This window comes from Streptomyces sp. NPDC003393 (assembly GCF_053589015.1).
The window spans coordinates 1-45,171 of record NZ_JBSFRB010000012.1 but is presented as its reverse complement, the minus strand read 5'-3'; the positions used below and the strand labels follow the sequence as shown (position 1 = coordinate 45,171).

Sequence of the window (45,171 nt, the reverse complement as noted above, 5' to 3'; positions counted from 1 at the left end):
GCCGGCCCTCGCCCTGTGGCGCTGGGTTCTCGCCCCCGTCGGCCGGGCCCTGGCCGTCGTCGCCCGGGAGATCGGGGAGGCGCTCGGGCACGCCTGGCGGGTCGCGGGGCGGATCTCGCGCGCCGTCGGGCGGGCGCTCGCGACCCTCTTCCGGTGGATCTTCGTCGAGCCGCTGCGCTGGGTGTACCGCACGGTCCTCACCCCGGTCGGGCACGTCGTACGCGACCACGTCCTGCGGCCCGCCGCCGAGGCCGCGCGCGGCGTGGGGCGGGTCGTCCGGCAGACGCTGGCCTTCGCCCGCGAGACCGTGCGGCAGGCCCGCGCCGACTTCAGGAGGATGCTCTTCGGCGAGCCCCGGCAGCCGGTCGCGGCGGACCGCCGGGAACCCTCGGGGCGCGACCCACGTACTCTTGGTAGCAGTAGGACCGCTCTCACGAAGGACTGAACGACACTGGGCAAGCGACAACCCGAAGGCCCGCCGCCCGCACCCGCGGTGCAGCGCATCCGACTGCGCTACACCAAGCGCGGCCGCCTCCGGTTCACCAGCCACCGTGACTTCCAGCGCGCCTTCGAGCGTGCGCTGCGCCGTGCCGAGGTGCCGATGGCGTACTCGGCGGGGTTCACTCCGCACCCGAAGGTCTCCTACGCCAATGCCGCACCCACCGGCACGGGCAGTGAGGCGGAGTACCTGGAGATCGCGCTCGCCGCGTCCCGCGACCCCGAGCGGCTGCGTGTCCTCCTCGACGAGTCGATGCCCGCCGGGCTGGACATCGTCGAGGCGGTCGAGGCCCGTACGCCGGGACTCGCCGACCGGCTGGAGGCTTCCGTGTGGGAGCTGCGGCTGAACGGCGTGGACCCGGCCGAGGCCGAACGCGCGGTCGCGGCCTTCAACGGCGCCGAGGCGGTCGAGGTGCAGCGCCTGACCAAGAACGGCGTGCGCACCTTCGACGCCCGCCCGGCGGTCGTGAGCCTGCAGAGCGCGCACACGCATCGTCCGGCAGCTGATAGGCCGACCAACCAGCCCTGTGCGATACTGCGCCTGGTTGTTCGGCACGTGACGCCTGCCGTACGACCCGACGACGTCCTGTCCGGTCTCCGCGCCGTGGCCGACCTGGCGCCGCCGGTCCCCGCAGCGGTGACCAGGCTGGCGCAGGGGCTGCTCGATGAAGAGACCGGCACGGTGACCGACCCGCTCGCGCCCGACCGCGAGGCAGAACCGGCCGCCCCAGCCGCTTCAGTAGGGGGCGGCGACGCTGCCGCCGCGAAGGCGTCGGCTTAGGGAAGGTTCCGTAGGGACGGACGTCGAAGCGCCGCCCTCGTACTCGGGAGCCACCTGGGTCGGGCAGCGCACCGACCAGAAGACTTTCGCCAGGCCGTAAGCGACAAGGCGTACGGAACCGGCGAGACAGGACACAGAGAGCTCCCGTGCGGCGCCCGCGCCCCGGACGGCGGTCATCGCGCAACCGCGTGGCCGTGGACGTCAACGGCGTTCGATCGAATCCGATCGGCGCCGGACCAGCGCGGCGCCCGGGAGCCTGACGGGAGATACGCCCGCATGCTCGGACCGAACGAGCCCGCCCAGGGCTCCGAAGAACTGAACACCCCCAGCGACACCCTGCCGCCGCGTCGTCGGCGCCGTGCCGCCTCCCGACCGGCGGGTCCACCCGCCGGCACCGCCGCCGCCCCCGAGGCGTCGGCCGAGCTCACCACACCGGCCATAGCGCCTGCCGAGACCACCGAGGCCGCGGCACGGACGACGGAGCCCGTGGCGCGGCCGGAGAGCGAGACCGCGGAGGCCGTCGAGACCGAAGAGGCGGCCGAGGCCGTCGCCGAGCCCGCGCCCGCGCGTCGTACGCGCCGCCGGGCCTCCGCGCCGTCCGGGGCGCCCACGGCCGCGGCGGTGGACGCCGCAGAGACCGTCGTGCCGGTGACCGCCGACGCGACGCCGGCCGTCGAGGCCGCCGAGACGTCCGCCGGAACCGTGGAGAGCGGAGAGGCCGCCGCGCCTCGGCGTACCCGCCGCCGTGCCACGCGCAGCGTCTCCACGCCCACCGGGACCGAGGCGTCCGCCCAGGCCGCCGAGACCGTCGTGGCCGCCGAGGCCCCTGTGCAGGCCGAGCCGGCCGCTGCCGAGTCCGCGCCCGCGCGTCGTACGCGTCGCCGGGCCTCCGCGCCCGCCGGTGCGCCGCAGGCCGCCGCGAGCGCGGCGCCCGCCGAGACCGCCGCGGTTGCCGAGACGGCCGACGAGGGCGAGCCCGCGGCTGCCGAGGCGCCCGCGCCTGCCCGTCGTACGAGTCGTCGCGCCTCCGCGCCCACCGGTACGCCGCAGCCCGCCGAGGCCGCCGCACCGGTGGAGACCACCGCCGGGACGGCCGCGGAAGAGACGCCCGCCGTCGAGGAAGCGCCCGCCGCCGAGGAGGCGGCTCCGCGTCGTACGCGCCGCCGTGCCACGCGCCGTGCGTCCGCGCCCGAGGGCGCGGAGACGGGTTCGGTGAGCGCGTCCGTGGCCGAGGCCGCGCAGGCCCCCGCCGAGACCGCCGAACCGGAACCCGTCGCTGCCGAGCCCGCCGCTCCGGCCGCCGAAGAGGTGGAGGAAGTCGCACCGCCGCGTACCCGCCGTCGTGCCACCCGCCGCGTGTCGGCGCCCGCCGGCGCCCCCGAGGACGAGTTGATCGAGCCGGCGGCACCGGCCGCGACTGCTGCGGAGGCTCCTGACGTCGCTGAGGTCCCTGAGGCCGTCGACACCAAGCCCGCCGAGGAGCCCGCGCCGCGGCGCGGACGGCGCCGGGCCGTGCGCCGTGCCGCGACCGGGTTCTCCGAGCCCGCCCAGCAGCCCGCCGCCGTGGAGGCCCCGGCCGCCGAGGCCGAGGGACCGCGCCGTCCGGCGCGGCCGGCCGTCGCCGTCTTCCAGCCGCCCGTCTTCACCGAGCCGAAGTTCCAGACCCCGCAGCGGGCCGCCGCCGAAGCGGCCGCCGAGGCCGCCGAGGCGGAGGAGAGCGAGGAGCCGGAGGAGTTCCCGGAGGAGCGGGCCGAGCAGGCCGAGCAGACCGGGACGCGCCGTCGCCGTCGTCGCCGGGGTGACGGCGCCGGCGAGGAGCCCGAGGCCGAGGCCGCCGTCCCCGCCGAGGAGGAGGCCGAGGAGGCGGAGTCCGAGCCGGCCGACGAGATCGCCGAGGAAGAGGGCGAGGAGACCGGGTCCCGGCGCCGCCGTCGCCGTGGAGGCCGTCGCCGTCGCCGGGGCGAGACCGCGGAGGCCGGTGGCGAGGAGGAGCCGGAGGAGACCACCGAACTCGCCGCCGCCCAGGCCGCGCAGGACGCCGAGGACACCGCCGAGCAGCTCGAGGAGGACATCGAGGAGGCGGCCGAGGAGGGCGCCGGGGACGAGGAGCACTCGGGTGCCGGCGCGGGCGGCGGCACCAGCAGCCGCCGCCGTCGCCGCCGCCGTCGCCGGGCCGGTGACACCGGCGTGGACGCTGAGCCGTCCTCCGACGACCCCGAGCGCACCGTCGTCAAGGTCCGCGAGCCGCGCAAGAAGGAGAAGAACGAGCACCCCTCCGACGAGGTGCAGTCCATCAAGGGCTCGACCCGGCTGGAGGCCAAGAAGCAGCGCCGCCGCGAGGGCCGCGAGCAGGGCCGCCGCCGCGTCCCGATCATCACCGAGGCCGAGTTCCTGGCCCGGCGCGAGGCCGTCGAGCGCGTGATGGTCGTGCGCCAGCACGGCGAGCGCACGCAGATCGGCGTGCTCGAGGACGGCGTGCTCGTCGAGCACTACGTCAACAAGGAGCAGGCCACCTCGTACGTCGGCAACGTCTACCTGGGCAAGGTCCAGAACGTGCTGCCGTCGATGGAGGCCGCCTTCATCGACATCGGCAAGGGGCGCAACGCCGTCCTGTACGCCGGTGAAGTGAACTTCGAGGCGCTCGGCATGGCCAACGGGCCGCGCCGGATCGAGTCCGCCCTGAAGTCCGGCCAGTCGGTCCTGGTGCAGGTCACCAAGGACCCGATCGGCCACAAGGGCGCGCGCCTGACCAGCCAGGTCTCCCTCCCGGGCCGCTACCTCGTGTACGTCCCCGAGGGCTCGATGACCGGCATCAGCCGCAAGCTGCCCGACACCGAGCGGGCCCGGCTGAAGACCATCCTCAAGAAGATCGTCCCCGAGGACGCGGGCGTCATCGTGCGCACCGCCGCCGAGGGCGCGAGCGAGGACGAGCTGCGCCGGGACGTCGAGCGGCTCCAGGCGCAGTGGGAGGACATCCAGAAGAAGGCCAAGAACGGCTCCAGCGCCCCGTCGCTGCTCTACGGCGAGCCGGACATGACCGTCCGGGTCGTGCGCGACATCTTCAACGAGGACTTCTCCAAGGTCATCGTCAGCGGTGACGAGGCCTGGGACACCGTCCACGGCTACGTCTCGCACGTCGCGCCGGACCTCGCCCCGCGTCTGTCGCGCTGGACCAGCGAGGTCGACGTCTTCGCCACGTACCGGATCGACGAGCAGCTCGCCAAGGCGCTGGACCGCAAGGTCTGGCTGCCCAGCGGCGGTTCGCTGGTGATCGACCGGACCGAGGCGATGGTCGTCATCGACGTCAACACCGGCAAGTTCACCGGCCAGGGCGGCAACCTGGAGGAGACGGTCACCAGGAACAACCTGGAGGCGGCCGAGGAGATCGTGCGTCAACTGCGGCTGCGCGACCTCGGCGGCATCATCGTGATCGACTTCATCGACATGGTCCTGGAGTCCAACCGCGATCTGGTGCTGCGCCGTCTGCTGGAGTGCCTGGGCCGCGACCGTACGAAGCACCAGGTGGCCGAGGTGACCTCGCTGGGCCTGGTGCAGATGACGCGCAAGCGGGTCGGCCAGGGTCTGCTGGAGTCCTTCTCCGAGACCTGTGTCCACTGCAACGGCCGCGGTGTCATCGTCCACCTGGACCAGGGCGCTGCCGCGGGTGCCGGGGCCGGCAAGCGCCGCAAGCGCGCCCGCGCCGGTGCCGAGCAGCCGCACGAGCACGAGGCCGTGACCGCGGCCACGGAGGTCGCCGTCCCGACCGCCGAGGAGGAGGCGGAGGCCGAGGCCGAGGCCGAGGTCGCCGAGCCGGTGGCGCTGCCCGCGCCGGAGATCGCCCCGGACGAGGAGCTGTACAGCAGCGTCGCCGAGGCGGAGGCCGCGGCGGGTCGCGGCCGGGGCCGGCGCCGGGCGAGCCGCCGGGCGTCCGCTCCCGCGGGCGCGCCGAAGGCGATGGCCGACGGTGGCCGTTCGGCTGCCCCGGCGCCCACGGCCCAGGACGTCACCGCCGCTCAGGAGGCCGAGCGCCCGGTGCGTCCGGAGCCGGCCGCCGAGGCGAAGGCCGAACCCGTGGCCGTCGAGGACCCGGTCGTCACCGAGGCGCCTGCCGCCGAGGAGGCCGCGCCCAAGGGCCGTACGCGCCGTCGCGCGACCCGCAACGTGTCGGCGCCGGCCGGTTCCCCCGCGGGGGCCGAGGCGGCCGTGGTGACGGTGCCGGAGTCCGCGCCGACGGCCCCGGCGGAACAGGCCCCGGAAGCCGAGGCCCCGCAGGCGGAGCAGGCCGAGGCCGTCGCCGAGCCGGCCGCCCCGGCCCGTCCGCGCCGTCGCGCCGTGCGCAAGGCCACCGCGCCGACCGCGTCCGAGGAGACGGCCGTCGTGGTCGTCCCGTCGGCCCCGGCGCAGGAGGAGGCCGGCGAGGCGCCTGCTGCCGAGGAGGCGGCCGAACCGGCGGCCGAGGGCGCGGAGCCGGCCGAGGAGGCCGCCGCGGCCAAGAAGACGGCCCGCAAGACCGCCAAGAAGGCCACGGCGAAGAAGGCCGCCACGAAGAAGACGGCGGCCACGAAGACCGCCGCCAAGAAGGCCACGGCGAAGAAGGCCGCCACCAAGAAGACGGCGGCCACGAAGAAGACGGCGGCCACGAAGACCGCCGCCAAGAAGGCCACGGCGAAGAAGACCGCGGCGGCTCAGCAGTCGCTGCCGTCCGTCTCGGCCTCGACCGACGAGGGCTGATCCGGGCCGGCCCGGTCACCGGCGCGAGGTGGCCCTGCCCCCTGCGGGCAGGGCCACGGCGTCCGGGACGGCCGGGTCGGTTTGACCCCTGCCGGACAGGCCCCGTAACCTTGACCGTCGGCGTGTCGAGTGGCACGCCACATCCCCGTAAACCTCTTCCTCCCGGACACCCCGGACACGGGTCGTGCCCTGGGAGAGGCCGTTCGCGTCCGACGCCGGGCGGCTGGACTGCGGGGGTGCCGTTCCCGAGCGAGAGAGTGAGATCCGCGTGTACGCCATCGTGCGCAGCGGTGGTCGCCAGCACAAGGTTGCTGTCGGCGACATCGTTGAGGTTGACAAGATTTCCACTGCCAAGGTGGGCGACACGGTCGAGCTCTCGACCCTGCTCGTCGTCGACGGCGACGCTGTGACCAGCGACCCGTGGGTGCTGGCCGGCATCAAGGTCCAGGCCGAGGTCGTGGACCACCACAAGGGCCAGAAGATCGACATTCTGCGCTACAAGAACAAGACCGGCTACCGCCGTCGGCAGGGCCACCGCCAGCAGTACACGGCGATCAAGGTCACGTCGATCCCCACGGCTGCGAAGTAAGGGACTGAAGAGACATGGCACACAAGAAGGGCGCATCGTCCACCCGGAACGGTCGCGACTCCAACGCCCAGCGGCTCGGCGTGAAGCGCTTCGGCGGTCAGGTCGTGAACGCGGGTGAGATCCTGGTCCGCCAGCGCGGCACCCACTTCCACCCCGGCGCCGGCGTCGGCCGTGGCGGCGACGACACGCTGTTCGCGCTGCAGGCCGGTGCGGTGGAGTTCGGCACCCACCGTGGCCGCAAGGTCGTGAACATCGTTCCGGTCGGCTGACCGGAGACCTTCGCGAGGCGGACCTCACTTCCCGGTCGGGGAAGGCGGGTCCGCCTTTCGCGTGTTACCCAAGAGACATTCCCGAAGTTCTGGAGGCACCCCACCATGACCACCTTCGTGGACCGCGTCGAACTGCATGTCGCCGCGGGTAACGGAGGCCACGGCTGTGCCTCCGTACACCGCGAGAAGTTCAAGCCGCTGGGCGGCCCGGACGGCGGCAACGGCGGCCGCGGCGGCGATGTGATCCTGACCGTCGACCAGTCGGTCACCACGCTGCTCGAGTACCACCACTCGCCGCACCGCAAGGCCACCAACGGCAAGCCCGGCGAGGGCGGCAACCGCTCCGGCAAGGACGGCGACGACCTGGTGCTGCCGGTGCCGGACGGCACGGTCGTGCTGGACAAGGCGGGCAACGTGCTCGCCGACCTGGTCGGCCACGGCACCTCCTACGTCGCCGCGCAGGGCGGCCGGGGCGGCCTCGGCAACGCCGCGCTGGCCTCGGCGCGGCGCAAGGCGCCCGGCTTCGCGCTGCTCGGCGAGCCCGGCGACCTCGGGGACATCGTCCTGGAGCTGAAGACCGTCGCCGACGTGGCACTGGTGGGCTACCCCAGCGCCGGCAAGTCCTCGCTGATCTCCGTGCTGAGCGCGGCCAAGCCGAAGATCGCCGACTATCCGTTCACGACGCTCGTCCCGAACCTGGGCGTGGTGACGGCCGGTTCGACCGTCTACACCATCGCCGACGTGCCCGGCCTGATCCCGGGTGCCAGCCGGGGCAAGGGGCTGGGCCTGGAGTTCCTGCGGCACGTGGAGCGGTGCAGCGTCCTCGTGCACGTGCTCGACACGGCGACCCTGGAGTCCGACCGCGACCCGGCCTCCGACCTCGACGTCATCGAGGAGGAGCTGCGGCAGTACGGCGGCCTGGACGACCGTCCGCGCATCGTCGTCCTGAACAAGATCGACGTGCCCGACGGCAAGGATCTCGCCGACATGGTCCGGCCCGACCTCGAGGCCCGCGGCTACCGCGTCTTCGAGGTGTCCGCGGTCGCGCACACCGGGCTGAAGGAGCTGTCGTACGCGCTTGCCGACCTGGTCGCGAAGGCGCGTGCCGCCCGGCCGAAGGAGGAGGTGACGCGGATCGTCATCCGCCCGAAGGCCGTCGACGAGGCCGGCTTCACCGTCAGTCGCGAGGAGGTCGGCGGCGAGCCGCTGTTCCGGGTGCGGGGCGAGAAGCCCGAACGCTGGGTGCGCCAGACGGACTTCAACAACGACGAGGCCGTCGGCTACCTCGCCGACCGGCTGAACCGCCTCGGCGTCGAGGAGGAGCTGATGAAGGCGGGCGCCCGGGTCGGCGACGGCGTCGCCATCGGCCCCGAGGACAACGCGGTCGTCTTCGACTGGGAGCCCTCGGTGACGGCGGGCGCGGAGATGCTCGGCCGCCGCGGTGAGGACCACCGCTTCGAGGGTGTACGCCCGGCCGCGCAGCGCCGCCGCGACCGCCAGGCCGAACGGGACGAGTCCGAGCGGGAGTACGACGACTTCGAGCCGTTCTAGAGCGGCTCGGCCGCCCGGTCCCGGCCGGTTGCCCGGTGGGTCCGGTGCGGCTGTCCGGACGGCCGTACCAGGTGGGCCCGGGTGCGGCCGTCCGGGTTCCGCGGTTCGGATCGGGCCGAGCCGCGGTACGCCTCGCGGGTGTGGCCCGATTGTGACCGGCCGGTGAACAACCCTTCGTCCCCCTGCCATGTCTAACGGGCCGGATCACCGCCAAGGACGGCTCGGCGCGCGGCGCCTGGATGGGGAAAACACACAGTGAAGATCGCATTCCTGGTTCGTGACCTGTGTCATATGGGGGGCGTGGTGAGCGCCACGCAGAACCTCGCGGGAGCGCTCGCCGAGAAGCACGAGGTGGAGATCGTCGCACTGCGCAAGGTGCGCGACGAGTCGTACTTCCCCCTCGACCCCCGTGTGTCGGTCCGGGTGCTGAGCGATCTGCGCCCGCACTCGCCGGTCAGCGACCTGGACGACCCGCTGGTGGAGAAGTTCCCGCTGGTCTACCACCCGAACGCGGGCGCGAAGAAGCCGGTGGTCAGCCGCCTCGCCGAGCTGCGCCTGCTGGAGTACCTGGCCACCACCGACGCCGACGTGGTGGTCAGTTCCAGCCCCCGCAACACCATCATGCTGGCGCACGCCCAGGGCACCTATCTCAAGGTCGCCCAGGAGCACTCGATGCCGTCCATCTACGCGCACGACATCAAGCCCCGGCTGTTCAAGGCCTATCTGTCGCTGGACGCGCTGACTGCGCTCACGCCGGAAGAGGTCGAGAGCATCGGGCGGCAGGTGCCCGCGGTCAGGGACCGGCTGGCGGTCATGCCCAACTGCGTTCCCGCCGCGCCGGTCCGCTCCCGGGGCACCAACAAGGTCGTCATCTCCGCCGGCCACCTCAGCGACAACAAGAACCACGCGCTCCTCGTCGAGGCCTTCGCCAAGATCCACCCCCAGGCGCCGGACTGGACGCTGCGCATCTACGGCGACGGGGCCGAGAAGAAGAAGCTGAAGGCCCGCATCAACGAGCTCGGGCTGTCCAACAGCATCCTGCTGATGGGTCAGGTCGCCCCGGTCAGCCCCGAGTTCGGCAAGGCGTCGATCTTCGTCCTGCCGTCCAAGCGGGAGGCGTTCGGCAACGTCCTCGTGGAGGCGATGGCCGCCGGTCTGCCCGTCGTCAGCACCGACGCCGACCACGGCCCGCGCAACATCCTCACCGACGGCCAGGACGGCCTGATCGTCCCCCGCGGCGACGTCGACGCCATGGCCCAGGCGATCCTGCGCCTGATCCGGGACGACGGGCTGCGGGCGAAGATGTCCGAGAACGGAGTGCGCAACGCCGAGCGGTTCCACGAGACCGCCGGCCGGGAGCGCTTCGAGGCGATTCTGGAGCGGGCCCTCGCCCGCAAGGCACTGCCGAGGCACGCCACCGCCCGGGTCGACACCAGCGGCAGCGTGCACATCGGCGTGGGCCCGCTGCCCGAGCAGGCCCGGGGCGCCGAACTGGCGCTGCGCCGCGGCGGCAAGGACCCCGAGGAGCGCCGCTTCGCGCTGTCCGCGGACGGCCGGGCCCTCGTCCCCTGGGACGCCGGTCTGACGCACGGCACCTGGGAGACGTTCCTCGTCACCCCGTCCGGCACCGAGGTTCCGCTGACCACCGACGGCTACGGCTGCGACACCCGCGACCTGCTCGCCGTGGAACTGCCCCGGGCCGGCGCCCACCCGCTGGCGCTGCTGCTGCCGCACTGGCACGACGACGGCCGGCTGCGGGTGCGCAGCGCGCTGCGCGAGGTGCACGCGGAGGTCGGTCCCGTGCAGGTGGACCAGGAGGCCATCCGGGTTCGCGCGGACCTGTGGGGAGCCGCGCTGGGTGCGGGCGCGGTGGTGGAGGCCGTGCACCGGCGGGACAAGGAGCGCGTGCTGGCCTTCCCGGTGCGGGCGGAGGGCGACGGCACGGCCGCCGCGGTGATCGACTGCCGGACCCTGGTGGACCGGCACACCGACGAGGAGGACAAGGAGGTCATCTGGGACCTCTGGCTCCGCCCGGCGGACGGGGCGCCCAGGGTGGCCCTGGCCAAGCTGGCCACCGACGTGCTGAAGACGACCGACGTGTTCACCTTCCCGCGGCCCATGATCACCGAGCCCGCGGCCGGGGCGCCGTCCGTGGTGAGCCGCGCCGTGCGCAAGGCGCGGCGCACCCTGGGCGCCACACCCGAGGTGCCCCGGCCGAAGAAGACGGAACTGCGGCCCTACTTCACGGTGCTGCACCAGTTCGCGGTGAAGACCGTACGGATGTGAGCCGCCGCCCGGGCCCGCGGCGGCGTCCCTGCGACGACAGGGGGCGCGTGGCGGCGAAGGGCGGGACGGCGGCGGCAAAGGGGCGGGGCCCGGAGGGAAATCCTCCGGGCCCCGCCCCTTTGCCGTCGGCCGGCTCAGACCTCCTTGGCCTGCTCCAGCATCCGGTCCACGACCCGCGCGGAGGCGTGGCCGTCGTCCAGGTCGCAGAAGAGGTGGTGGAAGCGGTCGAAGCGCTCCTTGTACTCCGCCGAGACCGTGTCGATGTCCCGGATCGCGTCGACCAGCTCCTTGGAGGTGAAGACGAGCGGCCCGGGGGAGTCCTGCTCGAAGTCGAAGTAGAAGCCGCGCAGGGTGTCCCGGTAGTGCTCCAGGTCGTAGGTGAAGAACAGCATCGGCCGCTTCAGGTGCGCGTAGTCGAACATGACCGAGGAGTAGTCCGTGATCATGATGTCGGCCGCGACGTAGAGGTCCGCGATGTCGGGGTACTCAGACGCGTCCCACACGAAGCCGTTGCCCGCGCCGGGCACCGCGTCCACCACGTTGGAGTGGCGGCGGATGAGCAGGACGTGGTCGTCGCCCAGGCGCCGCTGCGCGTCCTCCAGATCGATCCTGAGGTCGAACAGGTACTGGCCCTGGCTGTGCGACTGGTCGTCCCGCCAGGTGGGCGCGTACAGCACGATCTTCTTGCCCTCGGGCAGGCCGAGCCGCTTCTTCACCCGCTCGGCGATGGCGTCCTTGTCCGGCGAGTACAGGTAGTCGTTGCGGGGGTAGCCCGCCTCGAGGATCTCACCGTCGTAGGAGAAGGCACGCTTGAGGATCGGCGTGCTGAAGCGGTTGGAGGAGACCACCATGCTCCACTGCTTGGCCTCCAGCGCCAGCTTCTCCTGGTAGCGGCGGTCGAAGTGCAGGGTGTCGATGTCGTGGCCGATCTTCTTCAGCATCGTGCCGTGCCAGGTCTGCACGATGACCTGACCGGGCCGCCGCTCGATCCAGTCCGGCAGGTGGCCGTTGGTGACGATGTAGCGACTGGAGGCCAGCGCCTCGTACCACTCGCGGCCCCACATCCGTACCCGCTCCACGCCCTCGGGCAGGATGACCTGCCCGTCGCGCACGGCCCACAGGTGCTTCAGGTCCGAGCCCCGGCTCTTCAGCTCCTCGTACATCGCGCGCGGGCTGTCGGAGAACTGCTTGCCGTTGTAGCTGAGGTAGAAGACCTGGTCCTTCAGCGGCTGGCGGCGCAGCGGCTGGTACAGCTCGGTGCGCAGCTGCTTCTGGCGGTACGGGCCGCGCTCCAGGTCGTCCAGCTCCGAGCGGCAGTTCAGCTGCGGGAAGTCCGCCCAGCGGTTCTCCAGCCAGTAGCGGCGCCCGTTCAGTTCCGCGCGCAGCGGGAACTGCGCTGCCGCGAGCCGGTCGGTGACGAAGGCGACGTCGGGCCCCTGGCCGTCGGCGGGGCGCAGGAAGAGGTTCCAGCGGCCCGCGCGCAGCGGGACGTCGTTGTTGCCGCCGAGCCGGGAGGGGTCGAAGGCGACCTCGAAGCGGCCGTCCTCGAACCACCGCGTCTCGACGAAGCGCTCCTCGAACCGGGCGCGGGGCTTGAGCAGGAACCTGGCCCCGGCCAGGCGGGGGTCGGTGTGTCCGGTGATGACGATGCCGTTGTCGCCCAGGTCCACCCGGTCGATCGTGGCGCGGCGGGTGCGGCCGGCGAACTTCAGGTAGCCGTTGTGGCCGCCGATCACGGCCAGCTCGCACAGTTCGGCCTGCGCGCCCATCGACGCGGGCAGGTTGTACCGCGCGTCGGCCAGGCCCTCCTGCAGCACGGTGCTGAACTGCCGCTCGGCGCCCTGCGGGTCCCGCGCGACCAGCACGGTGGACCAGGTACGGCTCTCCGGCTGCGCCTTGGCGTCGACGCCCTCGTGGAACACCAGGGCCACGTCCGCCACCGGGACCTCGGCCGAGAAGCGGCGCGTGCCGCCCTCCTCGGTCAGGGTCACCGGGTACTCGTGTATCTCGGCGCCCTTCTGGTTCTTCACCCGGAGCACCACCTGCTCGCCCGCGGCGAGCGGCACCCGGATCTCGCCGGTGATCTTCAGCCGGTCGTCCTGAAGCGTCCGCCCGGTGATCAGCGTCCGGACCTTCTCCACCCGCAGCTTGAGCGCGCCGCGCTCCACGGAGGGCAGCAGCCTGAAGTCGGGGCTCAGCCACTGGTAGGGCGGGAAGTTGCAGGCGGCGCCGCCGCTGGACATCACGGCCGCGCGGCGCACCAGGCCGGAGGCGTAGAGGCCGAGGCCGACGTGCCAGAGGCCCTCCTGCCAGTCACCGCCCTTGCGCAGCTTCGCCGGGTCGAGGCTGACCTCCCAGCCCGCCCAGTCGTAGTTGTAGCGGTCCTGCCCGGAGTCCGTGGTGCACTCGGGGCGTTCCACGTTCCGCGCGGGCAGCACGATACGGCGGCGCGACTTGTCCTTGCGTATCTGCAGGACCTTCACCGAGGAGCGCTTGGACGGCAGGTCGATCTTGTCGATCCAGGCGTTGCCGGACAGCACCAGCTTGCCCTCGGACCAGGTGATCTCCCTCAGCGGGGCGCGCATCGTCAGGTCCTTGTCGATGCGCAGCGCCTTGCGGGGGAAGTCCAGGTGGGCGTCGGCCAGCGAGGGGAAGGAGGCGTACTTGCGGACCAGACCGCTGACCTCGACGGCCTCCTTGCGCCGCTGCCCGGCGAGCAGGGTGATCAGCTCGTCGAGCTGGTGCTTGCGCACCAGCAGCCACTGCACGCGCACCTGGGCGGGCAGCGCCATGACGACCTTGGGGTCGATGTGGTCCATGAAGCGGTTGGCCGACCGCAGGAACTCGGCTCGGTACTCCTCGCTGCCGTCGGGCACCACGTTGAGGAACAGCCGCAGGTCGTCCAGGAGGACGCGGGTGTCGTACTCCTGCTTGAGCCGGGCGAACGTCTCGCCGCTCTGCCGGCCCAGGAAGTCGCTGATCTCCAGCACGGAGGTGACGCGGTCGCGCACGCCGGCCGGGTCGGTGCGGCGCTGCGTGATGGAGGGCGCGGACTCACCCTCGCGAAGCCGCCAGTAGTAGCAGGGCTCGGAGATGACGTCGACGGCCTCGGCGAGGTAGTGCGCCCGCATGGTGACGGGCGTGTCCTCGTACAGCCGGCCCTCGGGGAAGGCGAAGCCGTGCTTCTCCCAGAACGTGCGGCGGAACACCTTGTTGCAGGCGATGCGGTCGGCGACGAGTTTGGCGTAGCGGGATATGTGGGTGCGCTGGCGGGCCTCGCCGGCGAGCATCCGCATCAGCGGAACCTGCCAGGACTTCTCGCCCTTGAGGTGCCACACGTTGCCGGTGGCGAAGTCCGAGCCGGTCTCGTCCAGGCTGCCCACCATGAGGCGGTAGGCGTCCGGCGGGATCAGGTCGTCGCTGTCGACGAAGGTGACGAACTCCGCTTCCGGGGACATGTGGGCGATACCGGTGTTGCGGGCGGCCCCCAGACCCCCGTTCTCCTTGCGTATCAGCCGGAACCGCGGGTCACGCTCCGCGTAGGTCTCGGCTATGGCGGCCGAGCCGTCCGGTGAACCGTCATCCACCATCAGGACCTCGAAGTCCTGGAACGTCTGGGCGGCCAGCGAGTCGAGACAGGCCGGCAGATAGCGCTCGACGTCGTACATGGGGACGATGACACTGAGCCGAGGGGCCATGGCTTGGTGGGTCTCCTTCTCCGGGGTCAGGCCCGCTCGACCAGTTCGAGCGCCTGTGCGGGGGTCGGTGCGTGGGGACGCTCGGCGAACGGGACGAAGGGCAGCGGGGTCTTCTCACCGAGGAAGACGCGGCGCACCACGCGTTCGGCTGCATGTCCGTCGTCGAACTCGCAGAAGCGGCGCCGGAAGGCGGCACGGAGTTCGGCCGCGCGCTCACCGTCGTACTCGTCCGACCCGAGCAGCCGGATCAGCTCGGCCTGGGAGGTGGCCACCGCGCCCGGCGACTCCTCCAGCAGGTTGAAGTACGTGCCGCGGACGGCGGAGTAGATGTCCCAGTCCGGGGCGAAGACGATGATCGGCCGGTCCAGCACGGCGTAGTCGAACATCGCCGAGGAGTAGTCCGTGATCAGCGCGTCCGCGGCGAGGTACAGCTCCTCCACCCGGGCGTGCCCGGACACGTCGACGATGCGGCCGCTGCGCCGCAGCTCGGCCACGTGCGGCGAGCTGCCGTAGAAGTAGTGGCCGCGCACCAGCAGGGTGACGTCCGGGCCCAGTTCCTCGGCGAGGCGGGCGAGGTCCAGGCTGGGCGTGAAGCCCGGCTGGTACTCGCGGTGGGTCGGCATGTAGAGGAACGCCTTGGCGCCGTCGGCGAGGTCGAGCGCCTTGCGGGCCCGGCGCACGTCGTCGGACGTGGCGTTCACGAGGATGTCGTTGCGCGGGTAGCCCGTCTCCAGGGACTCGTAGGAGCAGGGGTAGACCCGCTCCCACACCGCGGTGGAGAACCGGTTGGAGCTGATGCTGAAGTCCCAGCGGTCGCAGCGCTCCAGGAGCTTGTCGAAGTCCATGTCCGTGGAGGCGGGGTACTTGCGCTGGTCCAGGCCCATGGTCTTCAGCGGCGTGCCGTGGTGAGTCTGCAGGTGCACCTGGCCCTCGCGCTTGACCACGGCGTCGGCGAAGTTCACGTTGTTGACGAGGTACTTCGCGCGGGCGAGGGCCGCCCAGTAGTCCTTGGAGCCGACCCGGACGACCTCCACGCCCTCGGGCGCCCGGTCCGCGCTCTCCGGCTTGAGGGCCCACACACGGCGGATGTGCGGGGCGAGACGGGCCAGTTCGGCGTCGACGGCCGCCGGGTTGCAGGAGACGCTGCGGCTCCAATAGGCGGAGAACAGCGCGAGGTTCTCGTCCAGCGGCAGCCTCAGCTGGGACTGGTAGAAGACGCCCATCGCGCTGCGCTTGGACCGGTTGATCACGGTCCGGGTGCGGGTGCGGACCGCCTGGCGGAGTTTGACCGCGGCCGTGGCACCGGCCATCGCGGTGTACGCGTCCCGCTCCATCATTCCGTACTTGTGGCCGCGGCCCCCGCCCGGCCGCTGGAAGCCCTCGGGCACGCGGGCCTGGTAGTCGGCGGCGGCACGGTGGAAGAACTCCGCCCGCGCGTCCTGCGGCAGACGGCCCGGGCGCTCCAGGATGGTCAGGTAGTGGTCGACCATCTTGCGGAACAGCGCATCGCGCCAGGAGTCGAGGCCGGGGTGGGCGTCTATGTACTCGAAGACCCGGCGGTACTGGTCGAAGACGTCGAAGTGCTTGCGGCTGACGGTCTTGAGGATGTTGCCGCCCTCGCGGCGCTGCCGGTACAGCACGCAGATCCGGTCGAGCACGGCGATGCGCTCGGCGCTGATGAGGGAACAGAAGGTCCAGGGGGCGTCCTCGTAGTACCCCGGCGGGAACGTGAGGCCGTGGCGGGTGACGAAGTCCCGGCGGTAGGCCTTGTTCCAGACGATCTGCAGCAGGTCGAGCAGCTGTGGCCGATCGGCGAGGGGGAACACCTTCGGACCGTCCTGGCTGAGCAGGCCGGCCAGCTGGTTGGGGCGGACCCGCCCGTCCCAGTAGGTGCGGGCGTAGTCGTAGACCAGTATTTCGGGATCCCCGGTGGCTTCCAGACGCTCGGATATCGCTCGGAGCGCGCCGTCGGCCAGCGTGTCGTCACTGTCGAGGAACAGGACGTAATCGCCTTGCGCCTTTTCCATCCCGGCGTTGCGGGCGCGCCCCAGCCCCACGTTTTCCGTGAGGTGAATCACATGAACGCGAGCGTCGCGCCGCGCGTACTGATCAAGAATGGCGCCCGAGCTGTCCGGTGAGCAGTCGTCGACGGCGATGACCTCGAAGTCCGTGTAGTCCTGTCCGAGGACGGAATCCAGGCACTCGGCGAGGTAGCCCTGAACCTTGTACACGGGGACGACTAGAGAGAGTCTGGGCATCCTTACAACCTGTTCCGAGACCGATCACGCGAGTGGGGTGGGGGTGGTGCGCTTCGCCTGCCGTTGGATCCGAAGTGCGCCGGCCGCATCAGCGTAAAGGATTCACCTCTGGTTAGTGTGAGCGCCGGTTGTGAGACGTTCAGGAGGCCGATCGGCCCCTTGAAGAACCGGCGCAGAAGCGGCAATTGAACCCTTCCCGTCGAGTGGAGAAGTTCCTCACAGTTGGCCTCGTCTGATTCGAGCGTGTTTGTGGTCGAATGTCGGACTCGATTTTCCGCAGACCATGAACCAGGGTGCTTCCAGTGACACGAACGTGACACGGATCGAGGAGGCACGAGGATGAGCTGGCTGGTCACGGGCGGCGCCGGATACATCGGCGCGCATGTGGTGCGTGCCATGACCGAGGGCGGCGAACGCGTGGTCGTCTACGACGACCTGTCGACCGGCAGCGCCGACCGGGTGCCCGAGGGCGTACCCCTGGTGGTGGGCAGTGTGCTGGACGGCTCCCTCCTTCAACAGACCATCCGCGACCACGGCGTGGTGGGCGTCGTGCACATCGCGGCCAAGAAGCAGGTGGGGGAGTCGGTGGAACGGCCCCTCCATTACTACCGGGAGAACGTCACCGGCCTGCAGACCCTCCTGGAGGCGATGACCGCCACCGGGGTCGACCGGCTCGTCTTCTCCTCCTCCGCCGCCGTGTACGGCATGCCGGACGTGGACCTCGTCACCGAGGACACCCCCTGCGTCCCCATGAGCCCCTACGGCGAGACCAAGCTGATCGGCGAGTGGCTGATCGCCGCGGCCGCCCGGGCCCACGGGCTGAAGGCCGCCGCCCTGCGCTACTTCAACGTCGCCGGAGCCGCCACGCCCGAACTGTCCGACGCGGGTGTCTTCAACCTGATCCCCATGGTCTTCGAACGGCTCGAGGCGGGCCGGCCGCCCCGCGTCTTCGGCGACGACTACGCCACGCCCGACGGCACCTGCGTCCGTGACTACATCCACGTCCAGGACATCGCCTCCGCGCACCTGGCGGCGGCACGGCGCCTGACCGAGGCGCCGGAGGGCACTTCCCTCGTGCTCAACATCGGGCGCGGCGAGGGGAGTTCGGTGCGGCAGATGGTGGACCGCATCCTGAAGGTCACCGGCAACGAGGACGTCACCCCGGAGGTCACCGCGCGCCGGCCCGGCGATCCGGCCCGCGTCGTCGCCTCCGCCGATCGCATCCGCGCGGAACTGGGCTGGACGGCCCGCCACGGCCTGGACGAGATGATCGAGTCCGCCTGGCAGGGGTGGCGCCACCGGCACGGCTGAGCCGTGCGGCCGGGGCGCGCCCGGCTGCCCCGCGCCCGGCTGCTCCGGGTCCGTGGGGCTGCCCCGCGCGCCCGGCTGCCCTGCGCGTGCACGGCTGCTCCGAGCGCCGCCGGGTGCGCCACGCGCCGGTCCGTCAGCTGAAACGGACAGGCACCGCATCGACCTCTTCGCGTAGATTCGGCACGTGGATCCGGGCAGGAAGCCGGACCGATGCGAGGGGACGGGCAACAAGGTGGCAGGGGCAAGGCAGGCCGTGCGCGAGGCCCGCAGGATCGTCGTCAAGGTGGGCTCCTCGTCGTTGACCACCGCGTCGGGCGGACTGGACGCCGACCGGGTGGACGCGCTCGTCGACGTCCTGGCCAAGAGCCGGAACCAGGGCCCGGCCCGCAGGGCCTCGGCCGAGGGCGGAGACGGACGACGGGCGGGCGCCGGGGAGAAGGAGGTCGTCCTGGTCTCCTCCGGCGCGATCGCCGCCGGGCTGGCCCCGCTCGGCCTGCGCCGCCGCCCCCGGGACCTGGCCCGCCAGCAGGCCGCGGCCAGCGTCGGCCAGGGCCTGCTGGTGGCCCGCTACACCGCCTCCTTCGCCCGCTACGGCGTCCGTGTCGGCCAGGTCCTGCTGACCGGTGACGACACCAGCCGGCGCGCGCACCACCGCAACGCCTCCCGCACCCTCGACAAGCTGCTCGCGATGGGCGCCCTCCCGGTCGTCAACGAGAACGACACCGTCGCCACCGACGAGATCCGCTTCGGCGACAACGACCGCCTCGCCGCCCTCGTCGCCCACCTGGTCCGCGCCGATCTGCTGGTGCTCCTCTCCGACGTGGACGGCGTCTACGACGGCGACCCGAGCAGGCCCGGCACCTCCCGGATAGCGGAGGTGCGCGGGCCGGCCGACCTCGAGGGCATCGAGATCGGCAGCGCCGGAAAGGCCGGTGTCGGCACCGGCGGCATGGTCACCAAGGTCGAGGCGGCCCGGATCGCGGCAGCCGCCGGCATCCCCGTGGTGCTCACCAGCGCGGTCCACGCCGCCGACGCGCTGACCGGCGGGGACACCGGCACCTACTTCCACCCCACCGGCAGGCGCTCCGCCGACCGGCTGCTGTGGCTCCAGCACGCCTCCACCCCGCAGGGCTCGCTCACCCTCGACGACGGAGCGGTCCGCGCGATCGTCCAGGGCCGCAAGTCGCTGCTGCCGGCCGGCATCGCCGCCGTCGAGGGCGAGTTCACCGCCGGCGACCCCGTCGAACTGCGCGACGGCCGGGGGCACCCGGTGGCCCGCGGACTCGTCAACTTCGACGCCAAGGAGATCCCCCGGCTGATCGGCCGCTCCACCCGGGAACTCGCTCGCGAGCTCGGACCGGCGTACGAACGCGAGGTCGTACACAGGGACGATCTGGTGCTCCTGGAGCCGTAATGGGCCGAAACGTCCGGCCGTCCGTGGCCTGAAGGTGGGGGACGTTCCGCAAAACCGCCCCACGGAGCCGCGCGGCCTGCTGCACTTTGTCTCAGGGACACCAACCGCACGAGCACTGGGTAAAGGAGGCCGTCGTGAGACGAGTGCGCCCTGGGGCGGCGGCGTCCCGCGGTGGTACCGGTGGGTCCCCGCCTCGTGCGGCCGGCGAGAAGCGCGCCCTGACCAGCGTGGCGGCCGGTGACCGCTACGAGAAGGAACGTGTGGAGCGGGCGGGGCTCGAGGGTCTTGAGGGTCTCGACGGTCTCGGAAGGCGAGACGGGGCCGGCGCGGGTCCGGACCGGCCGGCGCACCGGCCGGTCGAGCGACGCGACGGGAGCCGGGATCCCGCCGGCCTTCCCCGGCTGTGGCACATCACCCTGCGGGTCTCGGGTGCCCGCGCGCCGCTGAAGGAGGTGCGGCGCGGCCTGGAGCAGCTCGCGCACGACCACCCCTTCCTGCTGACCAGCCGCTACGCGGACGACCACGCCGAGATCCGCTACTGGGAGGAGGCCCGCGACCTGCACGACGCCGCGGCCGTCGCCCTGCGGCTGTGGGGCGAGCACCGGCAGAGCGCGAAACTGCCACCGTGGGAGATCGTCGGCCTGGAGGTCATCGACCGCGACACCTACCACCAGCGCCTCGCCGAGGGCTACGGGCCGCCCCCCGCGACCCCGGTGGGAGTGCACCCCTTCTGACCGGAGCCGTCCTCGGGCACCGGGCCGAGGACCTGTCTCGGGTATCGGGACAATTGCCGCCTCCGCCGCCGGGCCGCACTACTCTGCCCTCATGACCACGCTCTCGCCGTACGACTCGATGTCCCCGGTCGCCCAGGCCGCGTACCGGGCCAAGGCCGCCGCCGCCGACCTCGCGCCGCTGCCGCGCGCGGAGAAGGACGACGCGCTGCTCGCCATCGCGGACGCCCTGGAGGTCCGTACCAGCGAGATCGTCGAGGCCAACGCCAAGGACGTCGCCAAGGCCCGCGCGGCCGGCACCAGCGAGGCCATCGTCGACCGGCTCACCCTCACCCCGGAGCGGGTGCGCGCCATCGCCGCGGACGTGCGCGACGTGGTGGCGTTGCCCGACCCGGTCGGCGAGGTCGTCCGTGGCTCCACGCTGCCCAACGGCCTGGACCTGCGCCAGGTCCGCGTCCCGCTCGGCGTGGTCGGCATCATCTACGAGGCCCGCCCCAATGTCACCGTGGACGCCGCCGCCCTGTGCCTGAAGTCCGGCAACGCGGTCCTGCTGCGCGGCTCCGCCTCCGCCTACGAGTCCAACACCGCGCTGGTCCGGGTGATCCGCGACGCGGTCGGCGGGGCCGGGCTGCCCGCCGACGCCGTCCAGCTCGTGCCCGGTGAGAGCCGGGAGAGCGTGCGCGAGCTGATGCGCGCCCGCGGCCTGGTCGACGTGCTGATCCCGCGCGGCGGCGCCTCCCTGATCCGGACCGTCGTGAACGAGTCGACCGTCCCGGTGATCGAGACCGGCACCGGCAACTGCCACGTCTACGTCGACGCGCACGCCGACCTCGACATGGCCGTCGACATCCTGATCAACTCCAAGGCGCAGCGGCCCAGCGTGTGCAACGCCGCCGAGACCCTCCTCGTCCACCAGGACATCGCCGCCGAGTTCCTGCCGCGCGCCCTGGACGCGCTCGCCGAGGCCGGGGTCACCGTGCACGCCGACGACCGGGTGATGGCCTACGCCAAGGACTCCCGGGCCACGGTGGTCGAGGCCACCCCCGACGACTGGGACACCGAGTACCTGTCGTACGACATCGCCGCCGCCGTCGTGGACTCGCTGGACAAGGCGGTGTCGCACATCCGGCTGTGGTCCTCCGGGCACACCGAGGCGATCGTCACCACCTCGCAGCAGGCCGCCCGCCGCTTCACCCGACTGGTCGACTCCACCACCGTCGCCGTGAACGCCTCCACCCGCTTCACCGACGGCGGACAGTTCGGCTTCGGCGCGGAGATCGGCATCTCCACGCAGAAGCTGCACGCCCGCGGGCCGATGGGGCTCCCCGAGCTGACCAGCACGAAGTACATCGTCACGGGCGACGGGCACATCCGCCGCTGAGCGCGCGGCCCGGTGGCCGTGCGGCGGGAAGGCGTCTCGGCGGGCGAATGAATTTCCATACCGTCTGCCCAAATTGACCCCCCAGGTCTACTCTGGATCCGTGCCGGAGGACGTGGGGGGCACGCCGTTCCCTGACGGCTGGGAGCCCGACGACGACCACGACCGCGGGGTGTCGGACGAAGAGTTCGCCTCCGTGGTGTTCGACGAGGCCTTCGTACGGGCGGCCCTGATCCACGAGCCGACCGCCGTCGAGCGCCTCCTGGCCGCGGCCCAGGCGAGAGCCGAGGCCTCCGAGGCCGAGGCCCGCCGCGCGCACGCGAGAGGCGAGCACTACGACGACGGCTACGGCCCCGACCGGCACGGGTTCGCCCGTGACGGCGACCTCGACGACCTGGACGACCCCGACTTCCTCGACGGCGGCCCGGGGACCTTCGGCAAGCAGGTGCGCTGGCACCGGCCCGTGGCCTGGGTGCTCGCCGTGGTGATGGGCGTCGGTATGGTCGCGCTGGCCTTCGCGGCGGTCTACCGGGGCGGCTCCTCGGGCGGCAGCGACCAGGTGCCGGCGCCCGCCTCGACCGGCCTGGAACAGGGCAGCGCCGCCGCGCCCTCCGCGTCCGCCGAGTCCTCCCCGCCACCCGTCCCGGCGGTCCCCCGCACCCCCTGACGGCACGCCGCCGATTCTGGTGAGAACCTGTCAGAAGTTGGCTCGCAGCAGGGCGTTTACCGGGGCGTGCCGAGACCTACCCTGAATATATGGGAGGGCCTGGAGACCCGCCCGAAGGGACACCCGAGGGCGCCCCCGGAGGTGCGGAGGACGAGTACCGATCCGTCGTCTTCGACGAGTCGTTCGTCCGGGCTGCCCGCCTCCAGGAGTACTCCGCGCAGGAGCGGATGACCGACCACACGCCCGCCGTGCGCCGCCGCCCCCACCTGCGCCGCGGGCTGTCCCGGCAGGCCCTGGCGCTCGTCCTGCTGATCGCCCTCGCCTTCGCCACCGCCGTCTACATGAGCGTGCGCAGCCCCAGCCGGACCGCACAGCTCCAGCCGACCGCCGTACCGCTGCGGATGACCGTCGTACCGCTCGCCCCGCGGGGCGAGGTCCCCGGGTCCGCCGACCTCGAGCAGCTGTACGCGCACAGCCCCGCCGCCCACTACGTCTCCGGAGCCGAGGGCATCCCGCTGCCCGCCCATCGGCGCACCGCCCACTTCTCGGACGGCCAGGTCGCCACCGCCCTGCTCACCGCGAGGGACTACATCGTGGCCTCCTCCCTCGACCCGGCGGTGCTCCTGGACGGCGAGATCAACACCGTCCGGGCGCTGATCGCGCCGGACCAGCTCAACCAGTTCGACCAGAGCTTCGACCACCCGGCCGCGGACGGTCAGCACGCCGCGACCGGCTGGCTGGTCCGGTTCGACCCGGCCCGGACCGAGCTGGCTGACCCCGCGATCCGCGTCCAGGGCAGCCTGCAGGCCGTCGAGGCCGACTCGGCCACGCTGGAGGTCACGGCGGACCCCACGCTGGTCTACGCGCTCAAGCCGGCCGGCTCGGCCGCCAAGGCCCCGGTCTCGCTGTTCACCGTGCGGCGCGAGCTCCAGTTCCGCTTCGACCGCGACGACCTGCGGCTGCGCCAGGTGCAGCTGGTCGCCTCCTTTGTCCAGGCCGGCCCGCTGTCCTGCACCGACGACTCCGCGGGCCGCTTCCACCCGCTGCTGGCCGGCCAGACGGCGAAGCCGGGCGGCCCCTCCGGCACCGACCCGTACGCACCGGACGGCCCGACACCGCTGTGCGGCACCCTGGCCGCCGCCGCCCAGCCGAAGGTGTGACCCCGGCGCCCTCGGCCCGGCGGTCGGTCTTCTCGGCCCGGTGATCGGTCGGCTCTCAGCCGGTTCTCGGTGGGTCGGGCGGGCGGCGGGGCGCTCGGCGGGTCAGTCCGCGTCGCCGCGCGGCGTGTCCGTCGGCGGCTCGTCCTCCGGGCCGCGACCGTCGTGGGGGCCGCCCTTCGCCCCGTCGTTCTTTCCGCCGTCGTTCTTCCCGTCGCCCTTGGACCCGGCCGCACCCGTGAAGCCGCCGAAACCCCGCCTGACCCGCTCGCCCAGGTCACCGGCTCCGCCCGCGAGGTCGCTGACCAGCTTCATCAGCGGATCCTTGGAACTCTTCACATGGCTGGCGTAGTGATTCGCCGACTCGCGGAAGGAGTCGCCGACCGAGGTGTCCTTGTCCTCGGTGCGCCGCGCGTAGTGACCGTCCATGATCCGCTGGTAGTCCCGGGACTCGGCCCACTTCTTCAGCTCGGCCGCCCGGACGGTGGCGAAGGGATGGGTGCGCGGCAGCACATTGAGGATCTTCAGCACGGAGTCGCGCAGGTCGCCCGACTCCTCGTACTCCTCGGCCTGCTTCAGGAACGCGTCCACGTTCATCTCGTGCAGGTGGTTGCCGCCCGCGATCTTCATCAGGCCGCGCATCGACGCCCGCACGTCCTGCCCGACCAGCAGCCCCGCCCGGTCGGCCGACAGCTCCGACTTGCGGAACCACTCGCGCAGAGCCGTGACGATCGCCATGATGGCGATGCTGCCCAGCGGGATCCAGGCCACCCGCACGGCCAGATTGGTCAGGAACAGCAGGACGGTGCGGTACACCGCGTGGCCGGACAGGGCGTGGCCCACCTCGTGGCCGACGACCGCCCGCATCTCCTCCTCGTCGAGCAGCTCGACCAGGCCCGTGGTCACCACGATGATCGGCTCGTCCAGGCCGATGCACATCGCGTTGGGCTGCGGATCCTGGTTGACGTACATCGGCGGGACCTTCTCCAGGTCCAGGATGTAGCAGGCGTCCCGCAGCATGTCGTTCAGGTGCGTGAACTGCTGGTCCGAGACGCGTACCGAGTCGGACAGGAACAGCAGCCGGAGGCTGCGCTCGGGCAGCAGGCCGCTGAGGGCCTTGAACACCGTGTCGAAGCCGCTCAGCTTGCGCAGGGCGACCAGGGCGGACCGGTCGGCCGGATGCTCGTACGCCCGCGAGGAGATCCCCGGGAAGCGAGTGCGGCGGCGGCTCGGCACGCGCTCGTGCCCGTTGTGCTCGCGGCCTTCGTCGGACATGTGATCCCCCATGTGCGTCTGTGTCGCCCGATGTGCCCCCGAAGCAGGAGACAGCCTAGGCGGAGATACCGTGGACGGGCAGCACAGCGAAGGAGTCCGCCATGGAGCACCACCCCGCAGTCGCACGGCTCGCCGAGGCCGCCGGGACGGCAACCCGGCATCAGGGGTCCGGTGACCTGCTCCGGGTCGTCCTGATCGTGATGATCCTGGGCTGCGTCCTCGTGGGCTGGTTCCTGCTGCGCGGCTACAAGCGGAACGACGACTGAGCGTCCCGGAAGGTTCCCCGGCCGTGCCCTCCGGGCGTGCCTGCCGTCCGTGCCGGGCGAGCCCACCGGGGCCGACCTCGTCCCTGCCGTGCCTTCGGCTCGGCCGGCTGCCGACCGCAACGGTGGAGTCGGCGTGAGGGGCGGCGAGGCGGACGCTTACGATGGGCGGACATCTTTATCCCGCCCACACCCGGATAGGTCTGCCGAAGATGAGCTTCCACAGCGCCGCTGCCCAGTTGGTCAACCTCGCCGAGGCCGAGGGTGGCCGGCACGAGAGTCTGAACCCCGCGGTGACGGGCGGGGCCGCACTCGCCGTCCTGCTGCTGCTGCTGTGGATCACCACTCGTTTCAACCGCGACCGCTGACCCGCCGGGGCCCGGCCGGCCCGCCCCGGAGGCTCGCCGCCGGGGCCCGGGAACGGTACTCGGCGAACTCCCGGCCGGGATCCTCGGACCGGGCCGGTAGGGTCTGCACGCATGGGAGAGCAGGACATGCCTACCGGTCCGGCGCGTGACACGGTGGAACACCCCGAGAACGGGCCCGGCAGCGGCCCCTCGTCGTCGGGCAAGCGCCGCCTGGGCGTCATGGGCGGAACGTTCGACCCGATCCACCACGGGCACCTCGTGGCGGCCAGCGAGGTCGCCGCGCAGTTCCACCTGGACGAGGTGGTCTTCGTGCCCACCGGTCAGCCCTGGCAGAAGACCCACCGCCATGTCTCCCCGGCCGAGGACCGCTACCTGATGACGGTCATCGCGACCGCCGAGAACCCGCAGTTCTCCGTCAGCCGCATCGACATCGACCGCGGCGGCCCCACCTACACCGTGGACACCCTGCGCGACCTGCGCGCCCTCAATCCCGACACCGACCTGTTCTTCATCACCGGCGCCGACGCGCTCGGCCAGATCCTGACCTGGCGGGACTCCGCGGAACTCTTCTCCCTGGCCCACTTCATCGGCGTCACCCGGCCCGGCCACCACCTCAGCGACCAGGGCCTGCCCGAGGGCGGGGTCTCCCTGGTCGAGGTCCCGGCCCTCGCCATCTCCTCCACGGACTGCCGGGCGAGAGTCGCCACGGGCGACCCCATCTGGTACATGGTGCCGGACGGAGTCGTGCGCTACATCGCCAAACGCGGGCTGTACCGCGGCGAGTGAGCCGAGAGGGGCACCGGTGAACGACCGATACGACGCTGGGTACGAGGGCGACAGCTACGAGCTCGTGGGCTACGACGAGTACGGCCGGCCCGTGTACCGGCAAATCCCGTCCCAGCAGACCCCTCAGCAGTCCTACGACGCCTACGGCCGCCAGGACCACCAGGGCTACGGCTACGACCCCTACGCGACCGGCGGACAACAGCAGCACGGCCCGTCCGGCTACGACGGCGGCTACGGCCCCGGCCCGCAGACACCCCCCGCGTCCCCCTACGAGCAGTACCCGTCGTACGACCCGAACCGTCCGCACGGCTCCCAGGGCCCCGGCGGCTCCCACGGCCACCCCGGCACCTACGACCCCTACGGCTCCGGCACGCCCGCCTCCGGCGCGACGGAGGCGGGCTACGACCCCTACGGCCGGACCGCGACCAGCGGACAGCAGCCCCGGGTCACCGAGCAGACCGCCTACATTCCGCAGCAGGCCGGCCCGCAGCAGGCAGGACCCGCGCAGACCCCGCCCGGAGAGCGCGGCCGGACCGCGGACGGCCCGGACCGGCCGGACGGTGACGAGCGGGAGTACCACACCGAGCAGTTCGCCTTCGTCGAGGAGCCCAGCGACGACTCCGAAGACGTCATCGACTGGCTGAAGTTCACCGAGAACCGCACCGAGCGCCGCGAGGAGGCCCGTCGGCGCGCGCGCAGCCGGATCATCGCCCTGGCCGTGGTGCTCGCCCTGGTCGCGGTGGGCGGCGTCGGCTACCTCTGGTACGCCGGGAAGCTGCCCGGACTGTCCTCCGCCGACCAGAAGACCGGCACCGCCACCGCCGCGGGCGCCCAGAAACGCGACGTGATCGTCGTCCACCTGCACAACACCGCCAAGGGCGGGACCTCCACGGCCCTGCTCGTCGACAACGCCACCACCAAGCAGGGCACCACCGTCCTGCTGCCCAACTCCCTGGCCCTCACCGACGACGACGGCACCACGACGACCCTCGCCAAGTCGGTCCGCGACGACGGCTCCTCCGGCACCCGCGACCAGCTCGACACCGTCCTCGGCACGAACATCGAGGGCACCTGGCGCCTGGACACCCCCTACCTGCAGAACCTGGTCGACCTGGTCGGCAACATCGAGGTCGACACCGACACCGACGTCCCCGACCCGGACGCGAAGAAGAAGGGCACCGGGCCCCTCGTCCACCGGGGCAAGGACCAGACCCTCAGCGGCAAGATGGCCGTCGCCTACGCCACCTACCGGGCCTCCGGCGAGGCCCAGAACGCCCAGCTGCAACGGTTCGGCCAGGTCATGCAGGGGGTGCTGCGCAAGCTGTCCTCCGACCCGCAGTCCGCGACCACGACCGTGCAGACACTGGCGCAGATCCTCGACCCCTCGCTCACCGACAAGGACCTCGGCACCTTCCTCGCCAAGCTCGCCGACCTGGCCAAGGGCGGCGACTACCGGACGGCCCTGCTGCCCGTCGGCAGCGACGGCACGCTGAGCGCGAAGACCAGCGACAGCGTGGTCAAGGACATCCTCGGCGGCGCCGCGAAGAGCCCCGCCCAGGGCTCGTCCGTCCGGGTCTCCGTCCAGAACGCCTCCGGCACCAAGAGCGACACCGACAAGGCGCGCGTCGTCCTCCTCAACGGCGGCTTCACCTTCCTGGAGGCCGGCACCGCGTCCGCCGTGCAGCCGACCTCCAAGGTCCTCTACGCCGACGCCGGAGACAAGGAGAACGCCACCGAGGTGGCCAAGACCCTGGGCCTGCCCACCGGCTCCGTGACGAAGGGCACGGTCTCCTCCGGCGCCGACGTCTCGGTGGTCCTCGGCCAGGACTACAAGCCCACGTCAGCGCAGTGATCCCTTTATCACGTGGGGCGTCGTCGGCGGTCCGTGAGACCCTGGAGGGCAAGTGACCGCCGACGGAAAGCCCTGTAGTGACCGCAACCGACCGTTCCCTCGAGCTCGTCAGCACCGCCGCCCAGGCGGCCGCGGACAAGCTCGCGCACGACATCATCGCCTACGACGTCAGCGATGTGCTGTCGATCACGGATGCCTTCGTCCTGGCATCCGCACCCAGCGACCGCCAGGTCAAGTCGATCGTCGACGAGATCGAGGAGCGGCTTCTGAAGGAGCTCGGCGCCAAACCGGTGCGTCGCGAAGGCGACCGGGAGGCCCGCTGGGTCCTGCTCGACTACGTCGACATCGTCGTCCACGTCCAGCACAGCGAGGAGCGTGTCTTCTACGCCCTGGAACGGCTGTGGAAGGACTGCCCCGAGATCGAGCTGCCCGCCGACGCCCAGGCCACCCGGGGCAAGGCCGAGGAGCACGCCAGGCTGAAGGCCGCCGAGGAGTCGGCGGAGCCGGGCGGTGAGTGGCGGTGAGCGGCGCCGGTGACGGGATCGGCAGGACGCCGGGCCGAGGCCGCCGCATCATCCTGTGGCGGCACGGCCAGACGTCCTGGAACGTGGAGCGCCGTTTCCAGGGCTCCACGGACGTCGAGCTCACCGAGACCGGCGTCGGCCAGGCCCGCCGTTCCGCCCGGCTGCTGGCCTCCCTCAAACCCGACGCGATCATCTCCTCGGACCTGAAGCGGGCCGCCCGCACGGCCGCCGAGCTGGCCGCCCTCACCGGCCTCGACGTCACCTTGGACGAGGGCCTGCGCGAGACCTACGCGGGCGTCTGGCAGGGGCTGACGCACGAGGAGATCATCGACCGGTACGGCGCGGAGTACACCGCGTGGAAGCGCGGCGAGCCGGTGCGCCGGGGCGGCGGAGAACTGGAGACCGAGGTCGCCGACCGCGCCGCCCCCGTGGTGCTGCGGCACGTGGAGAAGCTGCCCGAGGACGGCACGCTCGTGGTGGTCAGCCACGGCGGCACCATCCGCACCACCATCGGACGCCTCCTCGGCCTGGAGGCGCACCACTGGGAGAGCCTCGCGGGGCTCGCGAACTGCTGCTGGTCGGTCCTCAGCGAGGGCGCCCGCGGCTGGCGCCTGCTGGAGCACAACGCCGGCACCCTGCCCGAGCCCGTCCTCGGCGACGACGACTGAGACCCGCCGCGACCGGGCCCCGGGACACCCCGGCGGCCCCACGGGGCCCGGATTTCACTTTCCGGCAGGTCACAGGCTAAAGTTCTTCTTGTTCGCCCCGCCGAGCGGGAAGAACACCAGGCGGCTTGGCCGCGTGGCAGCAAGGGGCTATAGCTCAGTTGGTAGAGCGCCTGCATGGCATGCAGGAGGTCAGGAGTTCAATTCTCCTTAGCTCCACGGATCGACGCTCTGTCGAGTTGTCAAAGATCGGTGATGAGAGTCCCGTCCCGTCAAGGGGCGGGATTTTCGTGTTCCGGCGAGTACGTCACGATCCGGCACTCCGGCATTCCGTCGATCGACAGCGACACCACCGTGGTCCGCAGCTCCTCTCCCGACAGACGGCGGAACGTCTTCACCCGCGGCCCAGGAGGTGTCACCTCGCCGCCGGCCCAGAGCTCGGCGAAGTACGGGCTGGTGGCCGACAGGGTGCGTATGAAGTCCTCCCAGGAGGGCTCCCCGACATGTCTGCCGTAGTGGGACCGGAGCGTGGCCACCATCACCGGCAGTTCACGCTCCCGGTGGACCAGGGGACCTACGTCCGGGGGGAGTGTGAACAGCGTCCACAGGGCGTTCGGCACGGAGTCCTCGGACATCTGCCGCAGCTGAAACAGGTCACGGTAGGCGGCGTTGGTCGCCAGGACGTCATAGCGCCCGTTGTAGACCACCGCAGGATGCGGATCGAGGGCGTCCAGAACGCCCTGGACCTCCGGGCGGACCCGCTGGGCCGGTGGTTGCGGCCCCGGGTCGAACGGCACCTCCGCCAGCCGGTACAGATGCTCCCGCTCCGGTGGCTCCAGCCGCAGCGTGCGCGCCACCGCGTCCAGCACCTGCGAGGAGGCGTTGATCGGCCGGCCCTGTTCCAGCCAGGTGTACCAGGTGACGCCCACACCCGACAGCTGGGCGACCTCCTCGCGGCGCAGTCCCGGCGTGCGGCGACGCAGGCCCGGTGCCATCCCCACGTCGGCCGGTGTCACCCGGGCGCGCCTGCTGCGCAGAAACGCGGCCAGTTCCGGCCGACGGCGTTGTGTCGTCGTCATCGTCACATCCCCCGTTGTCACGTCCTCATGGTCGAGGCCGGACCCGTCGCCTGCCAGGTGCTGCCGATACCAGCATCGGCGGGCTCTCGGCACCCGTACCGAGACGTCGCCAGGCTCGACGGCATGACGACACCCTCCCGGACAGGCCCGGATGCCGCCTCCGCGCACCCGCTCCGAAGTCCTGAGAACAGTAAAGCGCCCACCACTGACAATCGGGCCCGGCCGCTGCTCGCCACCGTGCTCGCGGCCCAGTTCATGGCGCTCCTCGACGTGTTCATCGTGAACGTCGCCGCCCCGGCCATCGGCTCCGACCTGCACGCCTCCGGCGCGGATCTGCAACTGGTCATCGCCGGCTACACCATCACCTACTCGGTCCTGCTGATCACGGGAGCGCGGCTGGGCGACCGGCTCGGACACGGCCGGGTGCACCTGGCCGGACTGGCCCTGTTCACCGTCGCCTCGCTCGCCTGCGGCCTGGCCGGGGGAGCGGGAGCGCTGATCGTCTTCCGGCTGGTCCAGGGCGCCGGCTCGGCGCTGATGATCCCGCAGGTGCTCAGCCTCATCCAGCGCACCTTCACCGGCACGGCCCGGGTGCGTGCGCTCGGCGCGTACTCCGCGGTGCTCGCCGTCGGCGCGGCGGCCGGGCAGGTCGTCGGCGGTGTGCTGGTCAGCGCGGATCTGTTCGGCGCCGGCTGGCGCCCGGTGTTCCTCGTCAACGTGCCCGTGGGCGCCGTCCTCCTGCTCGTCGGGCGGCGGGTGCTGCCGCGGGGCGAAGGAGCGGAGCGACCGCCGGAGTCCGCTGGTGGTGCGGAGGTGCGGCCACGGGGCCTGGACCTGCCCGGACTGGTGCTGCTGGGCGCGGCGGTCTCGCTGCTGACGGTGCCGCTGGTGCTCGGCCAGGAGGAGGACTGGCCCCGGTGGTCCTGGCTGTCGCTGGCCGCGTCCGCGGCGCTGTTCGCGGTGTTCTGCGGCTACGAGTCCCGGCTCGCCCGGCGTGGCGGAGCCCCGCTGATCACACCTCGTGTGCTGCGCCTGCCCGGCATGGGCCTCGCCGTCTTCCAGGTCCTGGCCGTCATGGCCGTGAACGGCGGCTTCCTCTTCGCGCTCACCCTGCACGTCCAGGGCGGCCTCGGCTACAGCCCGCTGCGGGCGGGGCTGACCTTCGCGCCGACCGCGGCCGTCTTCGGCCTGGTCGGGCTGACGTGGCGGAGGTGGCCGGCGTCCTGGCAGCGGTGGCTGATCCCGTCCGGGTTCGTGCTCATCGCGCTGTCCGTGCCCGGTGTCGCACTGGCGTTCAGGGGCGGCCACGACGGCGGCGCCGTGCTCTTTCTCGCCTACGCCGGTGTGGGCGCCGGGCTCGCGCTCGGCTTCAGCCCGACGCTGACCGGCGCGCTGGCCGCCGTGCGGCCCGAGGACGCGGCGGACGCCAGCGGTCTGCTCGCCACCGTCGCGCAGCTCGGTCAGCTGATCGGCGTGGCGGCCTTCGGCACACTGTTCCTCAACCGGCTTGAGTCACTCGGGGCCCCCGGGGCGTATACCTCTGCGGAGGCGCTCTCGGCGTGCATGTACGCGCTGGCCGGGACGGCCGTGATCGCCGCCGTGGCCGGACTGGTACCGAGGCGTCGCTGACCGTATTGGTCCGGCCGTGGCAGAATCAAACGGCCGGAAGGGGGCGCGGCCCGACGGGAGGGAGTAGCGATGCCTGCCAGCATCCTCGAGGAGGTCGGTCGCCTCCTCGGTGCGGCGTTGATACGGGACACGGTCACCCGCCTCGTGTGCCCCTCCTGCGGCTCCCTCCACGTGGCGCAAGTCCTCGGCGACAACGGCGGGATCTCGTACGTGTGCACGGCCTGCGGCCACAGCTGGAGCTGATCGATGGGTGCACACAGGCGAAAGTGCGACTGGTGCGGCAGCGGCACGCCCATCGTCCGTGACATGGAGCCGATCAACCCCGACTACCAGTACTGGTGCGAGGAGTGCGCGCGGGCGCTGATCATAAAGGGCGACCCGATCGAGACGTACCGCGAACTGGAGGGGGAGCCGATCTACGGCCGCCTTCTGGAGGAGCACTGCACCCTCAAGCGGTTCTACTCCTTCGTCACGGCGTGACATCGGCCGGGGGCGCCGCGAGGGCCCCCGGCCGACCCGCGTGACCGTTGTTCATGACCAACGGCCATGAACAACGGTCATATCGGGCAGAGCGAAAACCGATTTGGTGAAGCACCCCTCGGACCGTGTAATGTTGGCGTCGCCGCCGGGGAAGCCGGGAGGCACACAGCAAGGGGCTATAGCTCAGTTGGTAGAGCGCCTGCATGGCATGCAGGAGGTCAGGAGTTCAATTCTCCTTAGCTCCACAGAGACCGAAGGCGGGTCGTCCGAAGGGACGGCCCGCCTTCGGCGTTCCGGGTCGCGGGGCGGCGCGGCGGGTCACTCCTGAAGGTGACCCGCCGGCCGTGAGCTCAGCGGCCGAGCGCTCGACGGCCGCGGCCCTGCGAGAGGACCGGCAGGTTGCGCGAGGGAGCCTGCGCGCGCGTGTCCTCCTCCAGGCGCAGGGCCAGTGCCGGACAGCGGCGCACCGCACGCAGCGCCTTGGCCTCCGCGTAGCGCGGCACCTGCGCCTGGGCGACGGTCGGGAAGCCGTCGGCACCCAGTTCGAACACTTCCGGGAGGATGTCCGCGCACAGGCCGTGGCCCCGGCACAGGGTCCAGTCGACGTAGATCTTCTGACGGCTGGGACCGGTCTCCTCGGCCGCGCCGCCGCCCGGGACGCCCGTCGGGACCCTGCCGTCCTCGAAGAGCGGCAGCACGCCCTCCACCGGCCGTCCGCAGCCGTTGCCGAGGACATGGGCGGCCAGGTCGTCCGTGAACGCCTTGATGGTGGACTCCAGGAACATCGCCGAGCCGTCCGGGTGCGAGCACGCGCCGCGCCGCTTGACGTTCTTGGCGACCTGCTTGAGCGCCTCCAGAGCGGCCGGCCCGCCGCCGCCCAGGATGTCCTCCATGCCGCGCGCGGCGGCCGGCAGCCCGAGATAGCACGGGCCGCACTGGCCCGCGCTCTCCTCGGCCAGCCACTTGGCCACCTGCAGCGACTCGCCCAGCGGGCAGGTGTTCTGACTGATCGGCAGAATCGCTCCGGCGCCGAGCGAACCGCCCACCGCGTCCAGGGAGTTGCGCGAGACGACCGCCTCGTTGACGGTCGCCGCGTCGATCCACTTGCCGTGGTAGCCGCCGGTCAGCACGCCCTGCGGCACAGGCGGCGCACCGGTCAGCTGAAGGACGTAACGCAGCGGCACGCCCGTGGGGACCTCGATCACCATCGGGCGGGCGACGGCGCCGGAGACCGTCAGCATGACGGTGCCCGGCTCGTCGTACAGGCCGGTGTTGCCGTAGCGCTCGGGTCCGATGCGGGCGGCGATCGCCAGCTGCGCGAAGGTCTCGGCGTTGGACAGCAGGGTGGGCGCGCCGCCGACGCCGGTCTGCGAGGCGCTGACCTTGCGGCCGGGCGGGATCGCCGGACCGCCGTCGATGGAGCGGATCAGCGATGCCGCCGCGCCCGTGACCATGCGCACCGGGTTGCGCTGCACGCGCGCGCGGAGTGCCGATCTGCGGCCGTTGCTCAGGCCCCGTTCGGCCAGGGCGGCCTCCATGGAGCGCTGGGTGGACTCCCGGGTGACGCCCACCACGAGCGTGCGGGCGCCGAGGGCCTCCGCGCACAGCAGGGCGCCGTCCAGGATGAGGTGCGGGGCACGGTTGATGAGCACCGTGTCCTTGCGGCAGGCCGGCTCGTCCTCGCTGCCGTTGACGACGACGACGGGCCGTACGCCGCGGCGGATGGCCGACTCCGCGACCGACCGCAGCTTCTTGTGGAAGGGGAAGCCCGCGCCGCCGCGGCCCCTGAGGTTGATCGCCTCGGCGAGCTGCGCGAGCTGCTCGCCGCCCAGCGGTTCGAGTGGGCCGTGCACCTTCAGGTGCATGGGCAGGTCGAGTCGTTCCACAAGGTCGAAGCCCGACGTGAGCTGGGGGAGTCCGACCACGCGGACTTCCGGGACGTCGGGCAGGGCCTCGTTCACCTATGGCCTCCGGAAGGCGTGTTCCAAGGTTCCCCCGAACCCGGCGCGTCGAAGGGGGCGCCGGGGCGTGTTTCAGTTGCGGGACCGCTCATGTACGTGTCGTTCGAGTTGTACGTGCCGTAGACCGGATTCGTCTCACCGGTGTCGTACACATCACGTCCGCCGTAGCCGTTCGTGCCCGGATTGCCATAGGGCGGGATGGTGTGTCCGGTGTCGTTCAGCGGGTCGTACGCCGAGGGGGGTGCCTCGCCGACGGGCGGCGGCGACGGGATCGGCCAGTTGCCCGAGGCGCCCGTGCTCTCCATGCGCGGCATCGCCTCGGTCGCCTGTGCGTCGAAGGGCAGATCCATGCGCGCGGTGCGGTCGGCTGCGAAGGGCTGCCCCGGTGTCGAGACGGCCCGGTAGGCGGCCGCGAAGCCGGAGGTGTCCTCCTGGGCGGCACCGGCCGCGGGAGCCTCGTAGAACGGTGCGGCGGGGGCAGTGACGCGCGGCAGGGAGCCGGTCGTGTCGGTGCGCGAGGGCCGCTCCGCCCGCCTGTTCTCGTAGCCCGGCAGCACGGACTCCGCCGCCCTGGCGCGGCTGGAGTCGAGGTCGTCCAGTTCCGGCCGCTCACCGCCGCCGAGCAGCGTCATCAGCCGGTCGGCGACCTTGCGCTTGTACGGGCGCGGTGCCGCGCGCAGCGCCAGGGCCCCCATGACGCCGAGCAGGGACAGGCTGTAGAGGATCACGAAGATCGGCTTGGCCTGCCGGCCGGCGTACAGGCCGTGGACCAGCGCCGCGCACCAGGCCGGGTAGGCCAGCATGTGCATGGCCCGCCAGCGTGCGGCGACCGGGGCGGGCGTGGCGAAGTTGCTGCGCAGCGCGCCCGTGATGCCGACGAAGATCATCAGCAGTCCGGCCACGGAGCCGAGGCCGATCAGGCCGCCGCTTCCGGTGACGCCGAGCGAGAACGGAAGGACCGCGGCGATCAGCTGGGTGTGGTCCAGGGCGATCTTGGTGGTGATGTGCAGCAGGAGGAACGCGATCGAGGCGACCGCGGTGGTCCGGTGCACCGCCTGGCCCACGATCCGCTGGCGCGTGTTGAGGAAGATCCGGTCCTGGGCGACCAGGCCCCAGATCACCGAGCAGCTGAGGGAGACCAGGGAGAGGACGCCCGCGCCGAAGTTCAGGAACTCGCGGAACCGGCTGCCTCCCACCAGCACGACCACGGGTATCAGGAGCAGGACGACAGCGGACGCCACCCCGTAGGCCGACCGGCCCGGTTTGGGGAGCGAGCTGTTACTGCGTCGAGGGTTCATGGGGGCAACTCCGAGCGGTTCGGGTGAGCGGTCCCGAGGACGAACTCTAAGTGGCTCCAAACCGAGCAGTAGGCCGTTTGAGTTATTGCGTTGTTATCAACGGAACGTTCTGGACTCCTGTTGTCCCCATAGCGTCCGTTACGCCGGGTAACCTTTGAACGCAGTTCAACTTTTCTGAACCTTCACAAGCGGATCGGTATGTTCCTGTGAAGTTCGGCGGGCCCCGGCGGCGGGCGGGACGGACGCTCGTCGCGGTGCCCTCGACGGCTGCGGTACCCTGACGCCATGCGTGCCGTACGCCTTCTGCTTAGCGAGCCGCGCTGATCAGTCCCGACCGCCGGCGAATCGGGTGGTCGGAATCGGCGCGGCGTCCCCTCCTGTGCGAGGGGATTTTTCGTTTCTTGAAAGTCGCAGCCGCCGGCAGAGACGATCGATGGAGCTTTGAGGATCATGAGCGAGACGAACTCCGCTGCCACCGCCACCACCCCGGCGGAGGCGGCGCCGCACCGCTACACGGCCGCCATGGCGGCCGAGATCGAGGCACGCTGGCAGGACTTCTGGGACGCCGAGGGCACCTACGCGGCACCGAACCCCAAGGGTGACCTGGCCGGCGACCCCGAGACGGCCGCCCGGCCCAAGAAGTTCATCATGGACATGTTTCCGTATCCGTCCGGTGCGGGTCTGCACGTCGGCCACCCCCTGGGCTACATCGCCACCGATGTGTACGCCCGGTTCCAGCGGATGACGGGCCACAACGTCCTGCACACCCTGGGCTTCGACGCCTTCGGTCTGCCCGCCGAGCAGTACGCCGTGCAGACCGGCACGCACCCGCGCGTGTCCACCGAGGCCAACATCGAGAACATGAAGGTCCAGCTGCGCCGGCTGGGCCTGGGCCACGACAAGCGCCGGTCGTTCGCGACGATCGACCCGGACTACTACAAGTGGACCCAGTGGATCTTCCTGCAGATCTTCAACTCCTGGTACGACGAGGAGGCCAGGCGGGCCCGTCCGATCTCGGAGCTGATCGCCCAGTTCGAGTCCGGTGAGCGTGCCGTACCGGGACACACGCGCGGATGGCACGAGCTGAACCACGCCGAGCGCGCCGACGTGCTGGGTGAGTTCCGCCTGGCCTACGCCTCCGACGCGCCGGTCAACTGGTGCCCCGGCCTGGGCACCGTGCTGGCCAACGAGGAGGTCACCGCCGACGGCCGCTCCGAGCGCGGCAACTACCCGGTCTTCAAGGCCAAGCTGCGCCAGTGGAACATGCGCATCACCGCCTACGCCGACCGGCTGCTGGAGGACCTGGAGGAGCTGGACTGGCCCGAGGCCATCAAGCTGCAGCAGCGCAACTGGATCGGCCGCAGCGAGGGCGCCCGCGTCGACTTCCCCATCGACGGCGAGCGCATCACCGTCTTCACCACGCGCCCGGACACCCTGTTCGGCGCGACCTACATGGTGCTGGCCCCCGAGCACCCGCTGGTGGAGAAGTTCACCCCGGCCGCCTGGCCGGAGGGCACCCACGAGGTGTGGACCGGCGGCCACGCCACGCCCGCCGAGGCCGTCGCCGCCTACCGCGCGCAGGCCGCCTCGAAGTCCGACGTCGAACGCCAGGCCGAGGCCAAGGACAAGACGGGTGTCTTCACCGGCGCGTTCGCGACCAACCCCGTCACCGGCGAGAAGATCCCCGTCTTCATCGCCGACTACGTCCTGATGGGCTACGGCACCGGCGCCATCATGGCCGTCCCGGCACACGACAGCCGCGACTTCGCCTTCGCCCGCGCCTTCGAACTGCCGATGCGCTGCGTCGTACAGCCGTCCGACGACCGCGGCACCGACCCGTCGACGTGGGACGACGCCTTCGTGTCCTACGACGCGCGGATCGTCAACTCCTCCGGCGCCGACGGCCTGGCGCTGGACGGACTGGGCGTCGTCGAGGCCAAGGCGCGCATCACCGAGTGGCTGGAGCGCAAGGGCATCGGCGAGGGCACCGTCAACTTCCGCCTGCGCGACTGGCTGTTCAGTCGCCAGCGCTACTGGGGCGAGCCCTTCCCGATCGTCTACGACGAGGACGGTGTCGCGCACGCGCTGCCCGAGTCGATGCTGCCGCTGGAGCTGCCCGAGGTCGAGGACTACAGCCCGCGCACCTTCGACCCGGACGACGCCGACACCCAGCCCGAGACCCCGCTGTCGCGCAACGAGGCGTGGGTGAACGTCACCCTGGACCTGGGCGACGGGCCGAAGAAGTACCGCCGCGAGACCAACACCATGCCCAACTGGGCCGGTTCCTGCTGGTACGAGCTGCGCTACCTGGACCCGCACAACAGCGAGCGGCTGGTCGACCCGGAGATCGAGCAGTACTGGATGGGCCCGCGCGAGGGCATGCCGCACGGCGGTGTAGACCTGTACGTCGGCGGCGCCGAGCACGCCGTGCTGCACCTGCTGTACGCGCGCTTCTGGTCCAAGGTCCTGTACGACCTGGGTCACGTCTCCTCCGCGGAGCCGTTCCACAAGCTGTTCAACCAGGGCATGATCCAGGCCTACGTCTACCGTGACAGCCGCGGCATCGCGGTGCCGGCCGCCGAGGTGGAGGCGGGGTCCCCCCTGGCGGAAGACAAGGGGAGCGACGGCGCCTACTACTACCAGGGCGAGAAGGTCAGCCGCCTGCTGGGCAAGATGGGCAAGTCCCTGAAGAACGCCGTCACCCCGGACGAGATCTGCGCCGAGTACGGCGCGGACACCCTGCGTCTGTACGAGATGGCCATGGGTCCGCTGGACGTCTCCCGTCCGTGGGACACGCGTGCGGTGGTGGGCCAGTTCCGGCTGCTGCAGCGGCTGTGGCGCAACATCGTCGACGAGACCACCGGCGAGATCACCGTCTCCGACACCGAGGCGGACGAGGAGACGCTGCGCGCGCTGCACAAGGCCATCGACGGCGTCCGCGGCGACCTGGAGGGAATGCGGTTCAACACCGCCATCGCCAAGGTCACCGAGCTGAACAACCATCTGACCAAGGCCGGCGGGACGGTGCCGCGCTCGGTCGCCGAGCCGCTGGTGCTGATGGTCGCGCCGCTGGCCCCGCACATCGCCGAGGAGCTGTGGCGCAAGCTGGGCCACAGCGGCTCCGTCGTCCACCGGGACTTCCCGGTCGCCGACCCGGCGTACGTCGTGGACGAGTCCGTGACCTGCGTCGTCCAGATCAAGGGCAAGGTCAAGGCGCGTCTGGAGGTCCCGCCGACGATCTCCGAGGAGGAACTGGAGAAGGTGGCGCTGGCCGACGAGAAGGTCGTCGCGGCCCTGGGCGGCGCCGGCATCCGCAAGGTGATCGTGCGCGCGCCGAAGCTGGTGAACATCGTCCCGGCGTGACACCGCGGTGCCGTGACTCAGAGCGCATTGTCACGGCTGGGGAGTGAGCGGCTCCGGGTGTGACGGCCGGGGCGTGAGCGGCTCAGGGTGGTCCCCTACGGGCAGGTTCGGGGTTCTTCCGGAACCCTGTGCCTGCCCGTTGCGTTTACGGTGGAAGGGCGGCGCGGCTTGTGCCGCCCGAGCCGCCAGGAGGAGCGCCGTGGAAGCAGTCGTCGCAGTCTTCGCCGTGCTCTTCCTGCTCTGCGTGGTGCTCGGCGCCTACGCCACGGTCAAGGCCGTCGGCGCCGCCAAGCGCGGCGTGGACCGCACGATCAGCCAGGCCCGCCGCACGGTGGAGGACCAGACCCTGCGCGCCAAGTCCCTCGGCCGGCCCGGCCCGGCCGGCGAACTGGCCGAGCTCCGGCTCACCCTGCGCACCTCGATGCGCGCGACACAGGACGCCCTGAAGGCGGGCGCGGCCGACGACGAGTCCCTGAAGGAGTCCGTCGCCCTCTTCGAGCGGCTCAGCGCGTACGGACACCAACTGGACGCCGAACTCAAACGCCTGGAGGCCGATCCCGATCGGGTGACGCTCGCCGAGCGGCTCCCGGACCTGCGCGAGCGGACGCTGCGCATCACGGGCTCGGCCGACTCCCTGCGCTGGGCGGCGCACGACCGCGCCCGCCGCCTCGCCGAGGACGACCTGGACATGCTGAGCGCCCAGATCGACGTGGAGGCCGGCGCCCTGCGCCACTGGACCGGCCCGGAGCCCGCGCCGGAGCCGTGGCCCGAGACCCCGGACGGTGACCGGCATCGGCGAACCGCGGCACAGACCCCACCGCCGGGCGCCGCCCCGGAGGCCGGCCGTCCCGCCATCACCCCGCCGGGACGTCCTTCCGGCTACCCCTGGCAGAAGAAACCCCGGCCCGAGAGCACCACTTGATCCGCTCGATCCGGCCAGTGGCACGCCCGGTCAGCGGGCCTGGGCTGCCGTCGGGGCGGCACGGCAGGTAACCTCCAGCTCATGTCCCGCCATGTCGCGATCGTCACCGATTCAACGGCCTACCTGCCGCCGCGGACGATGGCGCGCCACGGCATCACCGCGGTCCCGTTGACCGTGGTCCTCGGTGACCGGGCGCTCGAAGAGGGCACGGAGATCTCCACCCGCTCGCTGGCCCAGGCACTGCAGAAGCGCCGGCCGGTCACCACCTCGCGCCCCAGCCCCGCTGTCTTCGCCGAGACCTATCGCAAGGTGGCCGAATCCGATGCGTCCGGCATCGTGTCCCTGCACCTGTCCGCGGAACTGTCGGGCACGTACGACGCGGCGGTCCTCGCGGCCCGTGAGGCGCCCGTGCCGGTGCGCGTGGTGGACACCGGGGTGGTCGCGATGGCACTCGGCTTCTGCGCCCTGGCCGCCGCGGAGACGGCCGGTTCCGGCGGCACCATGGACGAGGCGGTCACCGCGGCGGAGAAGCGGGCCGGGGGCACCTCTGCCTACTTCTACGTCGACACACTCGACTACCTGCGCCGCGGCGGCCGCATCGGCGCCGCGCAGGCCCTGCTCGGTTCCGCGCTCGCCGTCAAACCGCTGCTCCAGCTGGAAGGGGGCCGCATCGAACTCCTGGAGAAGGTGCGGACGGCCTCGAAGGCGATCGCGCGCCTGGAGGAGATCGCGGCCGAGCGCGCGAGCGGGGCCGGCATCGACATCGCCGTCCACCATCTCGCGGCCCCGGAACGGGCGTCGGCGCTCGCGGACCGGCTGCGGACGCGGGTGTCCGGGCTGGCCGAGCTGCATGTGAGCGAGGTCGGGGCCGTCATCGGGGCGCACACCGGACCGGGGCTGCTGGGGGTCGTGGTCTCCCCTCGGTGAGCAGCCGCCTCCCTCGATGACTCGTGTGGGTGAGGGAGTTGTCCACAACCGGGAAGTAGTCCCCGGGAATCGAGCAAGATCATCGCGAATGTGCCGAACTGCCCGATGCTCGGCGCATGGCACTTCGAGCACACTCACGCACAGCGACGGCAACCAGCGGCCCGGGCCGTGGCCCCGGCTCGGACGGGCGCACCCGCCACCGCCGCCCACCCGCCCGGCGCGGCCCCCGGCACCGCCACGCGCAGGCCGAGGACCTGCGCCGGCGCGCTCGGGCACTGTTCGTCGAACACTCCGGCCTGTTGGGAGAGTCGGGACACACGCGAAGGCCGGGGGAGCCGGGACGCACGGGAGGGCTGGGGGCGTCGGCCCTCGTGGACCGGTTGGGGGCGTCGGCGCTCGCGGACCGGAGGAGGGAGCAGGGACACCCCGATCGGCCGACGGAGTCGGAGCCGGAGCACGGGCCACCGGGGCCGGTGAGGGCCCGCCCCACCACGCCGAAAGAGCCGAAGCCCGCGCCGCCGGGCGCGAGCACCACTGCTGTGACCGGCAAGGGACCGGTTGCCGCGAGCGACGTGCGGCCGGCCGGCGTGGGCGAAGCCGAGACGGCTGCCGAGGGCGAGGTCGGCCGGGGAGTCGCGGGCGCGCGGACGGACTGGCGGGACAGGGCCCGGCTCGCGCTGCGTCAGCGGATGCCGATGTGGGTGCAGACGCGGTGCGGCCTCGAACGCAGGAGCGTGATCGCCCTCGCCGTGGTGTTCATCGTCGCCGGGGTCGTCGCCCTGCAGCACTTCCGGGCCGGCCGCGGCGAGGAGATCCGGGCACCCGAGGTGGTACGCGCCGCGGCCCCCGCCCCGGGCCGGGCCGAGGACGCGGCCACCGCCTCCGCCGCCTCGCCCCCTTCACCGGGTACCACTGCCGCGGCCGGCCCGGAGATCGTCGTGGACGTCAGCGGCAAGGTCCGTCATCCCGGGATCCATCGGCTTCCGGCCGGTTCACGGGTGGCCGACGCGCTGCGGGCGGCGGGCGGAGTGCGCCCCGGAACCGACCTCGACGGTCTCAATCGGGCCAGGTTCCTCGTGGACGGCGAACAGGTGGTCGTCGGCGGGCCCACCCCGGCGACGGGATCCGCCGCGGCCGGAACGACCGCCGGGGGAGCGGCCGGAGCGAGCGCGGCCGGGCCTCCCACCGCCCCGGTGTCCCTGAACACCGCCACCGCCGAGCAGTTGGAGACCCTGCCCGGGGTCGGACCCGTGCTGGCCCGGCACATCATCGACTACCGCACACAGCACGGCGGTTTCCGCTCGGTGGACGAGCTGCGCCAGGTCAGCGGCATCGGCGCCCGGCGCTTCGCCGACCTGCGCAGCCTGGTGAGGCCATGAGCCCGAACACCACTCCCACCACGTTCCCGAGCCGCCCGGCGGTGCACGCCGCCTCCGGCAAACGGCTCGGAGCCGCCCACCCCCGGCAGGAAGGACCGCCCGACTTACGACTCGTTGCTCCCGCACTCGCGGCCTGGGCAACGGCGGCGGTGGCTCTGGCAGCCCCGGCGGGAGACGTGACCGGCTTCGTGGCCGTGTGCCTCACCGCGGCCGCCGTGCTCCTGTTCGCCGCCCGGCAGCGGCGCGTACGTGTCAGGCGGAGCACGACGGAGCCCGCACGCGAACCGGCACCCACCCCCACCCCCGCACAGCCACCGCCGTCCGCGCCCTCACCCTTGCCCCCGCCGCCACCTTTACCCCCGGCCCCGACCCCACCCACCGGCTCCCGCGGCTGGGCGCGCACCTCCGTCGCCGCGGTGCTGCTCGCCGCCGCCGCTGCCGCCGCTTCCGCGGGACTGCACGGGGCCGACGTGCGCCGAGGGCCGGTGCCCGGGCTGGCCCGGCAGCACGCCACCGTGACCGCCGAGGTGGAACTGACCTCCGATCCCCGGCTCACCCGGCCCCGCGTCAGCGGTGACCACCTGGTGCCGGACTCGGTGCTGATCGACGCCGAGGTACGGCGCGTGGAGCGGGTGGGCGACCCGGGGGCCGCGAAGACTCGGACACCCGTACTGATCCTGGTGGACACCGCCGGGCAGGAGCACGGCGCCGGTGTCCGGTCCTCGCCCTGGCTGCGGCTGCTGCCGTCCACGCGGCTGAGAGTGACCGCGCGGCTGGCACCTCCGCTCACCGACGGCGACCGGATCGCGGCGGTGCTGCGGGTGCGGGGCCGGGCGGCGCCCGAAGTGATCGGGGGACCGTCCGGGCCCCAAAAGCTGGCGGGCCGGCTGCGGGCCGGGCTGCGCGAGGCGACGGACGGACTGCCGGAAGATGCCCGGGCGCTGCTGCCGGGGCTGGTGGTAGGGGACACCTCTCGGGTCACTCCCGACCTGGACGAGGCGTTCAAGGAGACGGACCTCGCCCACACGCTGGCGGTCTCCGGAAGCAACCTCACGGTCCTGCTCGCCCTGCTCATCGGCCCACCCGGGCTGGCCCAGCACGTCGAACGCCGCGGCCTGGCGCCGAGACTCGGTCTGTCGCTGCGGGCCACCGCGCTGCTGTGCGGAGTGCTCACCCTCGGATTCGTCGTCGTGTGCCGTCCGGACCCGAGCGTGCTGCGCGCCGCCGCGTGCGGGTCGGTCGCGCTGCTCGCCCTCGCGACCGGGCGCCGCCGATCGCTGATCCCGGCCCTGGCGACGGCCGTACTGCTGCTGGTGCTCTACGACCCGTGGCTCGCCCGCAGTTACGGCTTCCTGCTGTCGGTGCTGGCCACCGGCGCCCTGCTCACGCTGGCGCCCCGCTGGAGCGCGGCACTGCGCCGGCGCCGGGTGCCCGCCCGCCTGGCCGAGGGGCTGGCCGCCGCGGCAGCGGCGCAGGCGCTGTGCGCGCCGGTGGTCGCCATGCTGTCGGCGCGGGTCAGTCTGGTGGCCGTGCCGTGCAACCTGCTCGCGGAGGTCGCGATCGCGCCCGCCACGGTGCTGGGCTTCGCGGCGCTGGTGACGGCACCGTTGGTGATGCCCGCGGCGAAGGTGTTCGCGTGGTGCGCGAGTTGGCCCACCGGGTGGATCGCGGACGTGGCCAGGACCGGGGCGGCACTTCCCGGCGGGGGAGTGGACTGGCCGGCCGGTTGGACGGGGGCATTGCTGCTGGGCCTGGTCACCGTGGCGGTCGTACTGGTGGGCCGGCGACTGCTGGGGCATCCGTGGCTGTGCGCCCTGTGCGGCGTGCTGCTCCTGCTGGTGCTGGTGCAGCCGCCGCCGCTGACCCGGGTGATCACCGGCTGGCCGCCGCCGGGCTGGCGGTTCGCGATGTGCGACGTGGGTCAGGGTGACGCGACGGTGCTCGCCGCGGGTCCGAGCACCGGAGTGGTGGTGGACGCCGGGCCCGACCCCAAGGCGGTGGACCACTGTCTGCGCGCCCTGGGCGTCACCAGGATCCCGTTGGTCGTGCTGACACACTTCCACGCCGACCACGTGGCAGGCCTGCCGGGCGTGCTGCGAGGCCGTTCGGTGGGGGCGATCGAGACGACGGCGTACGAGGAGCCCGCGGGCCAGGCGGAGTTCGTACGGAAGGCGGCGGCACGGCAGGGCATCCCGATCGCCCACGCGGCCGCGGGGGAGCAGCGGCGCATCGGAACGCTGACCTGGCAGGTGCTGTGGCCACCACCGGGGGCCGCGCCGGAGCCGGACGGCCCCAACGACGCCAGTGTGACGCTGCTCGTCCACTCCGGCGGGTTGCGGCTGTTGCTGCTGGGAGACCTCGAGCCCCCTTCCCAGCAGGCGCTGCTGCGCTCGCCGGCGGTCGCGCGGCTGGCCGGCGTGGACGTGCTCAAGGTCGCCCATCACGGCTCCGCCCACCAGGACCCGGACCTGATACGTCTGGTGGCGCCGCGGCTGGCGTTGATCTCCGTGGGAGCGGACAACTCGTACGGGCACCCGGCTCCCCGTACGGTCGGGGCGCTGCGGGCGGAGGGCGCGACGGTGCTGCGGACGGACCGGGACGGATCGCTCGCGGTCACCGGAGCGGGCGCGGCGCTCCGCGTGGCACGGCACTGAGCGGGCGAAGACCCGCGGGTGGCGCGGGGCGGAAGGCCGGCATGACGGACATCCCCTCACAGGGCCGGCGGTCGCAGGGGCGACAATGACCGGCGTGAGCGATGTGAGACATGTGCTGGTGCTGCCCGACCGGGATGCGGCGGAGGAGGTGGCCGAGGCGCTCGGGGAGCAGTTCGCGATCGACGAGGAGCCGAGGATCGTCCGCGACGCACTGGCCGGGGAGGACGACGCCGAGGACGCCCAGTGGCTGGTCGTCCTGCGGGACGAGGAGGGCCGGCTCGACCCGGGGCAGCTGGAGGAGTTCGTGAGCAAGTGGGAGGGCTGGCGCGAGGAGCCGTAGGCTCCACCGCCGCCCGCCGCCCGCCGCCCGCCGCCCGCCGCCCCCCCCCCCCCCCCCCCCCCCCCCCCCCCCCCCCCCCCCCCAGCG

The 45,171-nt window shown here is 72.2% G+C and carries 33 protein-coding genes, 2 tRNA genes and 1 pseudogene; 30 read left to right on the top strand and 6 right to left on the bottom strand.

The genetic code is table 11. The features are described 5' to 3' along the window. The 7 genes and pseudogenes from ACWDUZ_RS14835 to ACWDUZ_RS14805 all read left to right on the top strand — a co-directional run. A pseudogene (locus ACWDUZ_RS14835) lies at positions 1-445 on the top strand (hypothetical protein); the annotation flags it as partial. Positions 446-493: 48 nt separating this feature from the next. Continuing rightward, positions 494-1,279 carry a TIGR03936 family radical SAM-associated protein gene (locus ACWDUZ_RS14830; RefSeq protein WP_451632201.1) on the top strand — a complete coding sequence of 262 codons (786 nt, stop codon included), beginning with the start codon at positions 494-496 and terminating at the stop codon, positions 1,277-1,279. Between the two features lie 276 nt (positions 1,280-1,555). Next, positions 1,556-6,010, top strand: coding sequence for an Rne/Rng family ribonuclease (locus ACWDUZ_RS14825; protein ID WP_451632200.1), 4,455 nt, complete (start codon positions 1,556-1,558; stop codon positions 6,008-6,010). Between the two features lie 268 nt (positions 6,011-6,278). Further along, the gene (gene rplU / locus ACWDUZ_RS14820) at positions 6,279-6,599 is read left to right on the top strand and encodes a 50S ribosomal protein L21 (protein ID WP_009188585.1); all 321 of its coding nucleotides are present in this window, start codon (positions 6,279-6,281) and stop codon (positions 6,597-6,599) included. Between the two features lie 14 nt (positions 6,600-6,613). Then, complete coding sequence (gene rpmA / locus ACWDUZ_RS14815; protein WP_094221167.1) at positions 6,614-6,868, top strand: 50S ribosomal protein L27; 255 nt, start codon at positions 6,614-6,616, stop codon at positions 6,866-6,868. 105 nt (positions 6,869-6,973) lie between these two features. After that, positions 6,974-8,419: a GTPase ObgE gene (gene obgE / locus ACWDUZ_RS14810; RefSeq protein ID WP_451632199.1), complete on the top strand. Its 1,446-nt coding sequence runs from the start codon at positions 6,974-6,976 to the stop codon at positions 8,417-8,419. A gap of 303 nt (positions 8,420-8,722) precedes the next feature. Next, positions 8,723-10,705: a glycosyltransferase family 4 protein gene (locus tag ACWDUZ_RS14805; RefSeq protein WP_451632198.1), complete on the top strand. Its 1,983-nt coding sequence runs from the start codon at positions 8,723-8,725 to the stop codon at positions 10,703-10,705. A 134-nt stretch (positions 10,706-10,839) separates the two neighbouring features. Here ACWDUZ_RS14805 and ACWDUZ_RS14800 read toward each other — a convergent pair whose 3' ends face one another. Both ACWDUZ_RS14800 and ACWDUZ_RS14795 read right to left on the bottom strand, forming a co-directional pair. After that, positions 10,840-14,403 (bottom strand): bifunctional glycosyltransferase/CDP-glycerol:glycerophosphate glycerophosphotransferase, encoded by a 3,564-nt coding sequence (locus ACWDUZ_RS14800; RefSeq protein ID WP_451632197.1) that lies wholly within the window; start codon positions 14,401-14,403, stop codon positions 10,840-10,842. A 26-nt stretch (positions 14,404-14,429) separates the two neighbouring features. Then, positions 14,430-16,661 (bottom strand): bifunctional glycosyltransferase/CDP-glycerol:glycerophosphate glycerophosphotransferase, encoded by a 2,232-nt coding sequence (locus ACWDUZ_RS14795; protein ID WP_451632196.1) that lies wholly within the window; start codon positions 16,659-16,661, stop codon positions 14,430-14,432. Positions 16,662-17,000: 339 nt separating this feature from the next. Between ACWDUZ_RS14795 and galE the strand changes: the two genes are divergently transcribed. The 6 genes from galE to ACWDUZ_RS14765 all read left to right on the top strand — a co-directional run bounded on the left by galE (position 17,001) and on the right by ACWDUZ_RS14765 (position 23,322). Beyond that, positions 17,001-17,972, top strand: a complete 972-nt coding sequence (galE, locus tag ACWDUZ_RS14790; RefSeq protein ID WP_451632195.1) for a UDP-glucose 4-epimerase GalE — start codon at positions 17,001-17,003, stop codon at positions 17,970-17,972. A 232-nt stretch (positions 17,973-18,204) separates the two neighbouring features. Beyond that, positions 18,205-19,386, top strand: a complete 1,182-nt coding sequence (gene proB / locus ACWDUZ_RS14785) for a glutamate 5-kinase (protein WP_451632194.1) — start codon at positions 18,205-18,207, stop codon at positions 19,384-19,386. Between the two features lie 134 nt (positions 19,387-19,520). Beyond that, a complete protein-coding gene (locus ACWDUZ_RS14780) occupies positions 19,521-20,120 on the top strand; it encodes a hypothetical protein (RefSeq protein ID WP_451632193.1) in 600 nt (199 codons plus the stop codon). Between the two features lie 91 nt (positions 20,121-20,211). Beyond that, positions 20,212-21,498, top strand: coding sequence for a glutamate-5-semialdehyde dehydrogenase (locus tag ACWDUZ_RS14775; RefSeq protein WP_451632192.1), 1,287 nt, complete (start codon positions 20,212-20,214; stop codon positions 21,496-21,498). 100 nt (positions 21,499-21,598) lie between these two features. Continuing rightward, positions 21,599-22,162, top strand: a complete 564-nt coding sequence (locus ACWDUZ_RS14770; protein WP_451632191.1) for an SCO2584 family spore wall biosynthesis protein — start codon at positions 21,599-21,601, stop codon at positions 22,160-22,162. 89 nt (positions 22,163-22,251) lie between these two features. Next, on the top strand, positions 22,252-23,322 hold the full coding sequence (locus ACWDUZ_RS14765) for an SCO2583 family membrane protein (protein ID WP_451632190.1): 1,071 nt from the start codon (positions 22,252-22,254) through the stop codon (positions 23,320-23,322). Between the two features lie 102 nt (positions 23,323-23,424). On the opposite strand, the gene ACWDUZ_RS14760 is transcribed toward ACWDUZ_RS14765, so the two are convergent. Continuing rightward, positions 23,425-24,594 carry a M48 family metallopeptidase gene (locus tag ACWDUZ_RS14760; protein WP_451632189.1) on the bottom strand — a complete coding sequence of 390 codons (1,170 nt, stop codon included), beginning with the start codon at positions 24,592-24,594 and terminating at the stop codon, positions 23,425-23,427. A 101-nt stretch (positions 24,595-24,695) separates the two neighbouring features. Between ACWDUZ_RS14760 and ACWDUZ_RS14755 the strand changes: the two genes are divergently transcribed. The 7 genes from ACWDUZ_RS14755 (at position 24,696) to ACWDUZ_RS14725 (ending at position 29,271) form a co-directional block, all read left to right on the top strand. Continuing rightward, positions 24,696-24,860, top strand: coding sequence for a hypothetical protein (locus ACWDUZ_RS14755; protein WP_451632188.1), 165 nt, complete (start codon positions 24,696-24,698; stop codon positions 24,858-24,860). Positions 24,861-25,069: 209 nt separating this feature from the next. Then, positions 25,070-25,225, top strand: coding sequence for a hypothetical protein (locus tag ACWDUZ_RS14750; RefSeq protein ID WP_451632187.1), 156 nt, complete (start codon positions 25,070-25,072; stop codon positions 25,223-25,225). Between the two features lie 111 nt (positions 25,226-25,336). Next, the gene (gene nadD, locus ACWDUZ_RS14745) at positions 25,337-26,011 is read left to right on the top strand and encodes a nicotinate-nucleotide adenylyltransferase (RefSeq protein ID WP_451632186.1); all 675 of its coding nucleotides are present in this window, start codon (positions 25,337-25,339) and stop codon (positions 26,009-26,011) included. A gap of 16 nt (positions 26,012-26,027) precedes the next feature. Then, a complete protein-coding gene (locus ACWDUZ_RS14740) occupies positions 26,028-27,863 on the top strand; it encodes an LCP family protein (RefSeq protein WP_451632185.1) in 1,836 nt (611 codons plus the stop codon). 77 nt (positions 27,864-27,940) lie between these two features. Further along, positions 27,941-28,387 carry a ribosome silencing factor gene (gene rsfS, locus ACWDUZ_RS14735; protein WP_451632184.1) on the top strand — a complete coding sequence of 149 codons (447 nt, stop codon included), beginning with the start codon at positions 27,941-27,943 and terminating at the stop codon, positions 28,385-28,387. Further along, the gene (locus tag ACWDUZ_RS14730) at positions 28,378-29,055 is read left to right on the top strand and encodes a histidine phosphatase family protein (RefSeq protein ID WP_451632183.1); all 678 of its coding nucleotides are present in this window, start codon (positions 28,378-28,380) and stop codon (positions 29,053-29,055) included. Before rsfS ends, ACWDUZ_RS14730 begins: the two co-directional genes overlap by 10 nt. A 143-nt stretch (positions 29,056-29,198) precedes the next feature. Then, positions 29,199-29,271: transfer RNA gene (locus ACWDUZ_RS14725), tRNA-Ala, on the top strand. A gap of 53 nt (positions 29,272-29,324) precedes the next feature. Here the strand turns inward: ACWDUZ_RS14725 and ACWDUZ_RS14720 are convergent. Continuing rightward, the gene (locus ACWDUZ_RS14720) at positions 29,325-30,131 is read right to left on the bottom strand and encodes a helix-turn-helix transcriptional regulator (RefSeq protein WP_451632182.1); all 807 of its coding nucleotides are present in this window, start codon (positions 30,129-30,131) and stop codon (positions 29,325-29,327) included. A gap of 123 nt (positions 30,132-30,254) precedes the next feature. Between ACWDUZ_RS14720 and ACWDUZ_RS14715 the strand changes: the two genes are divergently transcribed. From ACWDUZ_RS14715 to ACWDUZ_RS14700, 4 genes are all read left to right on the top strand, one after another. Beyond that, entirely contained in the window at positions 30,255-31,760 is a 1,506-nt protein-coding gene (locus ACWDUZ_RS14715; RefSeq protein WP_451632181.1) for an MFS transporter, read from the top strand. 69 nt (positions 31,761-31,829) lie between these two features. Beyond that, the gene (locus ACWDUZ_RS14710; protein WP_451632180.1) at positions 31,830-32,003 is read left to right on the top strand and encodes a hypothetical protein; all 174 of its coding nucleotides are present in this window, start codon (positions 31,830-31,832) and stop codon (positions 32,001-32,003) included. Between the two features lie 3 nt (positions 32,004-32,006). Then, a complete protein-coding gene (locus tag ACWDUZ_RS14705; protein WP_006136074.1) occupies positions 32,007-32,240 on the top strand; it encodes a hypothetical protein in 234 nt (77 codons plus the stop codon). Positions 32,241-32,412: 172 nt separating this feature from the next. Then, positions 32,413-32,485 (top strand) — tRNA-Ala (locus ACWDUZ_RS14700). A 105-nt stretch (positions 32,486-32,590) separates the two neighbouring features. On the opposite strand, the gene ACWDUZ_RS14695 is transcribed toward ACWDUZ_RS14700, so the two are convergent. Both ACWDUZ_RS14695 and ACWDUZ_RS14690 read right to left on the bottom strand, forming a co-directional pair. Further along, complete coding sequence (locus ACWDUZ_RS14695; RefSeq protein WP_451632179.1) at positions 32,591-34,201, bottom strand: NADH-ubiquinone oxidoreductase-F iron-sulfur binding region domain-containing protein; 1,611 nt, start codon at positions 34,199-34,201, stop codon at positions 32,591-32,593. After that, a complete protein-coding gene (locus tag ACWDUZ_RS14690; protein ID WP_451632178.1) occupies positions 34,198-35,499 on the bottom strand; it encodes a cytochrome b/b6 domain-containing protein in 1,302 nt (433 codons plus the stop codon). Before ACWDUZ_RS14690 ends, ACWDUZ_RS14695 begins: the two co-directional genes overlap by 4 nt. A 450-nt stretch (positions 35,500-35,949) precedes the next feature. On the opposite strand from ACWDUZ_RS14690, the gene leuS reads away from it, so the two are divergent. From leuS to ACWDUZ_RS14660, 6 genes are all read left to right on the top strand, one after another. Further along, on the top strand, positions 35,950-38,862 hold the full coding sequence (leuS, locus tag ACWDUZ_RS14685; RefSeq protein WP_451632177.1) for a leucine--tRNA ligase: 2,913 nt from the start codon (positions 35,950-35,952) through the stop codon (positions 38,860-38,862). 199 nt (positions 38,863-39,061) lie between these two features. Then, positions 39,062-39,784 (top strand): hypothetical protein, encoded by a 723-nt coding sequence (locus tag ACWDUZ_RS14680; protein ID WP_451632176.1) that lies wholly within the window; start codon positions 39,062-39,064, stop codon positions 39,782-39,784. An 81-nt stretch (positions 39,785-39,865) separates the two neighbouring features. Further along, positions 39,866-40,711 (top strand): DegV family protein, encoded by an 846-nt coding sequence (locus tag ACWDUZ_RS14675; protein WP_451632175.1) that lies wholly within the window; start codon positions 39,866-39,868, stop codon positions 40,709-40,711. 539 nt (positions 40,712-41,250) lie between these two features. Further along, positions 41,251-42,090 carry a helix-hairpin-helix domain-containing protein gene (locus ACWDUZ_RS14670; RefSeq protein WP_451632174.1) on the top strand — a complete coding sequence of 280 codons (840 nt, stop codon included), beginning with the start codon at positions 41,251-41,253 and terminating at the stop codon, positions 42,088-42,090. After that, positions 42,087-44,744, top strand: a complete 2,658-nt coding sequence (locus ACWDUZ_RS14665) for a ComEC/Rec2 family competence protein (protein ID WP_451632173.1) — start codon at positions 42,087-42,089, stop codon at positions 44,742-44,744. Before ACWDUZ_RS14670 ends, ACWDUZ_RS14665 begins: the two co-directional genes overlap by 4 nt. 94 nt (positions 44,745-44,838) lie before the next feature. Beyond that, complete coding sequence (locus tag ACWDUZ_RS14660; protein ID WP_451632172.1) at positions 44,839-45,084, top strand: hypothetical protein; 246 nt, start codon at positions 44,839-44,841, stop codon at positions 45,082-45,084. The last annotated feature ends 87 nt before the right edge of the window (positions 45,085-45,171 follow it).

What these genes read in the sequence shown, in the direction of transcription:
- galE (WP_451632195.1), top strand. Translation starts at nt 17,001, where the DNA reads ATGAGCTGGCTGGTCACGGGCGGCGCCGGATACATCGGCGCGCATGTG.
- ACWDUZ_RS14800 (WP_451632197.1), bottom strand. Translation starts at nt 14,403, where the DNA reads ATGGCCCCTCGGCTCAGTGTCATCGTCCCCATGTACGACGTCGAGCGC.
- ACWDUZ_RS14675 (WP_451632175.1), top strand. Translation starts at nt 39,866, where the DNA reads ATGTCCCGCCATGTCGCGATCGTCACCGATTCAACGGCCTACCTGCCG.
- ACWDUZ_RS14795 (WP_451632196.1), bottom strand. Translation starts at nt 16,661, where the DNA reads ATGCCCAGACTCTCTCTAGTCGTCCCCGTGTACAAGGTTCAGGGCTAC.
- ACWDUZ_RS14755 (WP_451632188.1), top strand. Translation starts at nt 24,696, where the DNA reads ATGGAGCACCACCCCGCAGTCGCACGGCTCGCCGAGGCCGCCGGGACG.
- leuS (WP_451632177.1), top strand. Translation starts at nt 35,950, where the DNA reads ATGAGCGAGACGAACTCCGCTGCCACCGCCACCACCCCGGCGGAGGCG.
- ACWDUZ_RS14720 (WP_451632182.1), bottom strand. Translation starts at nt 30,131, where the DNA reads ATGACGACGACACAACGCCGTCGGCCGGAACTGGCCGCGTTTCTGCGC.
- ACWDUZ_RS14760 (WP_451632189.1), bottom strand. Translation starts at nt 24,594, where the DNA reads ATGTCCGACGAAGGCCGCGAGCACAACGGGCACGAGCGCGTGCCGAGC.
- ACWDUZ_RS14690 (WP_451632178.1), bottom strand. Translation starts at nt 35,499, where the DNA reads ATGAACCCTCGACGCAGTAACAGCTCGCTCCCCAAACCGGGCCGGTCG.
- ACWDUZ_RS14775 (WP_451632192.1), top strand. Translation starts at nt 20,212, where the DNA reads ATGACCACGCTCTCGCCGTACGACTCGATGTCCCCGGTCGCCCAGGCC.
- nadD (WP_451632186.1), top strand. Translation starts at nt 25,337, where the DNA reads ATGGGAGAGCAGGACATGCCTACCGGTCCGGCGCGTGACACGGTGGAA.
- ACWDUZ_RS14765 (WP_451632190.1), top strand. Translation starts at nt 22,252, where the DNA reads ATGGGAGGGCCTGGAGACCCGCCCGAAGGGACACCCGAGGGCGCCCCC.
- ACWDUZ_RS14750 (WP_451632187.1), top strand. Translation starts at nt 25,070, where the DNA reads ATGAGCTTCCACAGCGCCGCTGCCCAGTTGGTCAACCTCGCCGAGGCC.
- ACWDUZ_RS14710 (WP_451632180.1), top strand. Translation starts at nt 31,830, where the DNA reads ATGCCTGCCAGCATCCTCGAGGAGGTCGGTCGCCTCCTCGGTGCGGCG.
- ACWDUZ_RS14665 (WP_451632173.1), top strand. Translation starts at nt 42,087, where the DNA reads ATGAGCCCGAACACCACTCCCACCACGTTCCCGAGCCGCCCGGCGGTG.
- ACWDUZ_RS14705 (WP_006136074.1), top strand. Translation starts at nt 32,007, where the DNA reads ATGGGTGCACACAGGCGAAAGTGCGACTGGTGCGGCAGCGGCACGCCC.
- rpmA (WP_094221167.1), top strand. Translation starts at nt 6,614, where the DNA reads ATGGCACACAAGAAGGGCGCATCGTCCACCCGGAACGGTCGCGACTCC.
- ACWDUZ_RS14715 (WP_451632181.1), top strand. Translation starts at nt 30,255, where the DNA reads ATGACGACACCCTCCCGGACAGGCCCGGATGCCGCCTCCGCGCACCCG.
- obgE (WP_451632199.1), top strand. Translation starts at nt 6,974, where the DNA reads ATGACCACCTTCGTGGACCGCGTCGAACTGCATGTCGCCGCGGGTAAC.
- ACWDUZ_RS14825 (WP_451632200.1), top strand. Translation starts at nt 1,556, where the DNA reads ATGCTCGGACCGAACGAGCCCGCCCAGGGCTCCGAAGAACTGAACACC.